Here is a 56,783-nt window from a genome sequence, read left to right as displayed (position 1 = left end):
CCGGTGATGTCGTCGTCGGGCAAGGGGCAGTCGGTGCTGCGCAGCGACGCCGACGTCGAACCCGCCTGGCAGTACGCGATGGCGGGCGGCCGCGTGAATTTCGGGCGCGTGATCGTCGAGGGTTTCATCGACTTCGAATACGAAATCACGCAGCTCACCGTGCGCGCGATCGACCCGGCGAGCGGCGCGGTCGGCACGTATTTCTGCGATCCGATCGGCCACGTGCAGGTCGCGGGCGACTATGTCGAATCGTGGCAGCCGCAGCCGATGAACCCGCTCGCGCTCGAGCGTTCGCGCGAGATCGCGCACAAGGTGACGGCGGCGCTCGGCGGCCGCGGCCTGTTTGGCGTGGAACTTTTCGTGCGCGGCGACGACGTATGGTTTTCGGAAGTCAGCCCGCGTCCGCACGACACGGGGCTCGTCACGCTGTGCTCGCAGCGCTTCTCGGAGTTCGAACTGCATGCGCGCGCGATCCTCGGCCTGCCGGTCGATACGTCGTTGCGTGCGGCGGGCGCGTCGGCGGTGATCTACGGTGGTCGCGACGAGGCCGGCATCGCGTTCGAAGGCGTCGCGGCCGCACTTGCGGTGCCCAATGCGGATCTGCGCCTGTTCGGAAAGCCGGAAAGCTTCGTCAAACGTCGCATGGGCGTCGCGCTCGCGACCGGCGAGAACATCGGGGAAGCGCGCTCGCGTGCCAGGCAGGCGGCGGCCGCGGTGCGGCCGGTGTCGGCGAAGTAACGGGCAGGCGGCGAGGCGCGGCGCAAAAGTGTGCGGGACGCACACGAAAGAGCCCACCGCATTCGTTTCCGGCTTATCGAAGCAAAGAGATCGGAGTAGAGGATCGTATGGCGCTTGAATCTCGCAGCAATCCATGGCGCGGCGCGCTTCGCCGGGTCGGCGCACTCGGCGTGGCGTTCGCGCTGTGCGCCGGCATCAGCGGCTGCGGGCTCGCGGCCGCGCCGTGCCGGATCGCTTCGGCGGGACTGAAGATCGTGCCGGTGGTCGGCCACGTCGCCGCTGCGCCGACCGATGCGTGTGCCGGCGTGATCGATCCTTGAAGCGTCGTCGAGCTGTCCGTGAATCGCCCATGAGCTGCCTGTGACTCGGCCGTGACTCGGCCGTGACCGGCGTCGCTGCCGGTGTTGCCTTCCCTGCCTGACCCCCGCAACAATCGAGGTGTTCGATGAAGACATGGCGTGTTGCGATCCTCACGGCGGCAGCATGGACGGTGGCCTGGCTGGCGGCATCTTCCGGCGGCGCATCTGCCGCGCCATTGCAGTTCAAGCACTTCGAGGGCAAGAACCATCAGACGCGCAAATACACCTGCGCCACCGGCAAGATCCTGCAAGTCACCTACTGGAACGCGCAGAACGGCCAGAGCTTCGCCGTGCTGCCGGTGAAAGGCGCGTCGATGCTGTTCGTCAACACGATCTCGGCGTCCGGTGCGAAGTACCAGGCCGGCAGCTATACGTGGTGGACCAAGGGTCCGCGCGCCAACCTGTACGACCTGACGAGCGGCGAGAACGCGCCGCCGATTCTCTCCGACTGCGTGACCGTGATTCGCTGATTTGCTGATCGGCGGACACGTGCACCGCATGCGGCGGCTTCATCCCCTACCGCCGCCTGCTTCTTCTCGCGCCTGGCTTCCTGTCCCCCGCGCCGCCTCGTGCGCTCGCGCGCATCGTTTCCGTTCGAGTAGTAAGCTGTCCGGCATGGCGTTCGCCATGCCGTTTGCCATGCCGCGCGCGCGGAGCGGTGTTTCGCGCGCAGCCGTCGTTGTCGTCTTCGATTGTCCGTTCCCCGAGTCATCAAGCGAGACCCTCAATGAAAGCATCGGACCTGTTCGTCAAATCGCTGGAAGCCGAAGGTGTCGAGTATGTGTTTGGCATCCCCGGTGAAGAAAATCTCGATCTGCTGGAGTCGCTGCGCCGCTCGAAAATCCGTCTGATCCTCACGCGCCACGAGCAGGCGGCCGGCTTCATGGCCGCCACCTACGGGCGGCTCACCGGCCGCACGGGAGTATGTCTGGCGACGCTCGGCCCCGGCGCGACCAACTTCGTGACCGCGGCCGCCTACGCGCAGCTGGGCGGGATGCCGATGCTGATGGTCACGGGCCAGAAGCCGATCAAGTCGAGCAAGCAGGGGCACTTCCAGATCGTCGACGTGGTGCGGATGATGGAGCCGCTCACCAAGTACACACGGCAGATCGTGTCGATCGGCAATATTCCGGCGATGGTGCGCGAGGCGGTGCGCCGCGCCGAGGAGGAACGCCCGGGCGCCACGCACCTCGAATTGCCCGAGGACGTTGCGCACGAGGAGGGCGATGGCAAGCCGATTCCGAAGAGCTACAGCCGCCGCCCGGTCGCCGAGGAGAAGGCGGTCGCGCGCGCGGTCGAGGCGATCACCGCCGCGAAGCATCCGCTGCTGATGATCGGCGCGGGCGGCAACCGCAAAACCACCACGAAGATGCTGCGCGAGTTCGTCGACCAGATCGGCATTCCGTTTTTCACCACGCAGATGGGCAAGGGCGTGATCGACGAATCGCATCCGATGTGGCTCGGCAACGCGACGCTCTCCGACGGCGATTTCGTGCACCGCGCGATCGAGCTCGCCGACTGCATCATCAACGTCGGTCACGACGTGATCGAAAAGCCGCCGTTTTTCATGCGCAGCGGCGAAGCGGGCGAGAAGACCGTGATCCACGTGAACTTCCTCGGCGCCGAAGTCGATCCGGTGTATTTCCCGCAGATCGAAGTGGTCGGCGATATCGCCAACGCGGTGTGGCAACTCAAGGAAAGCCTGAAGACGCGTCAGGAGCATTGGGACTTCACGCGCTTCAAGGAGATCAAGGAGCACTTCGAGGCGCATCTGGTGAAGGGCCAGCACGACGATCGCTTCCCGATGTACCCGGTGCGGATCGTCAACGACGTGTACGAGACCACGCCGGTCGACGGCATCGTGTGTCTGGATAACGGCATGTACAAGATCTGGTTCGCGCGCTACTACCGCGCGCACGAGCCGAATTCGCTGCTGCTCGACAACGCGTTGGCGTCGATGGGCGCGGGGCTGCCGTCGGCGATCGCGAGCAAGATCGTGCATCCGGAGCGCAAGGTGATTGCCGTGTGCGGCGACGGCGGCTTCATGATGAACTCGCAGGAGCTCGAAACGGCGGTGCGGCTGAAGCTCGATCTGGTGATCCTGATTCTGCGCGACGACGCGTTCGGCATGATCCGCTGGAAGCAGGAGAACATGAACTTCCCGGACTACGGCATGACGCTTGCGAACCCGGATTTCGTCGCCTATGCGCAGAGTTATGGCGCGCAGGGGCATAGGATCGAGGCGGCCGAGCAGTTCGCGCCGCTGTTGCGCGAGTGCTTCGCGACGCCCGGCGTGCACGTGATCGACGTGCCGATCGACTATTCGGACAACGAGCGCGTGCTCAATCGCGAGATCAAGCGGCTGTCCGCGCGGCTTTGAGCCTCTGCATCGAATCTAGGAGAACGCGACATGTTGCAGAAAACCTATCCGTACTACCTCGCCAACGAGCCGGTGGCCGCCAACACCGATCTCGAAGTCACCGACAAATTCAGCGGCGAAGTCGCCACGCGCGTCGCAATGGCCGACGCGGCCGCGATCGACAAGGCGATCGGCCTGGCGGTCGATGCGATGCCCGCCATGCGCGCCTACCCGCCGTTCAAACGCCAGGCGGTGCTCGAACATTGCGTCAAGCGCTTTCGCGAGCGCTACGACGAACTCGCGCTCGCGCTGTGCATCGAGGCGGGCAAGCCGATCAACGATTCGAAGGGCGAAGTCACGCGCCTGATCGATACGTTCAAGGTCGCCGCGGAGGAGAGCGTGCGGATCGACGGCGAGATCATCAATCTGCAGATTTCGCCGCGCGCGAACGGGTATCACGGCTATGTGAAGCGCGTGCCGATCGGGCCGTGCTCGTTCATCTCGCCGTTCAATTTTCCGTTGAACCTCACCGCCCACAAGGTCGCGCCGGCGATCGCGGCCGGCGTGCCGTTCGTGCTGAAACCGGCGAGCCGCACACCGGTCGGTGCGCTGATCATGGGCGAAATTCTCGCGGAAACCGATCTGCCGAAGGGCGCGTTCTCGATTTTGCCCGCGCATCGCGACGGCGCCGACCTGTTCACGACCGACGAGCGCTTCAAGCTGCTGTCGTTCACCGGGTCGCCCGCGGTCGGCTGGGAGTTGAAGCGCAAAGCCGGCAAGAAGAAGGTGATTCTGGAGCTGGGCGGCAACGCGGCGGCGATCGTCGACGCTGACCAGGGCGGCAAGCTCGACTACGTGGTCGACCGGCTCGCGTTCGGCGCGTTCTATCAGTCGGGGCAGAGCTGCATCGGCGTGCAGCGGATTCTCGCGCACACGAGCGTCTACGACGCGCTGCGCGAGAAGCTGATCGCGAAGACGAAGTCGCTCGTGATGGGCGATCCGAAGAACGAAAAGACCTTCGTCGGGCCGATGATTTCCGAATCGGAAGCGAAGCGGCTCGCTGGCTGGATGGAGGGGGCGGTGCAGGCGGGTGCGCAGATCGTCGCGGGCGGCAAGGTCGACGGCGCGATGTTCGAGGCGACGCTGCTGGAAGGCGTGAAGCGCGACACCGATCTGTATCGCAAGGAGGCGTTCGGACCGGTTGCGATACTCGAGCGCTTCGACGATTTCGAGGCGGCGCTCGCGCAGGTCAACGACAGCGACTTCGGCCTGCAGGCCGGCGTGTTCACCGATTCGCTCGCGCATGCGCATCGCGCGTGGGATGCGCTCGAAGTGGGCGGCGTCGTGATCAACGACGTGCCGTCGTTCCGCGTCGACAACATGCCGTATGGCGGCGTCAAGGATTCGGGGCTCGGGCGCGAGGGCGTGCGCTACGCGATCGAGGACATGACCGAGATGCGGCTGATGGTGATGCGCGAGACGTGGTGAGGGGCGATCTGACGTGAGCGGGGGCGGGCGACCGTTCGCAATGGGGCCGGTGCGGGCGCGGGGACGGCTGACGAACGCCGCGCGCCGCCCGCCGAAGTGCCCGGCTGTCACGCCACTGTCGTCTGTGCGCACTACGCTGCGACCGAAGCAACGGCCGCGAGCCGCCGGCCGGCCAGCCGTCACGAGCGTTTTTGCTGAAGTGCTACAATGCTCGGCTTTCGGCGGATGCTTCCGCCAGCCGGAGCCGGCCGCATTATCCGAACTCAGACGGGTCTCGCGCGGAACGACGTGGCTCCGCCTTCATCCTGATGCCCTCCGCGGTCCCGACCGCTGTCGCGCGCATCGCGCCACGCGCCTTTTTAGCGAAAGCCACCATGTCCGACACAGCCGTCACGCCCAGCACCGAGACTTTTGATCAATTCGGCCTCGCGCCCGACATCCTGAAGGCCATCAAGGAATCGGGCTACACGTCGCCCACGCCGATCCAGGCGAAGGCGATCCCGGTCGTGCTGGCGGGCCGTGACGTGATGGGCGCCGCGCAGACCGGCACCGGCAAGACCGCGAGCTTCTCGCTGCCGATCATCCAGCGCCTGCTGCCGCAGGCCAGTACGAGCGCGTCGCCGGCACGCCATCCGGTCCGCGCGCTGATCCTCACGCCGACCCGCGAACTGGCCGACCAGGTTGCCGCGAACGTGCAGGCCTACGCGAAGCACACGGCGCTGCGCAGCGCGGTCGTGTTCGGTGGCGTCGACATGAATCCGCAGTCCGAGCAGCTGCGCCGCGGCGTTGAAATCCTGATCGCGACGCCGGGCCGTCTGCTCGATCACGTGCAGCAGAAAACCGCGAACCTGGGCCAGGTGCAGATGCTCGTGCTCGACGAAGCCGACCGCATGCTCGATATGGGCTTCCTGCCCGACCTGCAGCGCATCCTGAACCTGCTGCCGAAAGAGCGCCAGACGCTGCTCTTTTCCGCGACGTTCTCGGGCGAAATCAAGAAGCTCGCCGCGACGTATCTGCGCAACCCGCAGACCATCGAAGTGGCGCGCAGCAACTCGACCGCGACCAATGTCACGCAGATCGTCTACGAAGTCGCCGAGGGCGACAAGACCGGCGCGGTCGTGCAGCTGATCCGCGAGCGTGGCCTGAAGCAGGTGCTCGTGTTCTGCAACAGCAAGATCGGCGCGAGCCGGCTCGCGCGCAGTCTCGAACGCGACGGCGTGGTCGCGACCGCGATTCACGGCGACCGCACGCAGAGCGAGCGCATGCAGGCGCTCGATGCGTTCAAGCGCGGCGAAGTCGAGGCGCTCGTCGCGACGGATGTCGCCGCACGCGGTCTCGACATCGTCGAACTGCCGACCGTGATCAACTTCGACCTGCCGTTCAACGCCGAAGACTACGTGCACCGGATCGGCCGCACGGGCCGCGCGGGCGCATCGGGCGACGCGCTGTCGCTGTGCAGCCCGAACGAGCGCAAGCAACTGGCCGACATCGAGAAGCTGATCAAGCGTCCGCTCGACTTGCAGCGCCTGACCGTCGAGGCGCCGATGCGCCATCATCACGAGGACCGTCCGCCGCGCCGCGATCGCAGCGAATCGCGCGACGAGCGCGGCCGCCGTCGCACGGGCGGGGCGTCGGGTTCGTATGACCGTGCGCATCATCATCGCGCGCAACCGGTCGACGATTTCTTTCTGAAGCCGTACGAGCCGTCGCCGGCTTCGGTGCGCACGATCGAGGAGACGGCCGCGTCGAACGGCGCGCCGCAAAAGACGGCGCCGAAGCGGCAACTGGCAGCGTTGCTCGGTGGCTTCGGAATGCCGAGGAAGACGCCTTCGTCGTCGTAAGACGGGCTGTCGGGTTCAGAGCTCGGGGTGCAACGCCTCGAGCGTAAAAACGGTGGGGCCGCGCGGTTCGATGTCTCGGAAAACGCAGCAGGCTTCACGCGCGCGCATCATCGGGATGCGCGAATGTTCATCCGTTTTGCCCAGGCCGCGGTCGCGGCGCTGTAGAACTGCTCCAGCGTCGTGGGCGGCTCGCTTCCCAACTTCAGTCCCAGATGCCGTGCCGCCGCGCCTAGTGCTTCGAGCGGCTTGTCGCTATCGAGCGCGGTCGCGCCGTTCTGCTTGCTCAGTTTCTCGCCGTGCTCGTTGGTGACGACCGGCACATGCAGATGCTCGGGCGTTGCCACACCCAGACAACGCTGCAGATAAATCTGCCGCGCCGTCGAATCCATCAGATCCGCGCCGCGCACGATGTGCGTGATGCCCGCGTCCGCATCGTCCACCACCACCGCCAGCTGATATGCCCACTGATCGTCCGCGCGGCGCAGCACGAAATCGCCGACCTCGGTCGCGAGATTTTGCGTCTGCGGACCCTGCCAGCGGTCGTCGAACGTGATCACGGCGGGCTCGCCGTCGGGTACGCGCAGCCGCCACGCGCGCGCCGGCTTGCCATGCAGACCCGTGCGGCAGGTGCCGGGGTAGGCGAGTGTAGTGTTGCGCGCGTGCGCGTGCAGCAGCGAATCGGCGATTTCCTTGCGCGTGCAGCCGCACGGATAGACGAGACCGGTCGATTTCAACTGCTCCAGCGCGTGCTGATAGCGCGCCATGCGCTGGCTTTGCCAGACCGGCGTTTCGTCCGCGCGCATGCCGAAACGTTCGAGGGTCGCGAGGATGTCCTCGGCGGCACCCGGCATCGTGCGCGGTCCGTCGATATCTTCGACGCGCACGAGCCACGCGCCGCGCTGCGCGCGCGCGTCGAGCCAGCTCGCGAGCGCGCTGACCAGCGAGCCGAAATGCAGCGGGCCGGTCGGCGACGGCGCGAAGCGTCCGCGATAGGTCATGGTTTGGGGACGACAGGCGAGGCGCCCGCGTCACGGAGCCCCCCGGCTGTCATTACGCGGCGCACGCGGCCTTGCTGTCCGGATGGCACGCCGGACAGGTCTTGCCCGCGACGTACATCGGCGATTGCTGTTGCTCGGGCGTGACCACCGCGCGGCAGCCGAAGCATTGCGCGGTCGCGGTCGGTTCGAGTTGCGGATTCAGCGCGGTGCGGTAGTCGAACACGAAGCAGTCGCCGTGATAATGCGCGCCGCCCACTTCCTCGAAGTATTTGAGGATGCCGCCTTCGAGCTGGTACACGTTCTCGATGCCGACCTCCTTCATATGGATCGCGGCCTTCTCGCAGCGGATGCCGCCCGTGCAGAACGACACCACCGTCTTGTCTTGGAGATCGGCACGGTTGTTCTCGATTACCTCGGGGAATTCGCTGAACTTCGTGATCCGATAGTCGAGCGCGTTGTCGAACGTGCCGACGTCGACTTCGAACGCGTTGCGCGTGTCGAGCATCACGACCGGACGGCCTTCGTCGTCGTGACCGCGGTCGAGCCAGGTCTTCAGCGTCGGCGCGTCGACGAACGGTGCGCGGCCGAGCTCGGGGCGGATCGCCGGCTTTTTCATCGTGATGATTTCGCGCTTGAGCTTGACCAGCATGCGCGTGAAGGGCTGCTTGTCCGACAGGCTTTCCTTGAACTGCAGATTCGCGAACTTGCCTTCGAACAGCGCGTCGTGGCGAATGTAGTCGATGAATGCGTCGGTGCTCTCGCGCGTGCCGGCGATGAACAGGTTGATGCCTTCCGGCGCAAGCAGGATGGTGCCGCGCAGGCCGAGCGCATTGCAGCGTTCGGTGACGAACGGGCGCCAGGCGGCGGTGTCTTCGATGGTTGCGAATTGATACGCGGCGAGATTGACGATACTCATGTGTGTTCTGCGGTAAAGATGGCCGGCGTGGCGAGGGGCGGCGGGATGTGCCGCCGCTGTTGCGCCCCGTATGAGACCCGGGGTTTGCCGCGCGGGTTCGCGCGCGTTTGCCGCGCGTTTGCCGCGCGTTTGCCGCGCGTTTGCCGCTTAAATGGCCACGTCGAGAGAGGCGAAACCCCTATTATCCCTCAACCCGGCATTTTCCCCGACCTGGCCGAATGGCTAACGAGTTGCGCTAGCGCAAACAGCGCTCGCTCCGACCTCGTCCTGGCCGGATGGCCAACGCGCCGTTTTGACCTGAAATCCGCAGAAGGGTGGAGTTACAATGTCGCCCATGTCAGATCCCCGCTTCGTTCATCTCCGCGTTCACTCCGAATTCTCGATTGCCGACGGCATCGTGCGTCTCGACGACATCGTCGCGGCGGCGGCCAAAGACGGTCAGGGCGCGCTCGCGCTTACCGACCTCGGCAACGCGTTCGGCCTCGTCCGTTTCTACCAGGAAGCGCGTGGCAAAGGGATCAAACCCATTGCCGGCTGCGACGTCTGGATCACCAATCCTGACGACCGCGACAAGCCTTCCCGCCTGCTGCTGCTGGTCAAGGACCGCCGCGGTTACCTGAACCTCTGCGAATTGCTCAGCAAGGCCTCGCTGACGAACCAGTATCGCGGCCGCGCGGAAATCGAAGCCGGCTGGCTCGAATCCGGTCTGGGCGAAGGGCTGCTCGCGCTGTCGGGCGCGCAGCAGGGCGACATCGGTCTCGCGCTGGCGGCCGGCAACGAAGAGGCGGCGAAGCGCCACGCGCAGCATTGGGCGAAGGTGTTCCCAGGCGGCTTCTATATCGAGCTGCAGCGCTATGGCCAGCCTGGCGGCGAGCAGTACGTGCAGCAGGCGGTCGCGCTCGCGGCATCGCTGAAACTGCCGGTCGTCGCGTCGCACCCGATGCAGTTCATGACACCGGACGACTTCACCGCGCACGAAGCGCGCGTGTGTATTTCCGAAGGCGACATTCTCGCGAATCCGCGTCGCCAGAAGCGCTTCACGGCCGAGCAGTATTTCCGCACGCAACAGGAAATGGCCACGCTGTTCGCGGACATTCCTTCGGCGCTGGCGAACACGGTGCAGATCGCCAAGCGCTGCAATCTGACGCTCGAACTCGGCAAGCCGAAGCTGCCGCTCTTTCCGACGCCCGACGGCATGTCGCTCGACGACTACCTGGTGCAGCTGTCGAAAGAGGGCCTGGAAAAGCGGCTCGAACAGTTGTATCCGGACGAGGCCGAGCGGGACGCGCAACGCCCGACGTACTACCAGCGCCTCGAATTCGAATGCGGCACGATCATCAAGATGGGCTTTCCGGGCTACTTCCTGATCGTCGCGGACTTCATCAACTGGGCCAAGAACAACGGGGTTCCGGTCGGGCCGGGCCGGGGTTCGGGCGCGGGTTCGCTGGTCGCCTATGCGCTCGGCGTGACCGATCTCGATCCGCTGCGCTACAACCTGCTGTTCGAGCGTTTCCTGAATCCGGAACGCGTGTCGATGCCCGACTTCGATATCGACTTCTGCCAGCACGGCCGCGATCGCGTGATCCAGTACGTGAAGGAGAAATACGGCGCGAACGCGGTGTCGCAGATCGCGACGTTCGGCACGATGGCGGCGAAGGCGGCGGTGCGCGACATCGGCCGCGTGCTCGATCTCGGCTACATGTTCACGGACGGCATCGCGAAGTTGATCCCGTTCAAGCCGGGCAAGCACGTGACGATCGCCGACGCGATGAAGGAAGAGCCGCTGTTGCAGGAGCGCTTCGACAACGAAGACGAAGTGCACCAGCTGCTCGAACTCGCGCAGCGCGTCGAAGGCTTGACGCGTAACGTCGGCATGCACGCGGGCGGCGTGCTGATCGCGCCGGGCAAGCTGACCGATTTCTGCCCCTTGTACACGCAGGGCGACGAAAGCGGCGTCGTCAGCCAGTACGACAAGGACGACGTCGAAGCGGTCGGCCTCGTGAAGTTCGACTTTCTGGGCCTGACCACGCTGACCATTCTGGATTGGGCCGAGCGCTACATCCGCCGCCTCGATCCGTCGAAGCAGGACTGGTCGCTCGCCCAGGTGCCGCTCGACGACCCGGCGTCGTTCTCGATCCTGAAGAAAGCGAATACGGTCGCCGTGTTCCAGCTGGAAAGCCGCGGCATGCAGGGCATGCTGAAGGACGCGCAGCCCGACCGCTTCGAAGACATCATCGCGCTCGTCGCGTTGTACCGCCCGGGTCCGATGGACCTGATCCCGAGCTTCTGTGCGCGTAAGCACGGCCGCGAGGTGGTGGAATATCCGGACCCGCGCGTCGAACCTGTTCTGAAAGAGACCTACGGCATCATGGTCTACCAGGAGCAGGTGATGCAGATGGCGCAGATCATCGGCGGCTACTCGCTGGGCGGTGCCGACCTGCTGCGTCGCGCGATGGGTAAGAAAAAGCCCGAGGAAATGGCCAAGCACCGCGAAATTTTCGCGGAAGGCGCGGCCACCAACGGCCTCACGCGCGAGAAATCCGACGAAATCTTCGACCTGATGGAGAAGTTCGCGGGCTACGGCTTCAACAAGTCGCACGCGGCCGCCTACGCGCTGCTTGCGTACTACACCGCGTGGCTGAAGGCGCACCATCCGGCCGAATTCATGGCGGCCAACATGTCGCTCGCGATGGACGACACGGACAAGGTCAAGATCCTGTTCGAAGACTGCCTCGCGAACAGGATGGCCGTGCTGCCGCCGGACGTGAACCTGTCCGCGTATCGCTTCGAGCCGGTCGCCGAAGCCGACGGCAAGCGCTCGCGCACGATCCGCTACGGTCTCGGCGCGATCAAGGGCAGCGGCCAGAACGCGATCGAAGAAATCCTGCGCGCGCGCGAGGAAGGCCGCTTCATCGACATCTTCGATTTCTGCAATCGCGTCGATCGGCGCATCGTCAATCGTCGCACGATCGAGGCGCTGATTCGCGCCGGCGCGTTCGACACGCTGCATCTGAACCGCGCGCAGCTGATCGCGTCGGTGTCGCTCGCGATGGAAGCGGCCGAGCAGGCGGCGGCCAATGCGCTGCAGGCCGGCCTGTTCGACATGGGCGACGCGCCGTCGCAAGGCCACGAACTCGTCGACGAACCGGAGTGGCCGGAAAAGCGCAAGCTGCAGGAAGAAAAGGCCGCGCTCGGTTTCTACCTGTCGGGCCATCTGTTCGATGCATACAAGGACGAAGTGCGTCGCTTCGTGCGCCAGAAGATCGGCGAGCTGAAGGAAGGGCGCGACAAGCTGGTCGCGGGCGTGATCGTGTCGCTGCGCACGCAGATGACCCAGCGCGGCAAGATGCTGATCGCGCTGCTCGACGACGGCACCGGCCAGTGCGAAGTGACGGTGTTCAACGAGGTCTTCGAAGAGCACAAGCAGTTGTTCAAGGAAGACGAGCTGCTGGTCGTGCAGGGCCAGGCGCGCAACGACGCGTTCACGGGCGGCATCCGCTTCACGGTCGAAACGGTGATGGATCTCGGCCGCGCGCGCTGCCGTTACGCGGACTCGCTGAAGGTGCAGATGAACGGCAACGCGGACGCGCAGGCATTGCGCCGGGTGCTCGAAGCGCACACCGCCGGCAAGGACGAGCCGTCCGCCACAGCCGCGCCGGCGGCCGCGCCGCGCGGCAATGGCGGTGGGCGTGGCGGCTTCGGCGGCGACGGCGGCCGTCAGCGTCAAGCGGTGCAGATTCCGAACGGGCTCGCGGTGCAGGTCGTTTATCGCAGCGAGCATGCGCAAGGCGAAATGCGTCTGGGCGACGCGTGGCGCGTGAAGCCGACCGATGAACTGCTCGCCGCGCTGCGCGGCGAGTTTGCGGGAAGCTCGATCGAAATCGTGTATTGAGCGAGGTCCGCGCTGTGGATGGGCCGGTGCCGCGTGTACCGGCTAACTTTAGCGCCCGCCCGTTTTTTCCAGGCGCGCCAGCTTCAGAAACCGGTAGTACACCGTCTCCGCATTGAACAGCGCGATCATCAGCCCGGTGCGGCCATCCAGAAAACCGCGCCGCAGCAGATAAGTCCGCACGAACGCCCACAGGCCGCGCCCGAGCGCGAGTCGAATGCTACCTTTCTGCCCGGCCTCGTAACGCTGCCGCGCGCCGGCCGTCGAATACGCGTCGAGCTTGCGCAGCACGCCCTCATAGTCCTCGTACGAGTAGTGCATCAGCTTGCCGGTCAGGCGTTGCGCGGGCGTGTCGAACACGAGGCGCTCGTGCACGAGGTCGTCGGAGAAGCGCGCGGTGCCGCGTTTGAAGAGGCGCGGAATCCAGTCCGGATACCAGCCGCTGTGATGGACCCAGTGGCCGCAGAAACTCGACAGACGGTCCACCGCATAGACGTCGGCGGCGGGCGCGGCGAGCGTCGCGCGAATCGATGCGGCAAGTTCCGGTGTGACGATTTCGTCGGCGTCGAGCGACAGGATCCAGCTTGTCATCAGGGCATCGACCGCGCGGTTCTTTTGCGGGCCGAAGCCCGGCCAGTCCGTCTGTTCGATGACACGCGCGCCGTTCGCGCGAGCGATGTCGGCGGTGCCGTCGGTGCTGCCGCCGTCGATCACGACGATCTGGTCGGCAAAGGCCACGGCCTGCAGGCATTCGGCCAGCCGCGCCGCCGCGTTCCGGGTGATGATGGCAACGCCAAGAGTGGTTTCTTGCATACCTGAGTTGCGTGGAGGACGAAGTGACGGAGCGGGTCGCGACCCGGCAATCGAGCAGCGAGTATACACATCTCATCCGGCCCCACACCACGGCGCCGATCCGCCAGGTGTTGCGCGCATGCCGTCGCGCGCCGAGCGCCGGCCGTCATCTGCAACCGATTACAATGCTCTTTTTTGATATTTCACGCGGCCGGCCAATCATGCGCCGCGTGCTCGCCGTTCCGCATTTCCAGAGGATTCCTTGAGCGCGAAGCCAACGTTAAGCAAACCCATAGGTGCAGGCGATGCGTCGTCGCCGGCCGTCGTCCTGCGGCGCCTGTGGCCTTTCATCAAGCCGCTGCTGTGGGTCGTGGTCGGCGCGATCATTGCGATGGCGGTGAGCGCCGGCACCGACGCCGCCATTCCCGCGCTGCTCAAGCCGCTGCTCGACAAGGGCTTCGGCTCGCACGCGGTCGACAAGACCAAGTGGCTCGTGCCGATCGCGGTGATCGGCCTCGCGCTGATTCGCGGCGTGTCGCAGTACGCGTCCGGCTATCTGCTCGCGTACGTGTCGAACAAGATCCTGCTCGAGCTGCGTCTGAAGATGTTCGACCGCATGATCCACACGAGCGTCGCGTTCTTCCAGCGCGAAACCGCGAGCACGGTGATCAACGCGATCGTCTTCGAGGTCAACCAGATCCTGAACGTGCTGCTGAGCGTGATGGTCACGCTCGTGCGCGACTCGCTGACGGTGATCTTCCTGCTCGGCTACCTGTTCTATCTGAACTGGCGCCTGACGTTGATCGTCGCGGTGCTGCTGCCAGGCATCGGCTGGCTGGTCGGCAAGATCAATCGCCGGCTGCGGCGACTGAACCGCGAGCATCAGCTGCTCACCAACGAGCTGTCGTATATCGTCGAAGAAACGGTGGGCGGCTACAAGGTCGTCAAGGTGCACAACGGCGAGCAATACGAGACGGACCGCTTCACCGCGATGAGCCGGCGCCTGCGCGGCTACGCGATGCGCATGACGGTCTCCGGTGGCCTCGCGCAGCCGTTGACTCAGTTCCTCGCGTCGATCGCGCTCGCGGTCGTGATCACGATCGCGGTGGTGCAGTCGTCGTCGGATCAGACGACGGTCGGCGGCTTCGTCGCGTTCGTCACGTCGATGCTCCTGATCATCTCGCCGCTCAAGCATCTGATGGACGTGAACCAGCCGTTGCAGCGCGGCATGACCGCGGCCGAGCTGATCTTCGGCCTGATCGACGAGCCGGCCGAGCCGGAAGGCGGCGGCAAGCCGCTCGCTCACGCGCGCGGCGAGGTCGAGTTCCGCGACGTGTCGTTCACCTACGGCACGAACTCCACGCACAACCGCCATACGCTCGACCAGGTGTCGTTCAAGATCGCGCCGGGCGAGATGGTCGCGCTCGCGGGTCCGTCGGGCAGCGGCAAGACCACGCTCGTGAATCTGTTGCCGCGCTTCTTCGATCCGACCGGCGGCGCGATTCTGGTCGACGGCGTCGCGCTGCCCGAGTACGACCTGCACGCGCTGCGCAGCCAGATCGCGATGGTGAGCCAGGACGTCGTGCTGTTCAACGACACCATCGCGCACAACGTCGCGTACGGTCAGGAAGTCGATGCGGAGAAGGTCAAGGCGGCGTTGCGCGCGGCGAACCTGTGGGACACCGTGCAGGCGATGCCGCAGGGCATCGAGACGCTCGTCGGCGACAACGGCATGATGCTGTCGGGCGGCCAACGCCAGCGTCTCGCGATCGCGCGCGCGATCTACAAGAACGCGCCGATCCTGATTCTCGACGAAGCGACGTCGGCGCTCGATTCCGAGTCCGAGCGCCACGTGCAGGCGGCGCTCGAAACGCTGATGAAAGGTCGCACCACGCTCGTGATCGCGCACCGCCTGTCGACGATCGAGCGCGCCGACCGCATCCTCGTGATGGAGGCGGGGCGGATCGTCGAGCGCGGCAGCCATCGCGAGCTGCTCGAGCACGACGGCTTGTACGCCCATCTGCATCGCATCCAGTTCCAGCAAAGCCCGGTTTGATCCGGCACATCGCGAACGGAAGCGCGGGCCGGTGTTGCGTCTAAGTCTCAATTTATTGCGCTTTTTCGGCGCTAATCACATGCTGGCGGGCAATCACGGTCCGCCTCGCGGAAATCGACTGCCCATGTCTCACGACGATCCGAGCAAGCCGCTCGTCTCCATCGCGCTCGCGACGTACAACGGCCGCACTTATCTGCCCGAGCTGCTGGCTTCGCTCGAAGCGCAGAGCTGGCCCCATCTCGAAGTCGTGGTATCCGACGACGCCTCCTGCGACGGCACCCGCGAACTGCTCGCGTCCCATACGGGACGCGTGCCGGTGCGGCTCGTCGGCGATGGCACGCGGGCCGGCATCGTCGGCAATTTCGAGCGCGCGCTCGCCGGCTGCCGCGGCGACTACATCGCGCTCGCCGACCAGGACGACGTCTGGGCGCCCGAGAAGGTCACCGATCTGATGCGCGAGCTGCGCCGCGTGGAAAGCGCGGGCGACGCCGCCGCGACGCCGGCGCTCGCGTTCTGCGACATCGAGCTCGTCGACTCGACGCTGTGCTGTATGTCACGCTCGCTGTTCGATATCACCGCGAAGTCGCGCTGCGCGACGCGACTGCGCGATTTTCTGCTGAGCAACCATGTGCCCGGCTGCGCGATGCTCGTCAATCGCGCGACGCTCGAACGCGCGCTGCCGTTCCCGCCCGGCATCGTGATGCACGACTGGTGGCTCGCGATGGTGGTCGCGTCGTTCGGCGAGATTCGCCACGTCGCGGCGCCGCATCTGAAGTATCGGCAGCATGACGGCAATGCGGTCGGCGCAAGCGCGACCAACGAGCGCGGCGCGGCGCGCGACGAATGCGGCGCCGAGGCGGCACGACGGCGCGGCGCGAGCCGGCGGCGGCAGATCGAAGCCATCGCGGATCAGGTGCGGGTGTTCGTGCGACGCTTCGGCGCCGAGCTGCCCGTCGATGCGCGTCACGACATGTATGCGTTTTCGCGCGGTGTCGCGAGCTGGCGCGGCGCATTCGAGTTCGTGATGATCAGCCACACCGGCGAGACCTTCGTGCGCTCGGTGAAGATGTTGCGGCGCTTGCGCGCGAGCGTGCTGAGCTTCGGCGTCGAGGTGCGAAGGCCGAGTCTCGCGCGACGCTTGCGGCAGCGGCGGGGTGCGTCGCGCAGAGTTTCGTGACTCGTGTCGCGTCGCAAAGCACCGCCAGACCCTATCGTCGTCTTCAGGCCTTTCTGCCCCGCACGACCCGCTTGATCCAGATGCCCGGCGCGTAGACCATCGGGCAACTCGCATACAGGAACATCCGAATCCGCAGCCCGAGCTTCACGCCGGCGCTGCGCGTCACCAGCCCGAGGCGTTCGCCGAGGCTGCCCGCTTCGAACATCGCATGGATGAACTGCTCGCGCGCGAGCTTCGGCGCCATCGCCGCGCGCATGCGTTCGCCCACACCGGCGATCTGAGCGTCGCGCTGCAGTTGCGCGAGCTCCGCGAGTCCGTAGCGATTGCTTTGCCGCATCCGCGCGATCAGCTCGTCGACCGACTGGTAGCGACGCTTGCGCGAAACTCCGCCGCGCCGATAGCGCACCAGCGGCTCGCGCAGACTGATCGCGCCGCCCGACAGGATCGCGCGCAGCACCATGATCTGATCCTCGGCCGCGGCGCCCGGCAGCATCGGCCCGAAGCGCTCGATCAGGCGTCGCGACCACGTATGTGCCGCGCCGATCAGCCATGGACGCTCGACGAGCCAGTCGTCGAAGCTGCGATAGTGATCGAGCTCGGTCGGGCTCACGCGCTCGTGCACGTGACCCGCTTCGTCCATGTCGGCGAGATCGGTGGCGATCAGGTCGGGGCGGCGCCCATGCGCGAGCCAGCAGTCGACGACGCGCTCGCAGCGCGCGGGCGCCGACATGTCGTCGCCGGCGGCGACGAACAGCAGTTCGCCGTGCGCGAGCTGCGCGAGTTGCGACAGGTGCGCGCTGATGCCCTGGTTCACGGTATTGCGCCGTGCGATCACGCGATGCGGGCCCGCGTAGCCGGCGAGCGCCGCTTCGATCGCGGCGTAGGTGGCGTCGCTGGACGCGTCGTCGGAGACGATGATTTCGAGCGGCTCGTAGGTTTGCGCGAGCGCGCTGCGCACGGCGTCGCCGATCTGCTCCGCCTGGTTGTAGGCGATCATCAGCATCGAGACGAGCGGGCGGGTGGTGTCGGCGGTTGCGGCGGACGGCGGGCAATCGGTCATGGAGTCGGGACGAAGGCGATTGGCCTAGATTCTAGCCGCTGACGGTCGCGCCGCGCGACGCACGCGGCAAACCCGGGCACCCCGAGCCGAAGCCGGCGAAAGCCATCCTTTACAATTGCCGCTGCCCCGAAAACTGCGCACCCACGGCCTCGCCCGCGCGTGCGCCTCACCGAGACCGATCCTTGTCAGAGCCAACCCGCGACGCAGCCCTCGACCCGAACCGCCGCCCCCTCACCGACATCGCGCTGACCGCCCAGGCGCTGAAGAACAGCGGTGGCGCCGAGCGCTACACGCGCGACGTGATCGCCGGCCTGCATCGCATGGGTTTGCGCCCGACGCTGTTCGCGCGCGAGATCGACCGCGCGCTGCCCGAGGCCGCGTGGATCGATGCGCAGCCGCTCGACGTACGCTGGGCGCCGCGCAAGCTGCGCAACCTCGCGTTCGACTGGCGTCTGAAGCAGCGGTTGAAGCGGCATCGTCCGGCGTGCGTGTTCTCGATCAATCACTCGACGCATGCCGACGTCGCGTTGTGCGGCGGCACGCATCCGGGTTCGCTCGAAGCCGCGGGCCGCGCGCCGCGCCGCAGCGACGAATGGCAGATCGAGCTCGAGCGGCGCGTCTACACGCGGGCGCGCTCGATCGTCGCGCATTCGGAATTGATGAGCCGCGAGTTGCAGCGTTTTTATGACGTGCCGGCCGCGCGGATCGACGTGCTCTATCCGCCCGTCGATACCGCACGCTTCCGGCCGCTCGACCCCGCCGCGCGCGCGGCCGTGCGCCGCCAGCTCGGCGTGCCCGACGATCGCGTGATGTTCGTGTTCTCGTCGACGAGTCACGAGCGCAAGGGCTATCCGCTGCTCGAAGCGTTTTTCTCGCGCACGACGCTGCCGGTCTGCCTCGTCGTCGCGGGACGCCCGGTGCCGAAAACCGGCGACACAATTCGTTACGCGGGTTACAGCAAGGAGATCGAAAAACTGTTCGCGGCCGCCGATTTCACGGTCGTCGGGTCGGCGTACGAGCCGTTCGGGCTCGTCGGCGTGGAGTCGGTGATGTGCGGCACGCCGCTCGTGATCGCCGACAACGTCGGCTCGGCGGAGACCGTGACCGGTGCCGCGAAGATCGAGTTCTCGCGGCAGACCGCGGGCAGTTTCGAGCGCGCGATCGAGCAGGCGGTCGAGCGCGTGAAGAGCGGCGCCGCGCGCATCGCGACGCCGCGCGACAGCCTCGTGTACGACCCGAGCGTCGACGCGCACGTCGCGGCGCTTTACGAGGTGTTCACGCGGGGATGAGGGCGGCGCTCCGCGCTCGGGTTGCCGCTTCTCGTCAAATCAAAATCAATCGCGCGGCTGCGTCTCGCGCACGACCGCGGCTGGCGCCGGCGGGGTCCGCGCTTCGCTTCGCAACTCGCGCTTGCGTGCATCGATCACCGCCAGCAGCGTCGCCACCAGCGAGGCGAGCAGCACCGCCACCATCATCGGCACCAGCACGTCGATAGTGAGCCCGAAGATCACCGTGCTCGCCGCGACCGCGAGACCCGCGTACGACGCGGCGCGAATCGCCAGATCGGTCGCATGCCGGTGTCGCCAGAAATACACCGTGATCCCGTAGTAGAACAGCAACAGGCAGATCACGCCGACCGCGCCCATCTCGGCGAGCGTCGAGAAAAAGTCGCTATGCGCGCGCTCGTTGACGATCTCGGCCTTCACTTCGCCGCGCTTCGCCATCACGCCGAGCTCGTCGACCAGATGGCCTTTGCCGACGCCCCACACCGGATGCCGCTCGAACATCATCCGCGACGCGTTCCACAGTTGCAGGCGCAGGCCGGTGGCCGTGTCGTCCTCGCCCTTGCGCATCATCGACACGTCGTTCGGCACCTCGGCAAAGCGCTTCTGAACCCGTTCGGTCGACAACAGACCGCCCGCCCCGATCACGATGACGAGCGTCGCGATCAGCAGGCGCTTCTTGTGCGTGAACCAGTGGTACTGCATGCCGAGCAGCACGACGAACACCGGCACGGCGACCCAGCCGCCGCGCGAGCCCGACAGAAACGATGCGTAGCCGCCCGACACCAGCGCGAGCACGCGCGGCACCAGCACGCGCCAGTCGCGCGGATTGTCCCAGCCAAGCGTGAACACCGACAGGAACCCGAGCAGCAGCGCGGTATCGCCGAACGGAATCGCGTTCGTGTACGAGTTGTTCAGCCGGTTCGCGTCGGTCCAGCCGCCGGGCGGCTGATCGATGAACGCCCATGCGCCGACCGCGAGCGCGCCGGCCGCGCAGCCCCAGCCGATCGTGCGCAGATTGCGCGACGGCAATTGCCGCAGCAGCAGGAACACCAGGAGCGCGAGCACGAAACGCGACGCATTGTCGAATTCGCGTGGCAGCCAGTAGCCGAGCACCAACTGCTGCGCGCCGATCCCGACGACGAACGCGAGCATGCCGATCGTGAACCAGCGGTAAGTCCGCAACGCAGAGAAATAGCCCGGCATGCGCCGGTTGACGATGGCCGCGCCGAGCGCGAGCGCGACGAGCGCGAAAAAGCAGTAGCCGGTGCCGCCGCGCCACATCAGATTGACCGCGGGCGCGAGAAACAGCAGAGCCGACGTGAGCCAGACCAGACTGGAAGCAAAAATCATAGGTCTACGTTATCGATGAAAACACTACCGTTCCGGTGGTGAAATTGCAGGGGGTGCCGGACCATTTGAGTTTATCAAGACGGTAGAGCGATCCGGATTATAACCATGCGCTTCCTTGCGAAATGCTTGCTGCCGCACGCGGGAAGGTTCCGCTGGTCCGCGGCATGCGGGTGGGGCGGGCGCGGGCGGCGTCTGTCGTGCGAGCAGGCGGGGGCGGTACAATCGCGCGACATTCATGGCCGGGGCGCGGCGCATGCCGCGCCCCGCGCCCAGCTCAACGGACCGACTCGATGTTCTCAATCATCATCCCGACCTGGAACAACCTGCCTTATCTGCGCCTCGTGATCAAAAGCCTGCGCCGTCATTCGACGCATCCGCACCAGCTCATCGTGCACGTGAACGACGGTTCGGACGGCACGCTCGCGTGGGTGCGCGACGAGGGCATCGAGCACACGGCGTCGCCCGGCAATATCGGCATCTGCCACGCGGTCAATGTCGCGGCGGCGCGCGCGACGCAGGACTACATCGTCTACATGAACGACGACATGTACTGCTGCCCCGGCTGGGACGACGCGCTCGTCAAGCGTCTCGCGCAGATGCCGGCCGACAACCTGTTCATGTTGTCGGGCACGATGATCGAGCCGGTCGATTCGGGCAATCCATGCGTGGTCGTGCGCGACTTCGGCCGCGATGCGCAGGCGTTTCGCGCCGACGAGCTGGTCGCCGCCGCGGCCGGTCTCGTGCGCGCCGACTGGCGCGGCGCGACGTGGCCGCCGACGCTCGTGCATCGGGACTGGTGGTTCAAGGTGGGCGGCTACAGCAGCGAACTGAGCCCCGGCATGAGCAGCGACAACGATTTCTCGATGAAGCTGTGGGACGCGGGCTGCCGCGTGTTCGTCGGCGTCGGCGACAGTCTCGTCTATCACTTCCAGCAGAAGAGCACCGGCAAGATCGTGAAGAACGACGGGCGTCGCCAGTTCCTCAACAAGTGGGGGCTGACACAGGCGACCTTCGACCGCTATTACCTGCGCCGCGGCACCGCCATCGACGGCGCGCTCGCGGTCAGCGAGCCCGAGCGCACCGGCCGGCTGCGCCGTGCACTGCTGAAGTCGCGCATCAAGCGCGCGTTGGGCTGACGGGCGGCGAGCCGAAAACGGCTGCTTGACGCGCTGCGTGTGTCAAACGCCGCGCGTTACGAGCGGCAGCACCGTCAGATCCGGATGCGTGCCGTCGACGATGCTGCGTCCCACGTGCACCGCTTCGTAGAGCGCGTCGGCGAGGCTCGCGAAGCTCTCCTCGCCGTCCGCGTGAAACGGCACCGCTTGGCCGGGAAGCTGGGGGTTGGCGCCCGGATGGCAGACGTAGCCTAGATACGTGTAGCGGCTGTTTTTCGCGGCCGCATCGGCGGCATGCGCCGGGTCGGGCGGATCCTTCGCGACAGGTGACACGTGTATCTCGAAGCCCTCGTATTGCACCGTCTGCCAGCTTGCGGTTTGGTCGGCCATGACCGCCTCCGTCTGGGTCTGTCCTGTCCAAAAGTCTAGGTGATTTGCCGCCAAAACGCGCGGGCGGCCGGCTACGGCCAAACCATGACGGCTTCGACTATGGCGGCGCTCCTGGGAAGTGGGTTGATGAAGCGCATTGTGCTGAGATCGGCGACGTTTTGATAATTGGGCCGCAGTTGGAGAGATTTTCGTTTAATTTTTGAAATTAGGCGGTCTGCAGGATCGCGTCCGCCAAAACGCCCCGGCTGGTTCTCCCCGGATAAAATGCTGCGCTTTGCCTAAATCCGACTTCGCTCATGTGGTTCAAAAACCTTCAACTGCACCGTCTGCCCGCGCCGTGGTCCGTTAACCCTGAACAGATGCAGAAGTGGCTCGCGCCGTACGCGTTCGCGCCCGGCCAGAGCGTCGAGATGCAGGCCCAAGGCTGGGCGCCCCCGCGCGACGGCGACTCGCTGGTCTACGCAATGAACGGTCAGATGCTGCTGACGTTCCGTGCCGAGAAGAAACTGCTGCCCGCGTCGGTCGTCACCCAGGTCACGCGCGAGCGCGCGGCCGAACTCGAGGAGCAGCAGGGCTTCAAGCCGGGCCGCAAGCAGATGCGCGACCTGAAGGAGCAGGTCACCGACGAACTGCGGCCGCGCGCGTTCAGCATCCGCCGCGATACGCGCGTGTGGATCGATTGCACGAATGGCTGGCTCGTGATCGACGCGGCGTCGCAGGCGCTCGCCGACGATGTGCGCGGTCTGCTCGTCAAGTCGATCGACCAGTTGCCGCTGATGACGGTGCGCGTCGCGCAGTCGCCGGTCGCGGCGATGACCGGCTGGCTGCTCGACGGCGACGCGCCGGCGGGTTTCACGCTCGATCAGGACACCGAGCTGCGTTCGCCCGCCGAGGGCAACGCGACGGTGCGCTATGTCGGCCATGCGCTGGACGCCGAAGACATGCGCCGCCACATCGAGGCGGGCAAACAATGCATGCGGCTTGCGATGACGTGGAACGATCGCGTGTCGTTCGTGCTGACGCCGTCGCTGACGATCAAGCGCGTCGCGCCGCTCGACGTGCTCAAGGAAGCGAGCGACCCGACCGCGCAGAACGACGACGAGCGCTTCGATTCCGACGTCGCGCTGATGACGGCCGAGCTCGACCGCATGCTGCGCGATCTGCTCGATGCGCTGGGCGGCGAGCAGGGCGAGCAAGGGTTCGCGTTGACGCAGGCCGTCGCGGCCTGAGCGTCAGATTTTCGCGCTGTCGAGCGCTTCGACGAGGGTCCAGTAAGGTGTGATCGAGCGCAAGCGGATCGGGTAGGTCCGCTGCAGCAGCGCGAGCGTCGCGTCGGTATCGGTGAGCTGATAGATGCCCGACACGCGCAGATCGGCGACGTCGTCGGCATAGCGCAATACGCCGGCGTGATAGCGCGCGAGTTCGTCGACGAGATCCGCGATACGCATGTTGTTCGCGTAGAGCAGGCCACGCGTCCACATCGCCTCGCGCGGGTCGAGCGCTTGCGGCGCCGCGACGCCGAAGCGTGTCAGCGTGCACCGTTGGCCTTGCGTCAGCACCAGCGCCGCGCCCGATGCCGGCCTCACCAACGCGTCGCCGCGAAACGCGGCCACGCGTGTGAAACCATCCCGTTGCCTCACGCTGAACTGCGCGCCGCGCGCTTCGACGACGCCTTCGGCCGTCTGCACGAGCAAAGGCGCATGAGTCGTTCGGGCGCCCGGTGCGCCGCCAACATCGATCACGGGCCGCACCATGATTTCCCCTCCGAGCAGATCGACGCGCCGAACGTTCGCCTCGAACGCGGCGTTGATCGCGCTCGCGCTGCCCAGCGTGATCTGAGTGCCGTCCGCCAGCAGCACGTCGTCCAGTTCGCCAGTCGCGGTGTGGAATTCTGCGGTCCACATCTGCCACGGCAAGCGGCTCGCGAGCCAGCCCGCGGGCGCGGCGATCGCAAGCCCCGAGAGCGTTTTCAGCGCGCGCCGCCGTCCCTGCGACACGCCGGCAGCATCCGCGTCTTCGCGTAGCGCGGGGCCGACGTCCGCGGGCACGGCGCCGGTTTCGCGCCGTAATTGCTGCGCTCGCCGAAGCATTTGGTTAAAGATGCGGTACTCCGGACGCATTTGACAAATGTGATTTAAATTGAATTTAGCAGATCAGGATTTAACGATTTATATCTGTTAATAATGATTTGCGGCGGATATTCGGATCGAGTTCACATCGAATTGACTCACTACCTTATCCTAAGCGGAAGCGTGGGCCCCGATTGCGTCATGGCATGCAGACCCATTGTCATCGATACAAAAAATTCAGGCTATGTGTGGATCGTTTCTTTTCGTGAATTCTTAAGCAGAAATGCGGCTAATTGCGCTGCAATAGAACGTGACATTTTTGTCACGAATTACAGCGTGCCGGGTTTAGCCGACGGGCGTGTAAATCTGATGAAACTCTTCGCATGCGCACGGCGCTGACGACGGTCTGCGCGCAGCCGGCCGCTCATGAACCCCGGTAAAACTCCGTGCGCTGCCGCACCTTCGATGCAGACGAAAAAACGACAGCCGTATCAAAGGCTTGCGGATTTTTCCGGGAAGTTATGCACAGATTTGCCAACAAAAACTGTGGGTAACTTCGAGCGTGTCGTCGCGCGTCGAAGCGCCGTTAGTCTTCGAGCGCCCACGCGCGCCTGCGGCGCAGCAGCGCCGAGCCGATCGATACCGCCGCGCCGATGCCGCCCATCGTCAGCGACAGCGCGACGATCAGTGGGCCGGTTTGGGTGCTCGCCGAGAACACGCCGACGAGCAGGCCGGCGAGCGGCTGCGTCAGGTTGTTCAGCAGAATCGCGACGCCGATGGTCTTGCCGTAGTCCTCGGGCGGGATGATCTGCAAACGCGCGCTGCGGATGTAGACGTTGAACATCTTGTCGAAGCCGACGATCAGCAGGAAGCCGAGCGCATAGCCCCACGGCGACGCGCTCGCGCCTGCGATCACGCCGCCCGCGCAGATCGTCACGAATGCGACGAGACCGAGCACGCGCGCCGGCCATCCGGCGCGCGCAACCGTCAGCAGCACCAGCACCGTGGCGAGCGCGCCGGCCGTTTGCAGACCGGCGTAGTAGCGGCTCGATTGCGCATGCAAACCCGTCACCATCGCCGCCGACGTCGCAAGCGTGACACCGATGACGAGGTTCTCCGCGGCCGCGAGCATGATGACCTTCTTCAGGCCCGGCAGCGTCCACACGTGATCGAGCGCGATGCGCAGCGGCGTGGTCCAGTGAGCGGCGGGCGTGAGCGATCGAGCGGACACAGGCGAAGGCGCGCGAAAGCCGCTCAGTCGCTGCCAGACGAACAGTGCGGCGTCGGCGCACAGAAACAGCACGCCGGTCGCGGCGACCACCCATTCCCAATGCCACACACCGAGCAGCAACGCGGCGAGCATTGGCCCCAGCACGAAGCCGAGCTGATCGGCCAGTTGCGAATACGCGAGCACCTTCTGGATCTGCTGCGTGCTGAAGATCTGCGGCAGCATCACCTCGCGCGCGACGAGCCCCTGGCTCGTCAGCACGCCGCACGCGGCCGACAGCGCGATCAGCCAGCCGATGCCGCCGAACAGCGCATATGCGGCGATACCGCCGAAGCATGCGAGCGCACGCACCGCCTGGCTCAGCCGCATCAGGCGCAGCGGTGGAAAGCGGTCGCAGAGCGCGCCGAAGAACGGGAACACGAGGTAGCGCGGCAGCGTTTCGATGAAAAACGCGAGCCCCGACCACGAGACCTGGCGCGTCGTTTGAAACACCACGAGCGGCACCAGAAAGAGCAGGATCTGATCGGCGAGACGCGCGATGAACAGCGAGCAGAAGAAAGCCTGATGGTTGACGCGCACCGTGGTTGTCTCGCCGTATTGGGGTCGAGACCGATCCTATCAAAAGATCGCGCGGGCGAGACGGTGCGCCCGCCGGCCGCCGTCCTATTCGCCGCGATACGCCTGTTCGAGCGGCGCGATATCGAGCTTGACCATCTTCATCATCTGCGCCATCACGCGGCTTGCCTTTGCGCGATCCGGGTCGCGCAGCATCTGCAGCAGCACGTTGGGCGCGATCTGCCACGACACGCCGAAGCGGTCCCGCAGCCAGCCGCAGGCCCACGGCTCGCCGCCGCCGTCGAGCAGCTTCGACCAGTAGCGATCGATTTCCTCCTGCGAGTCGCAGTGCACGAACAGCGAGATGGCCGGCGTGAATTTGTATTGCGGGCCACCGTTCAGCGCCATGAACTCCTGGCCTTCGATTTCGAAGGTGACGGCGACGACCTTGCCCGCCGGTCCTGGGCCGGCGTCCGTGGCGTGCAGCGTGGTGGCGATGCGCGACGCCGAAAACACCGACGTGTAGAACGCCGCGGCTTCTTCCGCGTTGCCGTCGAACCACAGGCACGGCGCGATTTTCTGCATGACGTTGCTCCTTCGGGACTGGTGTCGGTGGGCGTGGGCGTGCGATTGCCCGACGCCCATCGGCCGCTCACTTCTTCTCTTGGGACGAACAGTCCATCGCGGCCATCGCCTGCTGGATTTCCTCGGCGCTCAGGTCGCGCTTGTGCGTCGCGAGCGACCAGCTGTGGCCGAACGGGTCCTTGACCTGGCCGTAGCGGTCGCCCCAGAACATGTCGGTGACGGGCATCGTGACGGTCGCGCCCGCGTCGACCGCCTGTTTGAAACTCGCGTCGACGTCCGGTACGTAGTGGTGAATCGTGACCGGCGTGCCCTTCAGCGTGTTCGGGCCGAAGGTTTGGTGCTCGGGCCATTCGTCGGTCAGCATCAGCATGGAGTCCCCGATTTTCAGGGTCGCGTGCATCACCTTGCCGTCGGGGCCCGGCAGACGGATCTGTTCGACGGCGTTGAAGGCTTTCGTGTAGAACGCGATCGCTTCGGCGGCGTTCTTGCAGATCAGGTACGGCGTGAGCGAGTGCATCCCGTCCGGGATCGGTTTGGCTGCGGCACTGGACATGACGGTGACTCCTTGAAGTAACGGTTCCTCAGGGGAAAGACCGGCTGCGTGAGCTGGGTCTTCAACGTTACGACGAGTTGGTCACCGTCGGATCGACACTCCGAAAAAAATATTTTCAGGCGCGGGGGAGGGCGGCCCGCCATTTATCCCGCCGGATTGTCCTCGTCCGCCGGCGGCGCGGACGGCGCCGTGCTGCCCGCCGGCGCGCCGAGGATGCTGATCTGGAACGTGGGCGTCGCGGCGAGCGACTGCAGCGTCGCGTCCTCGGGGATGCGCTCGTCGAGCGGCAGAATCACCGAGCCGCCGATGACCGCGCGCCGGCTGTTGTCGGCCGGGCGCAGGCCCCACACGTCCTGATAGACGACGGGGACCGTGGCGCCGTTGCGCGTCGTGTTGCCGAGGTACAGCATCACGTGGCCGCCGATGTAGATCAGCGTGCGCAGCGGCACGCCATGCCGCGCCAGATAGTCGAGCCGTTCGGCGGGTGTCGACTCCGACAGATCGACCATGCGGCCGGCGCTCATCTGCGTCGACGAATGGCGCGGCAGCCACACGCCGAACGCGGCGAAGATGCTTTGCAGTTCCGACGAACAGTCGTTGTAGAGCCCGCTATTGCCCCAGCCGTACGGCCGGCCGATCAGCGCCTTCAACAGCGTGGCGAGATGGCGCGGCGTCGCGGCGAGCGGCATCGGCGCGATCTGCGTGGCGTCGAGCGACGCGGTGCGGATCAGCGCGCGGCCGTCGACGTCGCGCGCGGGAACGAGGAGTTGGAGTGTGCCTGCATTGGTGCTGGTCGCGGCTGGCGATGCCGAGACACCCGCCACCAGCGGCAGCATCGTCCCGGCCGGGGCAGCGAAGCGGAACACGCCGTGGCTGTCGTTGACCGCCGCCGACGCGACGATCACCGCGCCTAGCGACTTCCCGGCCGCCGCGCGCCATTGATCGATGAAACCATCGTCGGCGAACGCGACGCCGTCGCTGCGCACCCAGCCCTGCACGTCGGGCGTCTGCACGTAATGCCACGCGCCGTCGACGCTGCTACCGAGCACATAGAGCGGCGTGCCGGGCCGCACCGCCGAGATCTGCAGGTTGTCGAACGGATAACCCTCGCCGGCCAGGCGATGGTCGTAGAACGACGGATCGGTGGTAGGCAACTCGCGCACCATCAGGTTGCCGGTCGCGATCGCGCGCCGCTCGGGCTGATAGACCGGCGTTTGCGTGAACTGCGCGAGGTTGATGTTGCGCGCGATCGCGTCGATCCACGCCTTGTCGTGCGGCCGGAAGTTTTCGCCGTAACCGATGATGCTGCCACGCTTGCCGGTGTTGTCGAACCTGTCGATGCGGCGCTGTTGCAGTGCGGCAATGTCCTCGCCCTGCTCGCGAAGCACGCGTGTCGTCACCCAGGCGGGATTCCACGGCGACGGCGCGTTCTCGCCCGTGCCGAAGTAGCGCGCGAGCAGCGCGTCGAAATGTGCGCGCTGCTCGGCGGCGCTGAGAAACGGCCGATCGTAGTCGGGGCTGTTCGGATCGAGCCAGTGATCGACGTTCTGGTCGTAATGGGCGAGCGAAAACAGCGTGACGTTGTCGACGAACGCGTGCGTGCCGCGCGGCGGCGTTGGCGTGCTGCACGCGGCGAGCGTCGTGACGGCGACGCACAGCACGACGGCGCGGCAGGCACGGCGGGAGAGAACGGCGACGGGCATAAAGATTCGGCGTATGAGGTGCACGGCCAAGATGATACGGTGTCGGCGATGCGCACGGCGCATCGGATGTTGGGCGGCGGCGCGCGCGGCTTCGACTACACTCGCTTCATCCGTCCACCCGCGCGTCGCCACGCGCGACAATCGCCAGGGAGTCCGCCATGAAAACCAGCGCACGCAATCAGTTCAGCGGCGAAGTCACCGACCTCAAGCACGGTGCCGTCAACGACGAAGTCACGCTGCGCACGCCGGACGGTCTCGAGGTCGTCGCGATCATCACGCACGGCAGCGCGAAGTCGCTCGGGCTGGCGACCGGCAAGCAGGCGTTTGCGCTCGTGAAGGCATCGTCGGTGATCGTAATGGTCGATGTCGCGAGGCAGCAGGTGTCGGCGCGCAACTGCATCGAAGGGACCGTCGCGGCGGTGACGACGGGCGCCGTCAATTCGGAAGTGACGATCAGTGCCGGCAGCGCGCAGATCGCGGCGATCATCACGAACGACAGCGTCGAGCGCCTCGGCCTCGCGAGCGGCAAGGCGGCGACGGCGGTTTTCAAGGCGTCGAGCGTGATTATTGGGGTCGATCAGTAAAAGGCCCGGGCCTCTGGGACGGGTACTCAACGAGCTCTCACTGATCGCGAATGGCGCGAACGATGATCCCGTCCCATCCAAAAACAATCCTGTGAGCGTCCATCCGGAAGATCGCAAAACAATTGTCGCTATCTACGACAACCGTTGTAGCGGGCAACCCGGTTTCATTCACGCGAAGGTCGAACTGTTTCTTCAACGCCGAAAGCGTGTCACTTCGTTTGACGGTAAAACCTGTGTTGGGCTTGCAGGTTTCACTGTCGAAGCTCATGGATTGCGGCGTAATTGTCATCGTCATGCCGAGAATCCGTTTTGCTTCGGGGATGCCACCGGAAATATCGGCATAGTCAACTACATCGGTCACGACCCAATTGCCGATGAAATCATTAATCGTAGCGTGTGGTGGTGTTTGTGCCGCGCACACGCTTGCCGAGGCGGTCAGCGTGAGAGCCACATACGAAAAAAGCTTGTGGCCTGTCATTGTGCCGACTGCCGGAAGGGCGCGGATTCTCGTTGACGGCGGCTCATTAGTCCCCGGCTTATCTTCGCGGGACCTATCTTTCGGCCATTGCGATCACGCGGGGTAATCATCACATTAAGCATCATTTTTTCTGCTACCGCTATCATGTCTCCGGTATTTGCGGGACCTAACGCGTCGCGTGTGTTCTGACGTGACGAGTTATAGGCAAAAGACACGGCCGGTAATATAGCAAAAATAGAGTCGACAAAAAACCCGTTCGATTTAAGCTAATGCGAAATGAATATTGATTATATTAAGATAGAAGCCTCTTTTGAAACCCGAGTGGGTGATTTGGCGGGTCAAGGGCGGGCGTGAGCCCGGCGCAGCGAACCCTTGAGGCGCCCTGAACCGACAAGCTGGTGCATGGCTGGTTGCGGCAGAATGCGGCAACCAGCCATGCGAGACGAAGCGAACATGACGAATCAACTCTTTGAAGCCGCCTTGGGAATCAAGGCCCCGTGGTACGTGCAAGGCGTCGACTTCGACACGGCCAAACGGCAGCTCACGATTGCCGTGGACTTTGTCGCTGGCAGCCGCTTCGCCTACCCCGGGGTCGCCGGTGAGCACCCAGTGCATGACACGCAAATCAAGCGACTGCGCCACCTGAATTTCTTCCAGCACGAGTGCTATCTGGAAGTGCGGGTACCGCGAGTGCGCTTGCCGGATGGCGCGGTACGGCTGGTGGAACCCGACTGGGTCGGCCAACTCGACGGCTTCACGTTGCTGTTCGAAGCGCTGGTGCTGATGTTGGCGCAGCAGATGCCGTTTGCCGCGGTGGCACGCATCGTCAATCTGTCGTGGCACCGCGTGCACGCCATCTGTTCGCGCTATGTGGAACTCGCGCTCGCGTCGGCGAACCTGTCGGACGTGAGCACGGTAGCTATTGACGAAACCTCGTACCGGCGCGGCCACGAGTATCTGACGCTGGTCGCCGACATGCAGGCGCGACGGGTCGTGTTCGTCACGCCCGGGCGTGAAGCGAAGACGATTGAAGGCTTCGCGGCATATCTGAGCCAACACCACGGCACGCCCGAGCAGGTCACCTCGGTGAGCATCGACATGTCGCCCGCCTTCATCAAAGGCGTGGGCGAACATCTGCCCAATGCGCGGCTGACGTTCGACAAGTTTCACGTCGTCGCCCACGCGTCCAAGGCGCTTGATACGGTGCGCCGCCAACAACAGAAAGCCGACCCACAACTTAAAGGGATGCGCTGGACGCTGCTCAAGGACGCCAACAAACTGAATCTGGCGCAATTGACCGACCTCGAGGCGCTGGTCAGGCAGTACGCCACCAAGCGCACCGCCCGCGCATGGCTGTATCGCGAGCAACTGCGCGAGATTCTCGAGCGCAAGCAAATCCATGTCGTCTCCGAGATGTTGCGGCAGTGGTGCACCAACGTCATGCGCTCGAAAGTCGAGCCGATGAAGGACGTCGCGCGTCTGATTCGTCGGCACTTCGACGGCATCGTCGCCTGGACTCAGACGCGCCAGACCAACGGCTTCATCGAAGCAATCAACGGCTTGTTTCAAGCGGCCAAGCGAAAGGCTCGCGGCTACACGCGCTTCGCGACGATGCGCACGGTCCTCTTTCTCGTTGCTGGCAAGCTCGATTTCTCCGGCTTCAACCCGCATGCCTCGTGAGCCCCGTTACCCACTGCATTTTCAAAAGAGCCAGATAGAAACTAGGAAGGGATAGTCGAGAACCGAGGTGGACGGCGAGCGTAGACGCGCGGCGCGTGTCACAGCGTTCGACACCCGCGCGCGGGGATTGCGCTTGCTTTACACTTCACCCCTTACCGCTTTCCATCCCGCTCTGATCACGGACGCCGTCATGTTCGAAGTTTCCTCCACCTCGCATCTGCCCAAAGCCGCGCAATATGAAGAACTGGTCGCGCAGGCGCGCGCGCTGCTGGCCGGCGAAACGGACTGGATCGCCAACGCCGCGAATTTCTCGTCGATCGTCTTTCATTCGTTGAGCGATCTGAACTGGGCCGGCTTTTACTTTCACGACGGCCGCGAACTGGTGGTCGGCCCGTTCCAGGGCAAGCCCGCGTGCGTGCGCATTGCGCTCGGCAAGGGCGTCTGCGGTACGGCCGCGCAAACCCGTCAGACCCAGGTTGTGCGCGACGTGCACGAGTTTCCCGGCCATATCGCATGCGATTCGGCGTCGCAATCGGAAATCGTCGTGCCGCTCGTCGCGCCCGACGGCACGCTGATCGGCGTGTGGGATGTCGATAGCCCGGTCGTCGCGCGCTTCGACGAGGAGGACGCGAAGGGCATGGAAGCGTTGTGCGCGGTGTTCATCGAGGCAGCGCTGCCGCGCGGCGTGTAGCGTCGCCGAATCGCGCCGGGCGTGGCGCGCAGCACTGAGGTGCAGACCGTGCATCTCAATCTTTGAGACGCTCTAGCGCATCACCGCGATGCACCGCGTGTCTGGCGCTTTTCTCGCTTGCCACTTCGTAGTGCGGGTCCGATTTCGATGCGGCGACGGCAACATCGTGTTCGTGCCGAACAGCCAGATCTGGAGCAATCCGGTGATCAACTACAGCTGTAGCGGCACACAGCGCATCGAGGTCGAGGTGGAACTCGCGCAGCGCAAGGACGTGGATGCGGCGATCGGGCAACTGCAGAAACTCGTGGCCGACGAGCCGCGCGTGCTGAGCGGTTCGACGCTTGCACCGGTGGTGTCGGTTGCGGATTATCCGGCGGATGGCGGCGCGACGTTGAGGATCGCCGCGTGGGTCAGGTCGCCGGATGCGTCGTTGGCTGGCGGCGATCTGCACGACAGGGCGCAGGCCGTGTTGGAGCTGGCGGGGTGTGAGGTAGCGGCTTAGGGTTAGGGGTTAGTAGGGGCATGACATACGGCCTCGACGCGATTGCCGGCCGGGTCGATCAGAAATGCCGCGTAGTAGTCGCGGTGATAGTGAGGCCGCAAGCCGGGCTGGCCGTCGGATTTGCCACCAGTCGAGAGTCCCGCTTTGAAGAATGCATCGACATGCTCACGGGACGGCGCTTTGAAGCACCAGTGACGTTTGTTTTCTCCTATTTCATTTGGATCGAGATACACGGCCAGATAGGTCGATGAGATGTCGTCGGTCGTGCAACGCTCGCCGTAGCCTAACGCGGTGGGACGGTCGAAGACTTTGCTCGCGCCGAGAGCCGTCATGATGGCGTCGTAGAAACGTCGTCCTGCCTCGATGTCGGGAACGCCGATCGACACGTGATCAAGAAGCTGCATTAGATGTCTCCCTATTGAAGCTGCACTGAGTTTATACGCGCAACTCGCTCCAACAGGCATTTCCGACTCAATCGCCAAGGTCTTCTTCCATAAGCGGCGGGCCGCTCAGTTCAAGGGTCATCAGATAGCGTTCGTCCTCCGGTCGGTTTTCGTGAACGAACCGTCGAATGTCAAGCGCAACCTGATATTTGCTGGTTACCTGCCTAACGGCGACGTGGAATTCAAACGGCAGATCATCGATAACATACATAACGATTGAGCGCAGAATCGACATGAGTGTTCATCAACTTGCACACGCGACTTTTTCAATCTCGGGCGAATATGTGGTGCCTGGGTTTTGGAGAAAATATTTTGCCGTTGTGCCCGAGGTGGCGATTGCGAAGGGTGATCCGGTAGTCGATCCAACGGGACAGGGGCGAGTCTTGACGCGGCGCACCGGAGTGTGGAGTGTGCGAAGTAAAGAGTTTGTCCGTAGCGATTTGCTGGAGCCGCATCTTCGTTATCTCGTTAGCCACTTGAATCTTCCAAGGGACGATTTCCAGCGATTGCTGGCAGACAAGAATGCGAAAGTGCACTTCTTCTGCTACTGGTACAACGCGAGCGGGGACCGGGTGTCCGACGTGCCAACGGACATTCGCATCATGATGGAAGCAATGGGCGGCACGGTAGAGATTGACGAGTACCGCTAGAGCAGGCACGAATGGAGGGGCTAGTGGCAATCGAACTCTAAGCGCCATCCGCACCGTTCCACGCTCGCGGCGACTCGCCAGTAAATGGTTTGAGCGGCTTTCGATGAACGTGAATAAACGTCAATCACCTCACATTAAAACAATATCGTACTGCTCCTGACTCAAATTCGACTCCACCTGCAACGACACCGGCTTGCCGATGAAATCGATCAGCATTGCCAGATGCTGCGACTCTTCCTCGAGAAACAGATCGATCACCTGCTGCGAAGCGACCACGCGAAACTCGCGCGGATTGAACTGCCGCGACTCGCGCAAAATCTCCCGCAACACGTCATAGCAGACCGTGCGCGCAGTCTTCACTTGCCCTTTGCCCTGGCAAATCGGGCAAGGCTCGCACAGCACATGCGCGAGCGACTCACGCGTACGCTTGCGCGTCATCTCGACGAGCCCGAGTTGCGAGAAGCCATTGACGGTCACCCGCGTGCGATCGCGCGACAACGCCTTCTTCAATTCGCCTAGCACCTGGTCGCGATGCTCGACGTTTTCCATATCGATGAAATCGATGATGATCACGCCGCCAAGATTCCTTAGCCGCAGTTGCCGCGCGATGGTATGCGCGGCTTCGAGGTTGGTCTTGAAGATCGTGTCGTCGAAGTTGCGCGCGCCGACGTAGCCGCCGGTGTTCACATCGATCGTCGTCATCGCCTCGGTCTGGTCGATCACGAGGTAGCCGCCCGACTTCAGATCCACGCGACGCGATAGCGCGCGCTGAATCTCGGCCTCGATGTTGTACAGATCGAACAGCGGCCGCTCGCCGGTGTAGTGGTGCAGCTTCGACGATACCGCCGGTGTGAACTCGGCCGCGAAATCGGCGAGCATCTGATGCGTCTCGCGCGAATCGACCTGGATGCGCGATGTGTCATCGTTGACGAAATCGCGCAGCACGCGCTGCGCGAGATTCAGATCCTGGTAGAGCAGGCTGGTGGGCGGCATGCGCTGGGCCTGCGACAGAATCGTCGCCCACGTCTTGCGCAGATACGCGACGTCGGCCGCGAGCTCTTCGCTCGTCGCATCCTCGGCGATCGTGCGCACGATGTAGCCGCCTTTCTCGTCGGCGGGCAGCACGGCGGTCAGACGCGCACGCACGGCCTCGCGCTCGGCTTCGCTTTCGATTTTCTGCGAGATGCCGATGTGCGGCTCCTGCGGCAGATACACGAGCGTGCGCCCGGCGATGCTCACTTGCGTGGACAGCCGCGCGCCCTTGGTGCCGATCGGGTCCTTGACGACCTGCACCATCAGCGTCTGACCTTCGAAGACGATCTTTTCGATCGGCTGATGCGGTGTTTGATGTTGCGCTTCGCCGGCGATGCGCGGATGCCAGATGTCGGCGACATGAAGAAACGCGGCGCGTTCGAGGCCGATGTCGATGAACGCCGATTGCATGCCGGGCAGCACGCGCACGACCTTGCCGAGATAGACATTGCCGACGCGGCCGCGCGACAGCGTTCGTTCGACATGAAGTTCCTGGACGGCGCCCTGTTGAACGAGCGCGACGCGCGTTTCCTGCGGCGTGACATTGATCAGGATTTCTTCATTCATGGTGTTGTTCTAGAAGTCGATGCGCGCTGCACGCAGGAGGGCAGCGGTTTCAAAAAGCGGCAAACCCATAATACCCGAATAGGACCCGTCTATATGCTCGATAAACTCCGCCGCGCGTCCCTGCACGCCATACGCCCCCGCCTTGCCGAGCGGCTCACCGCTCGCCGCGTAGCGACGCAACGCGTCTGCGTGCACTGCAGCAAAACGCACCTTCGAGACCGACAACGCCGCGCGCAGCAGCGCGCCGTTGGCATCGATCACGGCGAGCGCGGTCAGCACTTCGTGCGTGCGGCCCGCGAGACGTGTGAGCATGGCGACCGCATCGTCGGCATCGATGGGCTTGCCGAGAATCGCGTCGTCGATCGTGACGGTGGTGTCGGCGACGAGTATCGGCCGCACCTCGTGACCGCCGTCGAGGAGCCGCGCGCGGGCCGCCTGCGCCTTCGCGATGCACACGCGCTGCACGTAGTCGCGCGCGTGTTCGCCGGGCCGTTCGGCTTCGAGCGCTTCGGCGTCTTCATCGGGGCGCGGCAGCAGCAATTCGAAACGCACGCCGAGCTGTTGCAGCAGCTCCTGGCGGCGCGGACTTTGCGAGGCGAGGTAGACGAACGGATGCAGCGAAGCGGAGGGCGTGGGCATGAACGGGTCTCGATGGAGCGGGAAACGGATGGCGCGGGGTGGTGAACGCGGGTGGGCGTGGAAGAGTGAACGGGGCGAGGTTGACCCGGTGATCCGATCGATGCGCTGCATCCACTAGCGGCATCGATGCACAGCGCGTCGGGCGCATCATCGCATGAAGCGACGACAATGCGCTCAAGCGTATGGAGCAGAGCGCCCGCGACGCGTCAGCAGCAACGAATCGTTGCCAGGCGTCGCCGCGCAAGGCTCCAGCACCTACGCGCGATGATACGGATGATTTTGCGTGATGGTCCACGCGCGATAAAGCTGTTCGGCCAGCAGCACGCGCACCATCGCGTGCGGCAGCGTGAGGCTCGACACGCGCAGCATCATATCGGCGCGTGCCTTCAGCTCGGGATCGAGCCCGTCCGCGCCGCCGATCAGAAAGGCCACGTCGCGGCCGTCTTGCTGCCAGCCCGGCAACGCGCCCGCGAGCTGCATCGTGGTCCAGTCCTTGCCGCGTTCGTCGAGCGCGACGATGCGTGCGTTCTTCGGCAACGCGGCTTCGAGCTTCTGCCGTTCGGCGGCCATCACGCTTTCGGCCGAACGGCCCGACGAGCGCTGCTCCGGTTTGATCTCGCGCAGTTCGATGCGCAACTCGGGCGGCATGCGTTTCGCGTATTCGTCGAAGCCGGTCGCGATCCAGTCCGGCATCTTGTGGCCGACGGCGAGGATGTGCAGTTTCATCGCGAGGACAGTAGCGGTGTGCCCGACACGGCCCGCTTACTTGCGGCGCGCCGTGGTCTTGCGCGCGGGCTTCGCGGCCGGCGCTTCCTCGTCTTCCTCGTCGTCGGGCTCGCTTGCGCGCGCGCCGCCGAACGGATTCGGCGTCGACAGCTTGATGCGCACCGGCTTGTCGCCCCAGATTTCCTCGAGGTTGTAGTACTGGCGCAGCGCCGGCTGCAGGATGTGCACGATCGCGTCGCCGCAATCGACCAGCACCCATTCGCCGATATCCTCGCCCTCGGTGCTGATGATCTCGCCGCCGGCTTCCTTCACGCCTTCGCGCACGCTCGACGCGAGCGCCTTGGTTTGCCGGTTCGACGTGCCGCTCGCGACGATCACGCGATCGAACAGCGAGGTCAGGTGGCTGGTGTTGAACACTTTGATGTCTTGCGCCTTGACGTCTTCGAGAGCGTCGACGATTACGCGTTGCAGTTTGCGAATATCCATGGAGTTACCGGTGGTACAGATGATGTTGAAGAATATAGTCCCACACCGCGGCGGGGACGTGACTCGCGGCCCGATCCTGGCTTGTGCCGCCCGCACCCGCGTGGGCGAGCCGCTGGTTGACCTGCTCGCGCAGATGCGCGCGAATGTCGGTGGCCGATACGTTGAACGCGAGCGTCGTGTCGATCAGCAGATGGCCGCAGGGTGTGGCCTGCAGCACGTCGGCGCGCGCACGGCGCGCGGCGATTTCCTTGGCGACCGCGGGGGCGACCGACGCGAGGTCGAAGCCGGGCCGCGTGGCCGCGCCGATATGCGCGAGCTCGAACAGGCGCCGCCAGTCGCGCCATGTGTCGAGATGCACCAGTTGATCCGCGCCGATCAGCAGCGTGATCGATGCGTCGTCGCCTTCGCGCTCGCGCCAGCATTGCAGCGTCTCGACCGTGTAGGTCGCGCCATCGTGCTCGATTTCGTCGGTCGCGACGCGCACCGTCACGCCGGGGATCGCGAGCGACGCGGCCGCCGCGCGCGTCATCGCGAGCCGATGTGCGGCGGGCGACACGTCGGCTTTCTGCCACGGCTGGCCGGCCGGCAGCAGCACCAGTTCGGTCAGCCGCAGAACGTCGGCGAACCGCCGCGCAAGCGCGAGGTGGCCGTCGTGGATCGGGTCGAAAGTGCCGCCCAGCAGACCGATCCGGCGAGGCAGGGCGACAGGGTGAGCGTTCGGCTTCAGGTGAGGGTCCTTTGTCGTGACCGTAAGCGAGACAGGTGGCGCGTCATACCCACTCGCGCGGCACGAGGAAATCGCTGTACAAACGCGCTTCCGGCGTGCCCGGCTCGGGGTGCCAGTCGTAGCGCCAGTTCGCCACGGGCGGCATCGACATCAGGATCGATTCGGTGCGTCCGCCGCTCTGCAGCCCAAACAGTGTGCCACGGTCGAAGACCAGATTGAACTCGACGTAGCGGCCGCGCCGGTAGGCCTGGAACGCGCGCTCGGCTTCGCCGTACGGCGTGTCGCGGCGGCGCTCGATGATCGGCAGGTACGCCTTGAGAAAGCCTTCGCCGACGCTTTTGAGCATCGCGAACGATTGCTCGAAGCCCGGCGCCGAGAAATCGTCGAAGAAAATCCCGCCGATGCCGCGCGGCTCGTTGCGGTGCTTCAGGAAGAAGTACTCGTCGCACCAGCGCTTGAAGCGCGGGTACAGATCCGCGCCATACGGCGCGAGCGCGTCGCGACACACCTGATGGAACTGCCCGGCGTCCTCTTCGTAGCCGTAGTAGGGCGTCAGGTCCATGCCGCCGCCGAACCAGAACACCGGTTCTTCGCCTTCCCTCGTCGCGATGAGCAGGCGCACGTTCATGTGCACGGTCGGGCAGTGCGGATTGTGCGGATGCAGCACGAGCGACACGCCCATCGCCTCGAAGCCGCGCCCGGCCAGTTGCGGCCGCGCGGCGCTTGCCGAGCCCGGCAGCGCGTCGCCCGCGACGTCCGAGAAGCCGATGCCGGCGCGCTCGAAGAACTGGCCGCCTTCGAGAATCCGCGTGACGCCGCCGCCGCGCAGCTTCTCGCCGGGCGCGCGCTGCCACGCGTCGGTAGCGAACGCGGTGCCGTCGAAGGCGCCGAGCGTGTCCGCGATATGCGATTGCAGGCCTTGCAGCCAGCTGCGCACGGCTTGTGCGTCGTAGCTCGAATTGCTCATGAATGCAGGTGCTTGGGCGGCACGCTCGTCGTGCCGCGGGTTCTTCGAAAGAAAGCGATGGCCGCGTCGGCGCCGGGTGTCTGCGAACTCGGACCGCTGGTTCGGATTGTGCCTGGTTGCCGGAGGCGAACATGAGAGGCGGCTTGCCGCTTCAGTCGATTCGCGGGCTCCGGGCCCGTCTGCCGCGACGAGCGGGAAAGATTCAGTGTAGCGCGCGTCGTGTAACGTGCCCGCACTGCGGCGCCTGTGGCACCGGCAGTGCGCCGCCCGCACGGCGTCCAGCGCTAGCGAAGCTACTTGCCGTCGTGCTTGCGGTTGAGCGCGCGATAGCCGATGTCTCGGCGGTATTGCATGCCGTCGAACGCGATCTGGTTGATCGTGTGGTACGCGGCCGCCTGCGCGGTGCGCACCGAATCCGCGAGACCGACGACGCACAGTACGCGCCCGCCCGAGGTGGTCAGCTTGCCGTCCGTCAGCGTGGTGCCGGCGTGGAACGTGACTGAATCCGCGGTTTCGGCGGGAATGCCGTTGATGCGGTCGCCCCTCCTCGGCGTGTCCGGGTAGTTGTGCGCGGCGAGCACGACACCGAGCGCGGTGCGGCGGTCCCATTCGAGCTCGACGGTGTCGAGCGTGCCGGCGATCGCGTGTTCCACCACCTTCGAATAGTCGCCTTTCAGACGCGCCATGATCGGCTGCGTTTCGGGGTCGCCCATCCGGCAGTTGAATTCGAGCGTCTTCGGGTTGCCTTGCGCGTCGATCATCAGGCCCGCGTACAGGAAGCCGGTGTAGCGGATGCCTTCCTTCTCCATGCCGCGCACGGTCGGCAGGATGATTTCGCGCATCACGCGCGCATGCAGCTGCGGCGTGACGATCGGCGCGGGCGAGTAGGCGCCCATGCCGCCCGTATTCGGGCCCTGGTCGCCGTCGAGCAGACGCTTGTGATCCTGGCTCGACGCGAGCGCGAGCACGTGCTTGCCGTCCACCATCACGATGAAGCTCGCTTCCTCGCCGGCGAGGAATTCCTCGATCACGACGCGCGCGCCGGCGTCGCCGAGCTTGTTGTCCGACAGCATCATGTCGACCGCGGCGTGCGCTTCTTGCAGCGTTTGCGCGACCACCACGCCCTTGCCGGCGGCGAGGCCGTCGGCCTTGATCACGATCGGCGCGCCCTTGGCGTCCAGATACGCGTGCGCGGCGGCGACGTCGGCGAAGGTTTCGTACTCGGCCGTCGGGATGCCGTGGCGCTTCATGAACGCTTTGGCGAAATCTTTCGAGCTTTCGAGCTGGGCGGCCTCTTTGGTCGGCCCGAAGATCTTCAGACCGCGCGAGCGGAACAGGTTGACGATGCCTGCCGCGAGCGGCGCTTCCGGCCCGACCAGCGTGAACGCGATCTGTTCTGTTTCGACGAAATCAGCGAGCGCGGCCGGCTCGGTGATGTCGATGTTGAGCAGACGCTCATCCTGGGCGGTGCCGCCGTTGCCCGGCGCGACGTAGACGAGCTGGACCCGCGGCGATTGCGCGAGCTTCCATGCCAGCGCATGTTCGCGACCGCCGGAACCGACGACGAGTAACTTCATGTGAATCCCCGAGACTTGAAAACCATAAACGGCCGAGCGGTGTGCTCAGCCGTGCAATAAACCATCAACAGCAAGGGCAAACGATGCCAGAGCCCGGCGCGCCATCACTCGCCGGCGAGCGACGCGTTTGTATAGACTTCCTGCACGTCGTCCAGATTTTCCAGCGCGTCGAGCAGCTTCTGCATTTTCACGGCATCGTCGCCGGTGAATTCGACTTCGGTCTGCGGCTTCATCGTGACTTCGGCCAGTTCGGCCTTGAAGCCCGCCGTTTCGAGTGCAGCCTTCACTTTCGAAAAATCGTTCGGCGGGCACAGCACCTCGATACTGCCGTCCTCGTTCGTCACGACGTCGTCGGCGCCCGCTTCGAGCGCGGCTTCCATCAGCGTGTCTTCGGCGGTGCCGGGAGCGAACAGGAACTGGCCGACGTGATCGAACATGAACGACACCGAGCCGTCGGTGCCCATGTTGCCGCCGTTCTTCGAGAACGCGTGACGCACTTCCGCGACCGTGCGGGTGCGGTTGTCGGTCATCGTGTCGACGATCACCGCCGCGCCGCCGATGCCATAGCCTTCGTAGCGGATTTCCTCGTAGTTCGCGCCGTCCGCGCCGCCGACACCGCGCTGGATCGCGCGGTTGATGTTGTCTTTCGGCATGTTGGCGTCGTACGCCTTGTCGACCGCGAGCCGCAGACGCGGGTTCGAGTCGATTTCGCCGCCGCCCAGACGGGCCGCAACCTGGATTTCCTTGATGAGCCGCGTCCAGACCTTGCCGCGCTTGGCATCGGCCGCTGCTTTCTTATGCTTGATGTTGGCCCATTTCGAATGACCCGCCATACTTTTCTCCGTCGCGCGCGCCAGCGGGGCGCACGCATAGTGCAATTGTCGTTGCGATGTCGGGCGCCTCGCGTGTTGCGCCTCGATGTCAATCCGTCAGGTGAAAGGCTGCCGGCCGCTCGTGCTTGTCGCTCGTGTTGGCCCGTCGAGGCGGCCACCTGTGCCGCCGATCTCAGCCTGGCCGTTCCCGCGCGTCGTTCCGCGCTTGCCCGCCGGTGGGCGTTCGTGCCGGTTCGTGCATGATCGGCCGGCCAGGCGCAGCCGCAGGGCGGCAGCGCGGTGGAGCGGGGCAGCTTGCGCGGCCAGGCGCCGCATGACCTGATGCGAAAGCGCGGGGCGCCAGTCGAAATTGCAGGCGGTGGTGCGAGTGATCGTGCGGGTCGAGCCGCTCCGTCGAGCGGATTCGAATTTTATCATGCCGCGAGGGTGCGGCAGAGGGGGCCGCGTCGCGAAACCGGCCGCAAATGCAATGAAATCGACGCGAAAATGAATGGAGGCGGTGCGGATGTGTCGCCGGGAGGGCCGGATGCGGGCGAAAGCGGGGCCGGTTCCGGGGCGGCGGCATCGCCAGGCCACCCCCGCTGGCCCCCGGCGCGTCAGTTCTTCGTCCCGAACAACCGGTCGCCCGCGTCGCCCAGGCCCGGCACGATGTACGCATGCTCGTTCAGATGCGAATCGAGCGACGCGATGAACAGCTTGACGTCCGGGTGCGCGTCCTGGAACACCTGCACGCCCTCAGGCGCGGCGACGAGCGCGAGGAACATGATGTTCTCGGCGGCCACGTTGCGGCGCTTGAGCACATCGACCGCGTGCACGGCCGAGTAGCCGGTCGCGACCATCGGATCGCAGAGGATGAACACGCGGTCTTCGAGGTCCGGCAGCCGCACCAGGTATTCGACCGGCCGATGATCCTCCGCGCGGTACACGCCGATATGGCCGACGCGCGCCGACGGCACCAGCTCGAGCAGGCCGTCCGACATGCCGACGCCCGCGCGCAGCACCGGCACGATCGCGAGCTTCTTGCCGGCGATCACCGGCGCGTCGATCTCGACGAGCGGCGTGGTGATGCGGCGCGTGGTCATTGGCAGGTTGCGGGTGATTTCGTAGCCCATCAGCAGCGTGATTTCGCGCAGCAGTTCGCGGAACGTGCGCGTCGACGTGTCCCGGTCGCGCATGTGCGACAGCTTGTGCTGGATCAGCGGGTGATCGAGGATGAAGAGATTGGGGAAACGGCTGTCCTGGGTCATGGCGGGCTCGCGCGCGGCGGCAAGGTGGATCGGTTCGGCGCGCTCATCAGTTGGCTCAGTCCGCGCTCGAAGGTCGGACGAACGGTGGAAAAGTGCGCCACCGCGCAGTTTACCGAAAGAGTACCGCCCGGCGATACCTGAGTTTGCAGCGACGCGGCACAGTCCTGCACCGATTCTTCTAGAATCTGGGGAAACTTCGCCAGGAGGGCATACACATGGACATGGGAATCGCAGGACGCCGCGCGCTGGTTTGCGCGGCGAGCAAAGGTCTGGGACGCGGCTGCGCGGAAGCGCTGGCCGCCGAGGGCGTCGACCTGACGATCGTCGCGCGCACCGCCGAAACGCTCGAAGCGACCGCCGAGGCGATCCGCAAGCAGAGCGGCGTCGAGGTGAAGACCGTCGCATGCGACATCACCACGCCTGAAGGGCGCGCGGCCGCGCTCGCGGCCTGCCCGCAGCCGGACATTCTCGTCAACAACGCGGGCGGTCCGCCGCCGGGCGATTTCCGCAACTTCACGCACGAGGACTGGATCCGCGCGCTCGAAGCCAACATGCTGACGCCGATCGAGCTGATCCGTCAGACCATCGACACGATGAGCGCGCGCGGCTTCGGGCGCATCGTCAACATCACGAGCTCGGCGGTGAAGGCGCCGATCGACGTGCTCGGTCTGTCGAACGGCGCGCGCTCCGGCCTGACCGGTTTCGTCGCGGGGCTCGCGCGCAAGGTCGCGCCGACCGGCGTGACGATCAACAACCTGCTGCCGGGCCTGTTCGACACCGACCGTATCGCGGTCACGTTCGAGGCGCAGGCGAAGACGCACAACATTTCGATCGACGAAGCGCGCAAGCAGCGCATGAAGACGATCCCCGCCGGCCGCTTCGGTAATCGCGAAGAATTCGGCCGCGCCTGCGCGTTCCTGTGCAGCACGCACGCGGGTTACATCACCGGGCAGAACTGGTTGATCGACGGCGGCGCCTATCCTGGTACGTACTGAGCTGGTACGTACTGAGCAGGCACGTACCGAGCCGCCGCGCGCGAACGACACCCGTCACATCACAACAACGATAGTCACAAGGGTTTGAGGAGTCTTATGTCATGAGCACCCGCATAGCGCTGATCGCGCACGATCACAAGAAGGACGACATCGTCAAACTGGCCGGCGAATACGTCGACACGCTCGCGCGCTGCGAGATCGTCGCAACCGGCACGACCGGCGGACGCATCAGCGACGCGCACGGCCTGACGGTCGAGCGCATGCTGTCGGGCCCGCACGGCGGCGACCTGCAGATCGGCGCGCAGCTCGCCGAAGGGCGCGTCGACATGGTGATTTTCCTGCGCGACCCGATGACGCCGCAGCCGCACGAGCCGGACATCAACGCGCTAGTGCGCGCGTGCGACGTGCACAACATTCCGTGCGCGACGAACATTTCGACCGCCCGCATGGTGCTCGACGTGCTGACGCTGCGCCTGTCCGGCGAGGCGTGAGCGCGCGCGTCGCCGCACCCACATCCATACAGATGAAGGAGACGTGATGGTCAAGGCAATCCGTTTCGACAAAACCGGCGGACCCGAAGTCATGAAATGGGTTGACGTCGAGGTGGGCGAGCCCGGCGCGCGCGAGATCCGCATTCGCCAGACGGCGGTCGGCCTCAATTACATCGACGTGTATTTCCGCACCGGTCTGTATCCGCTGCCGCTGCCGGGCGGGCTCGGCGTGGAAGCGGCCGGCGAGGTCAGCGCGGTGGGCCCCGGCGTGACCGGTCTGAAGGTCGGCGATCGCGTCGCGTATGTCGCGCGGCCGCCCGGCGCGTATGCGCAGGAGCGCGTGCTGCAGGCCGCGCTGGTCGTCAAGCTGCCCGATGCGATCAGCGACGAGCAGGCCGCGTCGGTGATGCTGCAAGGCTTGACTGCGCAATATCTGCTGCGCCGCACGTATCGCGTGAAGGCCGGTGACACGATCCTCATTCAGGCCGCAGCGGGCGGCGTCGGCCTGCTCGTGTGCCAGTGGGCGAAGGCACTCGGCGCGACGGTGATCGGTACGGTCGGTTCCGACGAGAAAGCCGAGATCGCGAAAGCGCACGGCTGCGATCACGCGATCGTCTATACGCGCGAGAACTTCACGAAGCGCGTACGCGAGATCACCAACGGCGCGGGCGTGCCGGTCGTCTACGATTCGATCGGCAAGGACACCTTCGAAAAATCGCTCGACTGTCTCGCGCCGCTCGGCCTGTTCGTGAGCTTCGGCAACGCGTCGGGTCCGCTGCCGCCGATCGATTCGTCGGAATTCGCGGGACGCGGCTCGCTGTTCTTTACACGACCGACGCTCTTCACCTATATGGCGAAACGCAGCGACTACGAGGCGATGTCGGCCGAGCTGTTCGAGGTGCTGAGCTCGGGCAAGGTCAAGACGAGCATCAATCAGCGCTATGCGCTGCCGGACGTCGGGCAGGCACATGCGGACCTCGAAGGGCGCCGCACGACGGGGTCGACGATCCTGCTGCCATAAAAAGTGTCAGCGCGGCCTCGGGCTGCGCTGCACGTCATCCATCAGGGCCGTTTCATCGCGAGATGAAACGGCCTTGTCCGTTTACGCGATTTTTACGCGCACCCCGCGATCTTTGACCAGCTCTTTAGGCCGATCGGCATACCGTTCTATCCATCCAAAGTCCGTGAATGGAGAACGAGAATGGATGTGCTGTATGTCGGGGGCCTGGCGCTGTTTGCCTTGCTGACCTTTGGGCTGATTGGCGGCTGCGAGAAGCTGATGCAGTTGCGCCGCGGACAAGGAGCGCGCTGATGACCTGGATGCTGTGGCTGGCCGGCGCGTCGACCGCGCTGCTGTTCGTATATCTCGTGTATGCGCTGCTGCGCGCGGAGGACATTGAATGAACACGAACGATGTCCTGCAGGCGAGTCTTTTTATCGTCGTGCTACTGGCCGCGGCGGTGCCGATGGCGAGCTATCTCGGCGCCGTGATGGACGGCAGTTCGCGCGTGGTGCGCTTCGGCGCGCCGCTCGAACGGCTGCTTTACCGCATCGCGGGCGTCGATCCAGCGGCGGAAATGGGCTGGAGGCACTACGCGGTCGCCACGCTCGCGTTCAACGTGCTCGGCGCGGCGTTCCTGTACGTGCTGCTGCGCGTGCAAGGGTGGCTGCCAGGCAATCCGCAGCAGTTCGGCGCGATGTCGGTCGACAGCGCCTTCAACACCGCGGTCAGCTTCGTGACCAACACCAACTGGCAGGACTACACGCCCGAGCAGACGGTCGGCTATCTGACGCAGATGCTCGGCCTGACCGTGCAGAACTTCCTGTCGGCGGCGACCGGCATCGTCGTCGTGTTCGCGTTGATGCGCGGCTTCGCGCGTCATACCGCGCAGACGATCGGCAACTTCTGGGTCGACATCACGCGCGTGACGATGTACGTCCTGCTGCCGATGGCGGCGATCATCGCCGCACTGCTGATGAGTCAGGGCGTGATCCAGAACTTCAAGGCATATCAGGAGGTGCCGACGCTGCAGACCACCACCTACGCCGCGCCGAAGCTCGACGCGCAAGGCAATCCGGTGAAGGACGCGAAGGGCGATCCGGTGATGCTCGACACGCCCGTGAAGACGCAGACCATCGCGATGGGCCCGGTCGCGTCGCAGGAAGCGATCAAGATGCTCGGCACCAACGGCGGCGGCTTCTTCAACGGCAACTCCGCGCATCCGTACGAAAACCCGACGCCGTTCTCGAACTTCGTGCAGATCATCTCGATCCTGATCATCCCGGCGGCGCTCGCGCTCGTGTTCGGCCGCGTGATCGGCGATCGCCGGCAGGGCGTCGCGGTGCTCGCGGCGATGACGATCGCGTTCGGCGTTTGCGTGTTCGGCGAGATCAGCGCCGAGCAGAGCGGCAATCCCGCGTTCACGGCGCTCAACGTCGATCAGTCGGCGAACGCGCTGCAGGCGGGCGGCAATGCGGAGGGCAAGGAAACGCGCTTCGGCATCGCGCAGTCGGGCATCTTCACGGTCGCGACGACGGCGGCTTCGTGCGGCGCGGTCGACAACATGCACGATTCGTTGACGCCGCTCGGCGGCCTGTATCCGATGCTGCTGATCCAGCTCGGCGAAGTGATCTTCGGCGGTGTCGGTTCCGGCATGTACGGGATGCTCGTGTTCGCGCTGCTCGCGGTGTTCGTCGCGGGACTGATGATCGGGCGTACTCCTGAATATGTCGGCAAGAAGATCGAGGCCTACGAGATGAAGATGGTGTCGATCGTCGTGCTGCTCACGCCGCTGCTCGTGCTGGTGGGCACCTCGATCGCGGTGCTCAGCGCGGCGGGCAAGGCCGGCATCGCAAACCCCGGTGCACACGGCTTCTCCGAGATCCTCTATGCGTTCAGCTCGGCGGCGAACAACAACGGTAGCGCGTTCGCGGGTCTCACGGTGAATACGCCGTTCTACAACTGGCTTACCGCGATCGCGATGTGGTTCGGCCGCTTCGGCACGATCGTGCCGGTGCTCGCGATCGCCGGTTCGCTCGCCGCGAAGAAGCGCATCGCCGTCACCGGCGGCACGCTGCCGACGCACGGACCGCTGTTCGTCGTGCTGCTGCTCGGCACGGTGCTGCTGGTCGGCGCGCTGACCTACGTCCCGGCGCTCGCGCTCGGTCCCGGCGTGGAGCATCTGATGATGATCGGCGTGCAGTGACCCACGGCAGTGACCCAGGCCGCGAGCCAACGACCGAACAGGCGCCTGCACGCCGCAAGCCTGCCAGCGCCCACGGACATTCGAGGATTCAATGACTGAACATAACGCTACCCGGTCCATGTTCGACCCGGCGCTGCTGCGCCCGGCGATCGTGGACTCCTTTAAAAAGCTCACGCCGCGCACGCAGTTTCGCAACCCGGTGATGTTCTGCGTGTACGTCGGCAGCATCCTGACGACCATTCTGTGGATCGCCGCGCTCGGCGGTCAGGCCGAGGCGCCCGCGGGCTTCATCCTCGCGGTCACGCTGTGGCTGTGGTTCACGGTGCTGTTCGCGAACTTCGCGGAGGCGCTCGCCGAAGGCCGCTCGAAAGCGCAGGCCGCGTCGCTGCGCAGCGCGAAGAGAGACGTGATGGCGAAGAAGCTCAACGAGCCGCATCCGAAGTCGCCGATCCGCATCACGACCGCGACCGATCTGCGCCGTGGCGACGTCGTGCTGGTCGAGACCGGCGACGTGATCCCGGCCGACGGCGAAGTGATCGAGGGCGTCGCTTCGGTCGACGAATCGGCGATCACCGGTGAATCGGCGCCGGTGATCCGCGAGTCGGGCGGCGACTTTTCGTCGGTGACGGGCGGCACGCGGGTGCTGTCGGACTGGATCGTCGTGCGCGTCACGGCCAATCCGGGCGAGGCGTTCCTCGACCGCATGATCGCGATGGTCGAAGGCGCGAAGCGTCAGAAGACGCCGAACGAAATCGCGCTCACCATCCTGCTCGTCGCGCTGACCATCGTGATGCTGCTCGCCACCGCGACGCTGCTGCCGTTCTCGATGTTCTCCGTCGAAGCCGCGAAAGCGGGCCACGTGGTGACGATCACCGCGCTCGCCGCGCTGCTCGTGTGTCTGATCCCGACGACGATCGGCGGCCTGTTGTCGGCGATCGGCGTGGCCGGGATGAGCCGCATGATGCAGGCGAACGTGATCGCGACCTCGGGCCGTGCCGTCGAAGCGGCCGGCGACGTCGACGTGCTGCTGCTCGACAAGACGGGCACGATCACGCTCGGCAACCGCCAGGCGTCGCAGTTTCTGCCGGCGCCGGGTCTGACCGAAGAGGCGCTTGCCGATGCCGCGCAGCTGTCGTCGCTCGCCGACGAAACGCCGGAAGGCCGCAGCATCGTCGTGCTCGCGAAGCAGCGCTTCAATATCCGTCAGCGCGATATGGCCTCGCTGCATGCGGTGTTTCTCGCGTTCACGGCGCAGACCCGCATGAGCGGCGTCGATCTGTCTCCGCAAGGGACTCCCTACGGGACTCATGGCCGTGAAATCCGCAAGGGCGCGGCCGATGCGGTCAAGCACTACGTCGAAGCGAACGGCGGCCGTTTCCCGAATGAAGTCAGCAACGCGGTCGCCGATGTCGCGCGACGCGGCAGCACACCGCTGGTGGTCGCCGAGAAAGGCGAGCAGGGCGCGCGCGTGCTCGGCGTGATCGAGTTGAAGGACGTCGTGAAGGGCGGCATCAAGGAGCGCTTCGCCGAGCTGCGCAAGATGGGCATCAAGACCGTGATGGTGACGGGCGACAACCGCCTGACCGCCGCCGCGATCGCGGCCGAAGCGGGCGTCGACGACTTCCTTGCCGAGGCGACACCCGAAACGAAGCTCGCGACGATTCGCGCGCATCAGGCCGAAGGGCGTCTGGTCGCGATGACCGGCGACGGCACCAACGACGCGCCCGCGCTCGCGCAGGCCGACGTCGCGGTCGCGATGAACACCGGCACGCAGGCGGCAAAAGAGGCCGGCAATATGGTCGACCTCGATTCGAATCCGACCAAGCTGATCGAGATCGTCGAGATCGGCAAGCAGATGTTGATGACGCGCGGGTCGTTGACCACGTTCTCGATCGCCAACGACGTCGCCAAGTACTTCGCGATCATCCCGGCCGCGTTCGCGTCGACGTATCCGGCGTTGAACGCGCTGAACGTGATGCATCTCGCGACGCCGACCTCGGCAATCATGTCGGCGGTGATCTTCAACGCGCTGATCATCGTGCTGCTGATTCCGCTGGCGCTGAAGGGCGTGCGCTATCGCGCGCTAGGCGCTGCGATCCTGCTGCGCCGCAATCTGCTGATCTATGGCCTTGGCGGGATCATCGTGCCGTTCATCGGCATCAAGCTGATCGATATGGTGCTCGCCGCGTTCGGCTGGGTTTGAGCGCGCAGCGCGTCATTACGCCACAACCAGAAGTGATGAAAAGGGAAAGAGACCCATCATGAAAAATCTGTTCCGTCCGCTGATCGTGATCTTCGCGGTGCTGACCGCGATCACAGGACTCGCCTATCCCGCCGTGATGACCGCGTTCGGCCAGGCGGCGTTCCACGAACAGGCCAACGGCAGCCTCATCGAGCAGAACGGCAAGGTGGTCGGCTCACAGCTGATCGGCCAGCAGTTCGACGCGCCCCAGTACTTCTGGGGCCGGCTGTCGGCAACGAGCCCGATGCCGTACAACCCGCAAAGCTCGGGGGGCTCGAACCTCGGACCGACCAACCCGGCGCTGCTCGACGAGATCAAGGGCCGTCTCGCCGCGCTGAAGGCGGCGGGCACCGACATGTCGAAGCCGGTGCCGGTCGATCTGGTCACGTCGTCGGGCAGCGGGCTCGATCCGGAGATCAGTCCGGCCGCGGCCGCGTATCAGCTCGAGCGGGTCGCGCAGGCCCGTCACCTCGCGCCGAACGACGTGCAGGCGCTCGTCGAGCGCTACACGACGGGGCGCCAGTTCGGCGTGCTCGGCGAGCCGCGCGTGAATGTGCTGAAGCTCAATCTCGCGCTCGATGAAATGAAGCGCGGCTGACACTGAACGCAGCGACGACGCACCAGCCGCAATTGCGGTTCATCGATGAAACAGCGGCGTTTCGCGTGGCGCCGCGCCGCCATTTGCGGGCCGGCGCGGGCCGTGCCACCATGCAGACACCGCCGCTCGCACGACTATGACAACCACTGAGCATGAACCGCCCCGATCCTGACGAACTGCTCGACAAGCTGCAGCGCGACGAAGAAAAACGCCAGCGCGGCCGGCTGAAGGTTTTCTTCGGCGCGTCGGCCGGCGTCGGCAAGACCTATGCGATGCTGCAGGCCGCGAGCCGCCGCCAGCAAGAAGGGGTCGACGTGCTGGTCGGCATCGCCGAAACGCATGGACGCAGCGAAACCGCCGCGTTGCTCGCGGGGCTCGACGTGCTGCCGCTCGCGCAGATCGAGTATCGCGGCCGCAAGCTCGGCGAGTTCGATCTCGACGCCGCGCTCGCGCGCAAGCCGCAACTGATCCTCGTCGACGAACTCGCGCATTCGAACGTGCAGGGCGCGCGTCATCTGAAGCGCTGGCAGGACGTCTACGAACTGCTCGACGCGGGCATCGACGTTTATACGACCGTCAACGTGCAGCACCTGGAGAGCCTGAACGACGTGGTCGGCCAGATCACCGGCATCCGGGTGTGGGAGACCGTGCCCGATCGCGTGTTCGATCATGCCGACGAAGTCACGCTCGTCGATCTGCCGGCCGAGGAACTGCTCGACCGCATGCGCGACGGCAAGGTCTACATGGCGCAGCAGGCCGAGCGCGCGGTGCGCAACTTCTTTCGCAAGGGCAACCTGATCGCGCTGCGCGAACTCGCGCTGCGCCGCACCGCCGATCGGGTCGACGCGCAGATGCGCGAGTACCGCGCCGATCGGTCGATCCAGCGTATCTGGCAGGCGCGCGAGCGGCTGCTGGTGTGTGTCGGTCCCGGTCCGGAAGCGCCGGCGCTGGTGCGCTCGGCGGCGCGCCTCGCCGCGAGCCTGAAGGCCGACTGGCTCGCGGTCTATGTCGAAACGCCCGCGTTGCAGCGCCTGCCCGACGCGCGCCGCGAACGCACGTTGAACGCGCTGAAGCTCGCCGCCGAACTCGGCGCCGAAACCGCGACGCTCGCCGCCACCGATGCGCTCGACGCGTTGATCGGTTACGCGCAGGCGCGCAACGTATCGAAGCTGGTGGCGGGCGCATCGTCGCGCACGGGCGCGAGCCGCTGGCTGCGCCGGCCGCTGGGCGAGCGCATCGCCGAGAAGAGCGGCGATCTCGATCTCACGCTGATTCGCCTGTCGTCGGAGCGCGACGGCGGCGAGCAACGGCGGCTGTTGAACACGACCGCGAACGCGTGGCGCGAGGCGTTGAGCGCGGCCCGCGAGCGTCGCTCGCCGCCGCGCGCGTACGCGTTCGCGCTCGCGATCGGCGCGGCGATCACGTTGCTGTCGAGCCAGTTGATCGACCGCATCGATCTGACCAACCTCGTGATGTTGTATCTGCTCGGTGTGATCTTCACCGCGGTGAAGCTCGGGCGCGGGCCCGGTGTCGTGCTGTCGTTCGCGAGCGTCGCCGCGTTCGATTTCTTCTTCGTACCGCCGCGCATGTCGCTGTCGGTCTCCGACACGCAGTACCTGCTGACGTTCTTCGGCATGCTGCTGACCTCGCTCGTGATCAGCCATCTGACTTCGAGCCTGCGCCACGAGGCGAGCGTCGCGCGACGCCGCGAGCAGCGCACCGGCGCGATGTACGAGATGGCGCGCGAGCTCGCCGCGGCGCTCGCGACCGAGCAGATCGTCGGCATCGGCACCCGACACGTGAGCGAGGTGTTCGGCGCGCGTGTCGCGATCCTGCTGCCCGACAGCGCCGACCAGATCAAACAGAAGATCGAGGACCCCGACGCGGCGATCACGCTCGAAGGCGACGCGCTCGATCTCGACGTCGGCCAATGGGTCTACGATCAGCAGAAGCCGGCCGGCCACGGCACCGATACGCTGCCGGCTGCCGCGGCGCTGTATCTGCCGCTGAAGGCGCCGATGCGCACGCGCGGCGTGCTCGCGGTGGTCGTGCGTGACGAGCGCGAGCTGACCGTGCCCGAACAGCGCCGCATGCTCGATGCGTTCGCCGCGCAGATCGCGCTCGCGCTCGAACGGGTGCACTACGTCGATATCGCGCGCGATGCGCTCGTCAACATGGAGTCGGAGCGGCTGCGCAATTCGTTGCTGTCGGCGATTTCGCACGATCTGCGCACGCCGCTGACGACGATCGTCGGGTTTTCGTCGATGCTCGCGCAGGGGCGGCAGGCGGGACAGGGGCGGACAGAAGGCGAGGTGAATGCTTCTTTGCGGACCGACGCGCAATCCGCCGCGCGGCGTGACGACGAACTCGTCGACGCGATCCACGAAGAAGCGCTGCGCATGACCGGCATCGTCACGAATCTGCTCGACATGGCGCGCTTGCAGGCCGGCAGCCTGCAACTGAACCAGCAATGGACGCTGCTCGAGGAGACCGTCGGCGCCGCGCTGCGCGCGTGCAAGCGTGTGCTCGCGGATCATCCGGTGCGGGTTACGCTGCCTGCCGATCTGCCGCTGCTGCATCTCGACGCGGTGTTGATGGAGCGCTTGTTCTCGAACCTGTTCGAGAACGCGGCCAAATACACGGCGTCCGGCACGCCGCTCGCGATCGGCGCGCAGCAGATCGACGCGGACGGCACGCCGTTCGTGCGCATCACGATCGACGACAACGGCCCCGGCCTGCCCGCCGGCATGGAAGCGCGCGTGTTCGAGAAGTTCACGCGCGGCGAGAAGGAGTCGGCGAAACCAGGCATCGGCCTTGGGCTCGCGATCTGCCGCGCGATCGTCGAGGCGCACGGCGGTACAATCGGCGCGCTCAACCGGCTGGCCGCGGATGGCCACGTCGAGGGCGCGCGCTTCTGGTTCACGCTGCCGGTCAAGACGCCGCCCGACGCACCCGAGACGTTTGATACGCTCGAAGACGAAGGCGCAGCCACCGACACCGACACCGCCGCCGACCTCAACCCGCTCACCCGCCCCGCCCATGAGTGACCTGAGCATCACCGTCGTTCTGATCGAAGACGAGAAGCAGATTCGCCGCTTCGTGCGCACGGCGCTCGAAGGCGAGGGCATTGCCGTGTACGACGCCGAGACCGGCAAGCAGGGGCTCGTCGAAGCGGCGACGCGCAAGCCCGATCTCGTGATCGTCGATCTGGGCCTGCCCGACACCGACGGCCTCGACGTGATCCGCGAGCTGCGCGGCTGGAGCGAGCTGCCAGTGATCGTGCTGTCGGCGCGTACCCAGGAAAGCGAAAAGGTCGCCGCGCTCGACGCCGGCGCCGACGATTACCTGACCAAGCCGTTCGGCGTGTCCGAGTTGCTTGCGCGGATCCGCGCGCATCTGCGGCGGCGCAATCACGGCGGCGCGAACGAATCGCCGCAGGTGCGCTTCGGTGCGGTCACCGTCGACCTCGCGCTGCGCCAGGTTACGCGCGACGGCGCCGCGGTCCATCTGACGCCGATCGAATACCGGCTGCTCGCGACGCTCGTGCGCCATGCGGGCCGCGTGCTCACGCACCGGCAGTTGCTGCGCGACGTGTGGGGGCCGTCGCACGTCGAGAGTCACCACTATCTGCGCATCTACATGGCGCATCTGCGCGGCAAGCTCGAGCGCGATCCGGCGCAGCCGGAGCATATCGTCACGGAGACGGGGGCGTCGGGTACCGGCTGGTGGGCGCGGTGTGAGTTCGTCCGCGATGCCGCTTCGTTATAATCTCCCGACGTAAGGACGACCTTGCGCCTGCATCAATCATCGGGGACGGCCCCATTTTTCATGGAGCTGTGTCGATGTCCTGGTTTCTTCTCCTGATTGCCGGTCTGCTCGAAGTCGCGTGGGCGGCCGGTCTCAAAACTTCCGAAGGTTTCACCCGCTTGTGGCCGTCCCTCTTCACGGTCGTGACCGCGCTCGGCAGCTTCGTGCTGCTCGCGCTCGCGATGCGCCAGTTGCCGCTCGGCACAGCCTATGCTGTTTGGACAGGGATCGGCGCGGTCGGCGCGTTCATCTTCGGCGTCGTGATGATGGGCGAGGCGTTGACGGTCGCGCGCGTCGCCAGTGCGTCGCTGATCGTGATCGGCCTCGTCGGCCTGAAGCTGTCGTCGGGGCACTGACCGGGCGGCCACCTCCGCTCGGGGCGCGGCCGCCATTGCCTGCAAGCCACAGCGAAGGCTTCGCCGCTCTACGTTCTGCGAATTATCGTAGCTATAATGAGACAGAAACGACCTTGAGATTGCCCGCGGCCTGGCTGGCGCGGCCAGCTTGGCGAGCCTGATGGCTTCGGCGCGGAACGCCCGCTCGTTCCCGCCGCGGCGCCTGGCACGCACTGAACGCGTGGAGGCGGCCATGCTTGAATCACTTTCACTTGCAGCGGGCCTTTCATGGGGCAGCGGTCTGCGCCTCTATCTGACGGTCCTCCTGGCCGGCGTGTTCGAACGTCTTGGCCTGATTCACTTGCCGAACACATTGTCCGCGCTGTCATCGCCATGGGTGATCGGTGCGGCGGCCGTGCTGACGCTGGCCGAATTCCTCGCCGACAAGATCCCCGCGTTCGATTCGCTGTGGGATGCGATCCACACCTTCATCCGTATTCCGGCCGGCGCCGTGCTGGCCGCCGGCGCGCTCGGCCACGCCGATCCGACGCTGCTGAGCGTTGCCGCGCTCGCGGGCGGCACGCTCGCCGGCACCGCGCATCTCGCGAAGGCGGGCACGCGCGCGCTGATCAACCTGTCGCCGGAGCCGGTGTCGAACGTCGTCACGTCGACCGCCGAAGACGGCCTCGTGGTCGGCGGCGTACTGCTTGCGCTGTTCGTGCCGCTCGTGTTTCTGGTCTTGATGGTAGGCTTCCTACTGCTCGCGGCGTGGGCATTGCCGCGATTGTGGCGTGGCGTGCAGGGCGGTTTTCGCGGCATGGCCACGCACATGGTGTCGCGATTTGCGAGGAGCAGGCACGATTGAGCGAAGCACTACCAGGATCCAAGGCGGGTTCAAGAACGCGCGCAGACACGAGACCGGCGCGGCGGCTTGGCGGCATCGATCTGTTGCGCCAGGCCATGCGGATGACGGCGCGCGACTGGCGCGCGGGCGAACTGACGATGTTGCTGCTCGCGCTCGTGCTGGCGGTCGCGGCGTTGTCGAGCGTCGGGTTTCTGGGCGATCGGCTGCATCAGGGGCTCGAGCGCGATGCGCGGCGCATGATCGCCGCCGACTTCATCGTGCGCGCCGATCATCCGGTCGATCCGCAATTCGCCGCCGAGGCGCACGCCCTGGGCCTGCGCACCGCCACCACGGCGATCTTTCCCAGCATGATCAATTCGACCGGCGCGCAGCCGGCGTCGCGGCTCGCCGCCGTCAAGGCGGTGTCGCCCGGCTATCCGTTGCGCGGCGCGCTGCGCATCGCGGCGGCGCCGGGTGCGGCCGATCATCCGGCGACGTCGATTCCGGCACCGGGCACCGTGTGGGTCGACCAGCAGCTGCTCGACGCGCTGAAGCTGAAGATCGGCGATGCGGTGAAGCTCGGCAATCGCAGCTTCACGGTCGGCGCGCTGATCACGCGCGAGCTCGATCGCGGCTTTTCGTTCGTCAACTTTTCGCCGCGCCTGATGCTGAATGCCGCTGACGTACCGTCGACGGGCCTGATCACCTATGGCAGCCGCGTCACGTACCGGCTGCTGGTCGCCGGTTCAGACGACGCGGTCGCGCGCTTCGCGCAGTTTGCGCATGAGCACGTCGACGGCGGCAAGCTGCGCGGCGTCGCGCTCGAGTCGCTGCAGGACGGCCAGCCGCAGGTGCGTCAGACGCTCGATCGCGCGGGCCATTTTCTGACGCTCGTGTCGCTGTTGACCGCGCTGCTCGCGGCCGTCGCGATCGCGATGGCTGCGCACCGCTATATGCGCCGGCATCTCGACGGCTGCGCGGCGATGCGCTGTCTCGGCGTGAGCCAGGCCGCGCTGCGTGCGCTGTTCACGCTCGAATTCGTCGGGCTGGGCGTACTCGGCGGCGTGCTCGGCGTGGCGCTCGGTTATCTCGGGCATCTCGCGCTGCTGACGTGGCTCGGCGGCCTGATCGACGTGGTGCTGCCGCAGCCGACGCTGTGGCCCGCGCTCGAAGGCATCGCGGCCGGCCTCGTGCTGCTGCTCGGCTTCGCGCTGCCGCCGCTGTTGCCGCTCACGCGCGTGCCGCCGGTGCGCGTGCTGCGGCGTGAATGGGGCGAGGAGGGACGCACTGCGTGGGCCGCCTATGCGTTCGGCATCGTGCTGTTCGCGGGGCTGCTGATACTCGCCGCGGGGGAATTGAAGCTCGGGGGCATCGTTGCGGGCGGATTCGCGGGCGGGCTGCTGGTGTTCGCCGGCATCGCGCGGCTCGCGTTGTGGGGCGCGGCGCGCGTGGTGCGCAGCGAGCGCGTCAATGCGGGCATCGGCTGGCGCTATGCGCTGGCGTCGCTCGAGCGGCGCAGCAGTACCAGCGCGCTGCAGATCACCGCGCTCGGCATCGGCCTGATGTGCCTGCTGCTGATCGCGATGACGCGCAACGACCTCGTGCAGGGCTGGCGCAAATCGACCCCGCCCGATGCGCCCAACGAGTTCATCATCGACATCCAGCCCGATCAGCGCGACGCGGTCACGCAGTATCTGGACGCGCACGGCATCGCCGGCGCGGCGCTGTCGCCAATGGTGCGCGGGCGGCTCGTCGCGATCAACGGTAAGGCGGTCGATCCGGATTCGTTCAAGGGCGAGGATGCGCGGCGACTGGTCGACCGCGAGTTCAACCTGTCCTACACGACGCAACTGCCCGACGACAACCGGATCGCCGCGGGAACCTGGTTCGGCGAGACGACGAAGCCGCAGATCTCGATCGAGCAGGGTC

52 protein-coding genes and 1 pseudogene (2 of these 53 cut by a window edge) are annotated in these 56,783 nt (G+C 65.6%); 30 read left to right on the top strand and 23 right to left on the bottom strand.

All coding sequences use genetic code 11. The features are described from left to right. The 6 genes from purT to OKW30_RS13480 form a co-directional block, all read left to right on the top strand. Positions 1–738, top strand: partial view of a formate-dependent phosphoribosylglycinamide formyltransferase gene (gene purT, locus OKW30_RS13505; protein WP_184065660.1) — the 3' portion only. Its footprint begins 477 nt before the window's first position; only the last 738 of its 1,215 coding nucleotides appear in the window; its start codon lies off the left edge, out of view; its stop codon occupies positions 736–738. 107 nt (positions 739–845) lie between these two features. Continuing rightward, the gene (locus tag OKW30_RS13500) at positions 846–1,058 is read left to right on the top strand and encodes a DUF6726 family protein (RefSeq protein ID WP_090803657.1); all 213 of its coding nucleotides are present in this window, start codon (positions 846–848) and stop codon (positions 1,056–1,058) included. A 125-nt stretch (positions 1,059–1,183) separates the two neighbouring features. Beyond that, positions 1,184–1,567: an MliC family protein gene (locus OKW30_RS13495; protein ID WP_184065663.1), complete on the top strand. Its 384-nt coding sequence runs from the start codon at positions 1,184–1,186 to the stop codon at positions 1,565–1,567. Positions 1,568–1,824: 257 nt separating this feature from the next. Continuing rightward, positions 1,825–3,477 (top strand): acetolactate synthase large subunit, encoded by a 1,653-nt coding sequence (locus OKW30_RS13490; RefSeq protein ID WP_184065666.1) that lies wholly within the window; start codon positions 1,825–1,827, stop codon positions 3,475–3,477. A 30-nt stretch (positions 3,478–3,507) separates the two neighbouring features. Continuing rightward, complete coding sequence (locus OKW30_RS13485; RefSeq protein ID WP_184021588.1) at positions 3,508–4,944, top strand: aldehyde dehydrogenase family protein; 1,437 nt, start codon at positions 3,508–3,510, stop codon at positions 4,942–4,944. A gap of 374 nt (positions 4,945–5,318) precedes the next feature. Further along, positions 5,319–6,785, top strand: a complete 1,467-nt coding sequence (locus tag OKW30_RS13480; protein ID WP_429346905.1) for a DEAD/DEAH box helicase — start codon at positions 5,319–5,321, stop codon at positions 6,783–6,785. Positions 6,786–6,892: 107 nt separating this feature from the next. On the opposite strand, the gene gluQRS is transcribed toward OKW30_RS13480, so the two are convergent. Together gluQRS and OKW30_RS13470 are read right to left on the bottom strand one after the other, a co-directional pair. After that, entirely contained in the window at positions 6,893–7,783 is an 891-nt protein-coding gene (gene gluQRS, locus OKW30_RS13475; RefSeq protein WP_429346904.1) for a tRNA glutamyl-Q(34) synthetase GluQRS, read from the bottom strand. Between the two features lie 52 nt (positions 7,784–7,835). Next, the gene (locus tag OKW30_RS13470; protein WP_184059422.1) at positions 7,836–8,699 is read right to left on the bottom strand and encodes a sulfurtransferase; all 864 of its coding nucleotides are present in this window, start codon (positions 8,697–8,699) and stop codon (positions 7,836–7,838) included. A 325-nt stretch (positions 8,700–9,024) separates the two neighbouring features. Here OKW30_RS13470 and dnaE point away from each other — a divergent pair, with 325 nt between their 5' ends. After that, positions 9,025–12,591, top strand: a complete 3,567-nt coding sequence (gene dnaE, locus OKW30_RS13465) for a DNA polymerase III subunit alpha (protein ID WP_429346903.1) — start codon at positions 9,025–9,027, stop codon at positions 12,589–12,591. Between the two features lie 48 nt (positions 12,592–12,639). On the opposite strand, the gene OKW30_RS13460 is transcribed toward dnaE, so the two are convergent. Further along, positions 12,640–13,401 carry a glycosyltransferase family 2 protein gene (locus OKW30_RS13460; protein WP_429346902.1) on the bottom strand — a complete coding sequence of 254 codons (762 nt, stop codon included), beginning with the start codon at positions 13,399–13,401 and terminating at the stop codon, positions 12,640–12,642. 241 nt (positions 13,402–13,642) lie between these two features. On the opposite strand from OKW30_RS13460, the gene msbA reads away from it, so the two are divergent. Both msbA and OKW30_RS13450 read left to right on the top strand, forming a co-directional pair. Then, positions 13,643–15,436 (top strand): lipid A export permease/ATP-binding protein MsbA, encoded by a 1,794-nt coding sequence (gene msbA / locus OKW30_RS13455; RefSeq protein WP_429346901.1) that lies wholly within the window; start codon positions 13,643–13,645, stop codon positions 15,434–15,436. Between the two features lie 124 nt (positions 15,437–15,560). Further along, entirely contained in the window at positions 15,561–16,613 is a 1,053-nt protein-coding gene (locus tag OKW30_RS13450; protein ID WP_187627043.1) for a glycosyltransferase family 2 protein, read from the top strand. A gap of 43 nt (positions 16,614–16,656) precedes the next feature. Here the strand turns inward: OKW30_RS13450 and OKW30_RS13445 are convergent, their stop codons facing one another. Then, positions 16,657–17,673, bottom strand: a complete 1,017-nt coding sequence (locus tag OKW30_RS13445) for a glycosyltransferase family 2 protein (protein WP_429346900.1) — start codon at positions 17,671–17,673, stop codon at positions 16,657–16,659. Positions 17,674–17,855: 182 nt separating this feature from the next. Between OKW30_RS13445 and OKW30_RS13440 the strand changes: the two genes are divergently transcribed. Continuing rightward, positions 17,856–18,962: a glycosyltransferase family 4 protein gene (locus tag OKW30_RS13440; RefSeq protein WP_429346899.1), complete on the top strand. Its 1,107-nt coding sequence runs from the start codon at positions 17,856–17,858 to the stop codon at positions 18,960–18,962. A 45-nt stretch (positions 18,963–19,007) separates the two neighbouring features. On the opposite strand, the gene OKW30_RS13435 is transcribed toward OKW30_RS13440, so the two are convergent. After that, a complete protein-coding gene (locus OKW30_RS13435) occupies positions 19,008–20,309 on the bottom strand; it encodes an O-antigen ligase family protein (RefSeq protein WP_184065693.1) in 1,302 nt (433 codons plus the stop codon). Positions 20,310–20,599: 290 nt separating this feature from the next. On the opposite strand from OKW30_RS13435, the gene OKW30_RS13430 reads away from it, so the two are divergent. After that, entirely contained in the window at positions 20,600–21,445 is an 846-nt protein-coding gene (locus OKW30_RS13430; protein WP_429346898.1) for a glycosyltransferase family 2 protein, read from the top strand. Between the two features lie 42 nt (positions 21,446–21,487). Here OKW30_RS13430 and OKW30_RS13425 read toward each other — a convergent pair whose 3' ends face one another. Then, entirely contained in the window at positions 21,488–21,814 is a 327-nt protein-coding gene (locus tag OKW30_RS13425) for a hypothetical protein (RefSeq protein WP_184065699.1), read from the bottom strand. A 296-nt stretch (positions 21,815–22,110) separates the two neighbouring features. Here OKW30_RS13425 and OKW30_RS13420 point away from each other — a divergent pair, with 296 nt between their 5' ends. After that, the gene (locus OKW30_RS13420) at positions 22,111–23,043 is read left to right on the top strand and encodes a recombination-associated protein RdgC (RefSeq protein WP_429346897.1); all 933 of its coding nucleotides are present in this window, start codon (positions 22,111–22,113) and stop codon (positions 23,041–23,043) included. 3 nt (positions 23,044–23,046) lie between these two features. On the opposite strand, the gene OKW30_RS13415 is transcribed toward OKW30_RS13420, so the two are convergent. The 5 genes from OKW30_RS13415 to OKW30_RS13395 form a co-directional block, all read right to left on the bottom strand. After that, positions 23,047–23,904, bottom strand: coding sequence for a FecR family protein (locus tag OKW30_RS13415; RefSeq protein ID WP_429346896.1), 858 nt, complete (start codon positions 23,902–23,904; stop codon positions 23,047–23,049). Between the two features lie 565 nt (positions 23,905–24,469). Further along, positions 24,470–25,690: an MFS transporter gene (locus OKW30_RS13410; protein ID WP_429346895.1), complete on the bottom strand. Its 1,221-nt coding sequence runs from the start codon at positions 25,688–25,690 to the stop codon at positions 24,470–24,472. 84 nt (positions 25,691–25,774) lie between these two features. Beyond that, a complete protein-coding gene (locus OKW30_RS13405; RefSeq protein ID WP_429346894.1) occupies positions 25,775–26,251 on the bottom strand; it encodes a VOC family protein in 477 nt (158 codons plus the stop codon). Between the two features lie 67 nt (positions 26,252–26,318). After that, positions 26,319–26,804, bottom strand: coding sequence for a VOC family protein (locus OKW30_RS13400; protein ID WP_184009671.1), 486 nt, complete (start codon positions 26,802–26,804; stop codon positions 26,319–26,321). A 143-nt stretch (positions 26,805–26,947) separates the two neighbouring features. Next, positions 26,948–28,507, bottom strand: a complete 1,560-nt coding sequence (locus tag OKW30_RS13395) for an SH3 domain-containing protein (protein ID WP_429346893.1) — start codon at positions 28,505–28,507, stop codon at positions 26,948–26,950. Between the two features lie 158 nt (positions 28,508–28,665). On the opposite strand from OKW30_RS13395, the gene OKW30_RS13390 reads away from it, so the two are divergent. Beyond that, the gene (locus tag OKW30_RS13390; RefSeq protein ID WP_184021673.1) at positions 28,666–29,091 is read left to right on the top strand and encodes a TOBE domain-containing protein; all 426 of its coding nucleotides are present in this window, start codon (positions 28,666–28,668) and stop codon (positions 29,089–29,091) included. A 37-nt stretch (positions 29,092–29,128) separates the two neighbouring features. Here OKW30_RS13390 and OKW30_RS13385 read toward each other — a convergent pair whose 3' ends face one another. After that, positions 29,129–29,569, bottom strand: a complete 441-nt coding sequence (locus OKW30_RS13385) for a hypothetical protein (protein ID WP_429346892.1) — start codon at positions 29,567–29,569, stop codon at positions 29,129–29,131. 453 nt (positions 29,570–30,022) lie between these two features. On the opposite strand from OKW30_RS13385, the gene OKW30_RS13380 reads away from it, so the two are divergent. The 3 genes from OKW30_RS13380 (at position 30,023) to OKW30_RS13370 (ending at position 32,442) form a co-directional block, all read left to right on the top strand. Further along, on the top strand, positions 30,023–31,249 hold the full coding sequence (locus tag OKW30_RS13380) for an ISL3 family transposase (protein WP_429346891.1): 1,227 nt from the start codon (positions 30,023–30,025) through the stop codon (positions 31,247–31,249). A gap of 190 nt (positions 31,250–31,439) precedes the next feature. Further along, a complete protein-coding gene (locus OKW30_RS13375) occupies positions 31,440–31,940 on the top strand; it encodes a GAF domain-containing protein (protein WP_429346890.1) in 501 nt (166 codons plus the stop codon). A 166-nt stretch (positions 31,941–32,106) separates the two neighbouring features. Beyond that, positions 32,107–32,442: a hypothetical protein gene (locus tag OKW30_RS13370; protein WP_429346889.1), complete on the top strand. Its 336-nt coding sequence runs from the start codon at positions 32,107–32,109 to the stop codon at positions 32,440–32,442. 2 nt (positions 32,443–32,444) lie between these two features. On the opposite strand, the gene OKW30_RS13365 is transcribed toward OKW30_RS13370, so the two are convergent. Beyond that, a complete protein-coding gene (locus OKW30_RS13365; protein ID WP_429346888.1) occupies positions 32,445–32,846 on the bottom strand; it encodes a VOC family protein in 402 nt (133 codons plus the stop codon). Between the two features lie 67 nt (positions 32,847–32,913). After that, on the bottom strand, positions 32,914–33,120 hold the full coding sequence (locus OKW30_RS13360; protein WP_429294868.1) for a hypothetical protein: 207 nt from the start codon (positions 33,118–33,120) through the stop codon (positions 32,914–32,916). On the opposite strand from OKW30_RS13360, the gene OKW30_RS13355 reads away from it, so the two are divergent. Next, positions 33,119–33,535 carry a DUF4279 domain-containing protein gene (locus tag OKW30_RS13355; RefSeq protein ID WP_429346887.1) on the top strand — a complete coding sequence of 139 codons (417 nt, stop codon included), beginning with the start codon at positions 33,119–33,121 and terminating at the stop codon, positions 33,533–33,535. The two genes, OKW30_RS13360 and OKW30_RS13355, sit on opposite strands and share 2 nt — an antisense overlap. 129 nt (positions 33,536–33,664) lie before the next feature. On the opposite strand, the gene rng is transcribed toward OKW30_RS13355, so the two are convergent. The 9 genes from rng to upp all read right to left on the bottom strand — a co-directional run bounded on the left by rng (position 33,665) and on the right by upp (position 42,336). Further along, a complete protein-coding gene (rng, locus tag OKW30_RS13350; protein ID WP_090803712.1) occupies positions 33,665–35,134 on the bottom strand; it encodes a ribonuclease G in 1,470 nt (489 codons plus the stop codon). 9 nt (positions 35,135–35,143) lie between these two features. Next, positions 35,144–35,773 carry a Maf family protein gene (locus OKW30_RS13345; protein WP_429346886.1) on the bottom strand — a complete coding sequence of 210 codons (630 nt, stop codon included), beginning with the start codon at positions 35,771–35,773 and terminating at the stop codon, positions 35,144–35,146. A 255-nt stretch (positions 35,774–36,028) separates the two neighbouring features. After that, positions 36,029–36,499 (bottom strand): 23S rRNA (pseudouridine(1915)-N(3))-methyltransferase RlmH, encoded by a 471-nt coding sequence (gene rlmH / locus OKW30_RS13340; RefSeq protein ID WP_187627023.1) that lies wholly within the window; start codon positions 36,497–36,499, stop codon positions 36,029–36,031. A gap of 36 nt (positions 36,500–36,535) precedes the next feature. Continuing rightward, positions 36,536–36,985, bottom strand: a complete 450-nt coding sequence (rsfS, locus tag OKW30_RS13335) for a ribosome silencing factor (RefSeq protein ID WP_018419969.1) — start codon at positions 36,983–36,985, stop codon at positions 36,536–36,538. Between the two features lie 4 nt (positions 36,986–36,989). After that, positions 36,990–37,712, bottom strand: a complete 723-nt coding sequence (locus tag OKW30_RS13330; RefSeq protein ID WP_429347752.1) for a nicotinate-nucleotide adenylyltransferase — start codon at positions 37,710–37,712, stop codon at positions 36,990–36,992. A 43-nt stretch (positions 37,713–37,755) separates the two neighbouring features. Beyond that, positions 37,756–38,679 (bottom strand): oxygen-dependent coproporphyrinogen oxidase, encoded by a 924-nt coding sequence (gene hemF / locus OKW30_RS13325; RefSeq protein ID WP_184072009.1) that lies wholly within the window; start codon positions 38,677–38,679, stop codon positions 37,756–37,758. 293 nt (positions 38,680–38,972) lie between these two features. After that, positions 38,973–40,256 (bottom strand): phosphoribosylamine--glycine ligase, encoded by a 1,284-nt coding sequence (purD, locus tag OKW30_RS13320; protein ID WP_429346885.1) that lies wholly within the window; start codon positions 40,254–40,256, stop codon positions 38,973–38,975. Positions 40,257–40,360: 104 nt separating this feature from the next. Continuing rightward, on the bottom strand, positions 40,361–41,089 hold the full coding sequence (locus OKW30_RS13315; RefSeq protein ID WP_429346884.1) for a YebC/PmpR family DNA-binding transcriptional regulator: 729 nt from the start codon (positions 41,087–41,089) through the stop codon (positions 40,361–40,363). A gap of 596 nt (positions 41,090–41,685) precedes the next feature. Next, complete coding sequence (upp, locus tag OKW30_RS13310) at positions 41,686–42,336, bottom strand: uracil phosphoribosyltransferase (RefSeq protein ID WP_026225693.1); 651 nt, start codon at positions 42,334–42,336, stop codon at positions 41,686–41,688. Between the two features lie 215 nt (positions 42,337–42,551). Here upp and OKW30_RS13305 point away from each other — a divergent pair, with 215 nt between their 5' ends. The 13 genes and pseudogenes from OKW30_RS13305 to OKW30_RS13245 form a co-directional block, all read left to right on the top strand. After that, positions 42,552–43,331: an SDR family oxidoreductase gene (locus OKW30_RS13305; protein ID WP_090803723.1), complete on the top strand. Its 780-nt coding sequence runs from the start codon at positions 42,552–42,554 to the stop codon at positions 43,329–43,331. A 101-nt stretch (positions 43,332–43,432) separates the two neighbouring features. Next, positions 43,433–43,822 (top strand): methylglyoxal synthase, encoded by a 390-nt coding sequence (locus OKW30_RS13300; RefSeq protein WP_013088898.1) that lies wholly within the window; start codon positions 43,433–43,435, stop codon positions 43,820–43,822. Between the two features lie 46 nt (positions 43,823–43,868). After that, positions 43,869–44,843, top strand: coding sequence for a quinone oxidoreductase family protein (locus OKW30_RS13295; RefSeq protein ID WP_429346883.1), 975 nt, complete (start codon positions 43,869–43,871; stop codon positions 44,841–44,843). Positions 44,844–45,023: 180 nt separating this feature from the next. Next, positions 45,024–45,134 carry a hypothetical protein gene (locus OKW30_RS13290; protein WP_018419977.1) on the top strand — a complete coding sequence of 37 codons (111 nt, stop codon included), beginning with the start codon at positions 45,024–45,026 and terminating at the stop codon, positions 45,132–45,134. Continuing rightward, on the top strand, positions 45,134–45,226 hold the full coding sequence (gene kdpF, locus OKW30_RS13285) for a K(+)-transporting ATPase subunit F (RefSeq protein WP_013088901.1): 93 nt from the start codon (positions 45,134–45,136) through the stop codon (positions 45,224–45,226). The genes OKW30_RS13290 and kdpF overlap by 1 nt, the downstream gene beginning before the upstream one ends. Beyond that, the gene (kdpA, locus tag OKW30_RS13280) at positions 45,223–47,028 is read left to right on the top strand and encodes a potassium-transporting ATPase subunit KdpA (protein WP_184072018.1); all 1,806 of its coding nucleotides are present in this window, start codon (positions 45,223–45,225) and stop codon (positions 47,026–47,028) included. Before kdpF ends, kdpA begins: the two co-directional genes overlap by 4 nt. Before the next feature lie 91 nt (positions 47,029–47,119). Further along, positions 47,120–49,231: a potassium-transporting ATPase subunit KdpB gene (gene kdpB, locus OKW30_RS13275; RefSeq protein WP_184059370.1), complete on the top strand. Its 2,112-nt coding sequence runs from the start codon at positions 47,120–47,122 to the stop codon at positions 49,229–49,231. A 58-nt stretch (positions 49,232–49,289) separates the two neighbouring features. Next, the gene (gene kdpC / locus OKW30_RS13270) at positions 49,290–49,868 is read left to right on the top strand and encodes a potassium-transporting ATPase subunit KdpC (protein WP_184021726.1); all 579 of its coding nucleotides are present in this window, start codon (positions 49,290–49,292) and stop codon (positions 49,866–49,868) included. A 152-nt stretch (positions 49,869–50,020) separates the two neighbouring features. Further along, positions 50,021–52,915, top strand: a complete 2,895-nt coding sequence (locus OKW30_RS13265; protein ID WP_429346882.1) for a DUF4118 domain-containing protein — start codon at positions 50,021–50,023, stop codon at positions 52,913–52,915. Further along, a pseudogene (kdpE, locus tag OKW30_RS13260) lies at positions 52,908–53,608 on the top strand (two-component system response regulator KdpE). Before OKW30_RS13265 ends, kdpE begins: the two are co-directional and overlap by 8 nt. 102 nt (positions 53,609–53,710) lie before the next feature. After that, entirely contained in the window at positions 53,711–54,031 is a 321-nt protein-coding gene (gene sugE, locus OKW30_RS13255) for a quaternary ammonium compound efflux SMR transporter SugE (protein WP_184045877.1), read from the top strand. Positions 54,032–54,263: 232 nt separating this feature from the next. Then, the gene (locus OKW30_RS13250) at positions 54,264–54,875 is read left to right on the top strand and encodes a DUF4126 domain-containing protein (RefSeq protein ID WP_090805650.1); all 612 of its coding nucleotides are present in this window, start codon (positions 54,264–54,266) and stop codon (positions 54,873–54,875) included. Positions 54,876–54,976: 101 nt separating this feature from the next. Further along, on the top strand, positions 54,977–56,783 hold the 5' portion of the coding sequence (locus tag OKW30_RS13245; protein WP_429347751.1) for an ABC transporter permease. 683 nt of this gene lie beyond the right edge of the window; the window shows 1,807 of its 2,490 coding nt (coding positions 1–1,807); the start codon lies at positions 54,977–54,979; the stop codon falls past the right edge of the window.

This window comes from Paraburkholderia sp. Clong3, assembly GCF_050436485.1.
GTDB lineage: Bacteria > Pseudomonadota > Gammaproteobacteria > Burkholderiales > Burkholderiaceae > Paraburkholderia > Paraburkholderia tuberum.
This window is presented reverse-complemented; position numbering and strand designations above follow the sequence as displayed.

What these genes read in the sequence shown, in the direction of transcription:
- OKW30_RS13500 (WP_090803657.1), top strand. Translation starts at nt 846, where the DNA reads ATGGCGCTTGAATCTCGCAGCAATCCATGGCGCGGCGCGCTTCGCCGG.
- OKW30_RS13495 (WP_184065663.1), top strand. Translation starts at nt 1,184, where the DNA reads ATGAAGACATGGCGTGTTGCGATCCTCACGGCGGCAGCATGGACGGTG.
- OKW30_RS13490 (WP_184065666.1), top strand. Translation starts at nt 1,825, where the DNA reads ATGAAAGCATCGGACCTGTTCGTCAAATCGCTGGAAGCCGAAGGTGTC.
- OKW30_RS13485 (WP_184021588.1), top strand. Translation starts at nt 3,508, where the DNA reads ATGTTGCAGAAAACCTATCCGTACTACCTCGCCAACGAGCCGGTGGCC.
- OKW30_RS13480 (WP_429346905.1), top strand. Translation starts at nt 5,319, where the DNA reads ATGTCCGACACAGCCGTCACGCCCAGCACCGAGACTTTTGATCAATTC.
- gluQRS (WP_429346904.1), bottom strand. Translation starts at nt 7,783, where the DNA reads ATGACCTATCGCGGACGCTTCGCGCCGTCGCCGACCGGCCCGCTGCAT.
- OKW30_RS13470 (WP_184059422.1), bottom strand. Translation starts at nt 8,699, where the DNA reads ATGAGTATCGTCAATCTCGCCGCGTATCAATTCGCAACCATCGAAGAC.
- dnaE (WP_429346903.1), top strand. Translation starts at nt 9,025, where the DNA reads ATGTCGCCCATGTCAGATCCCCGCTTCGTTCATCTCCGCGTTCACTCC.
- OKW30_RS13460 (WP_429346902.1), bottom strand. Translation starts at nt 13,401, where the DNA reads ATGCAAGAAACCACTCTTGGCGTTGCCATCATCACCCGGAACGCGGCG.
- OKW30_RS13450 (WP_187627043.1), top strand. Translation starts at nt 15,561, where the DNA reads ATGTCTCACGACGATCCGAGCAAGCCGCTCGTCTCCATCGCGCTCGCG.
- OKW30_RS13445 (WP_429346900.1), bottom strand. Translation starts at nt 17,673, where the DNA reads ATGACCGATTGCCCGCCGTCCGCCGCAACCGCCGACACCACCCGCCCG.
- OKW30_RS13435 (WP_184065693.1), bottom strand. Translation starts at nt 20,309, where the DNA reads ATGATTTTTGCTTCCAGTCTGGTCTGGCTCACGTCGGCTCTGCTGTTT.
- OKW30_RS13430 (WP_429346898.1), top strand. Translation starts at nt 20,600, where the DNA reads ATGTTCTCAATCATCATCCCGACCTGGAACAACCTGCCTTATCTGCGC.
- OKW30_RS13425 (WP_184065699.1), bottom strand. Translation starts at nt 21,814, where the DNA reads ATGGCCGACCAAACCGCAAGCTGGCAGACGGTGCAATACGAGGGCTTC.
- OKW30_RS13420 (WP_429346897.1), top strand. Translation starts at nt 22,111, where the DNA reads ATGTGGTTCAAAAACCTTCAACTGCACCGTCTGCCCGCGCCGTGGTCC.
- OKW30_RS13415 (WP_429346896.1), bottom strand. Translation starts at nt 23,904, where the DNA reads ATGCTTCGGCGAGCGCAGCAATTACGGCGCGAAACCGGCGCCGTGCCC.
- OKW30_RS13405 (WP_429346894.1), bottom strand. Translation starts at nt 26,251, where the DNA reads ATGCAGAAAATCGCGCCGTGCCTGTGGTTCGACGGCAACGCGGAAGAA.
- OKW30_RS13400 (WP_184009671.1), bottom strand. Translation starts at nt 26,804, where the DNA reads ATGTCCAGTGCCGCAGCCAAACCGATCCCGGACGGGATGCACTCGCTC.
- OKW30_RS13395 (WP_429346893.1), bottom strand. Translation starts at nt 28,507, where the DNA reads ATGCCCGTCGCCGTTCTCTCCCGCCGTGCCTGCCGCGCCGTCGTGCTG.
- OKW30_RS13390 (WP_184021673.1), top strand. Translation starts at nt 28,666, where the DNA reads ATGAAAACCAGCGCACGCAATCAGTTCAGCGGCGAAGTCACCGACCTC.
- OKW30_RS13385 (WP_429346892.1), bottom strand. Translation starts at nt 29,569, where the DNA reads ATGACAGGCCACAAGCTTTTTTCGTATGTGGCTCTCACGCTGACCGCC.
- OKW30_RS13380 (WP_429346891.1), top strand. Translation starts at nt 30,023, where the DNA reads ATGACGAATCAACTCTTTGAAGCCGCCTTGGGAATCAAGGCCCCGTGG.
- OKW30_RS13375 (WP_429346890.1), top strand. Translation starts at nt 31,440, where the DNA reads ATGTTCGAAGTTTCCTCCACCTCGCATCTGCCCAAAGCCGCGCAATAT.
- OKW30_RS13365 (WP_429346888.1), bottom strand. Translation starts at nt 32,846, where the DNA reads ATGCAGCTTCTTGATCACGTGTCGATCGGCGTTCCCGACATCGAGGCA.
- OKW30_RS13355 (WP_429346887.1), top strand. Translation starts at nt 33,119, where the DNA reads ATGAGTGTTCATCAACTTGCACACGCGACTTTTTCAATCTCGGGCGAA.
- OKW30_RS13360 (WP_429294868.1), bottom strand. Translation starts at nt 33,120, where the DNA reads ATGTCGATTCTGCGCTCAATCGTTATGTATGTTATCGATGATCTGCCG.
- rng (WP_090803712.1), bottom strand. Translation starts at nt 35,134, where the DNA reads ATGAATGAAGAAATCCTGATCAATGTCACGCCGCAGGAAACGCGCGTC.
- OKW30_RS13345 (WP_429346886.1), bottom strand. Translation starts at nt 35,773, where the DNA reads ATGCCCACGCCCTCCGCTTCGCTGCATCCGTTCGTCTACCTCGCCTCG.
- rlmH (WP_187627023.1), bottom strand. Translation starts at nt 36,499, where the DNA reads ATGAAACTGCACATCCTCGCCGTCGGCCACAAGATGCCGGACTGGATC.
- rsfS (WP_018419969.1), bottom strand. Translation starts at nt 36,985, where the DNA reads ATGGATATTCGCAAACTGCAACGCGTAATCGTCGACGCTCTCGAAGAC.
- hemF (WP_184072009.1), bottom strand. Translation starts at nt 38,679, where the DNA reads ATGAGCAATTCGAGCTACGACGCACAAGCCGTGCGCAGCTGGCTGCAA.
- purD (WP_429346885.1), bottom strand. Translation starts at nt 40,256, where the DNA reads ATGAAGTTACTCGTCGTCGGTTCCGGCGGTCGCGAACATGCGCTGGCA.
- OKW30_RS13315 (WP_429346884.1), bottom strand. Translation starts at nt 41,089, where the DNA reads ATGGCGGGTCATTCGAAATGGGCCAACATCAAGCATAAGAAAGCAGCG.
- upp (WP_026225693.1), bottom strand. Translation starts at nt 42,336, where the DNA reads ATGACCCAGGACAGCCGTTTCCCCAATCTCTTCATCCTCGATCACCCG.
- OKW30_RS13305 (WP_090803723.1), top strand. Translation starts at nt 42,552, where the DNA reads ATGGACATGGGAATCGCAGGACGCCGCGCGCTGGTTTGCGCGGCGAGC.
- OKW30_RS13300 (WP_013088898.1), top strand. Translation starts at nt 43,433, where the DNA reads ATGAGCACCCGCATAGCGCTGATCGCGCACGATCACAAGAAGGACGAC.
- OKW30_RS13295 (WP_429346883.1), top strand. Translation starts at nt 43,869, where the DNA reads ATGGTCAAGGCAATCCGTTTCGACAAAACCGGCGGACCCGAAGTCATG.
- OKW30_RS13290 (WP_018419977.1), top strand. Translation starts at nt 45,024, where the DNA reads ATGGATGTGCTGTATGTCGGGGGCCTGGCGCTGTTTGCCTTGCTGACC.
- kdpF (WP_013088901.1), top strand. Translation starts at nt 45,134, where the DNA reads ATGACCTGGATGCTGTGGCTGGCCGGCGCGTCGACCGCGCTGCTGTTC.
- kdpA (WP_184072018.1), top strand. Translation starts at nt 45,223, where the DNA reads ATGAACACGAACGATGTCCTGCAGGCGAGTCTTTTTATCGTCGTGCTA.
- kdpB (WP_184059370.1), top strand. Translation starts at nt 47,120, where the DNA reads ATGACTGAACATAACGCTACCCGGTCCATGTTCGACCCGGCGCTGCTG.
- kdpC (WP_184021726.1), top strand. Translation starts at nt 49,290, where the DNA reads ATGAAAAATCTGTTCCGTCCGCTGATCGTGATCTTCGCGGTGCTGACC.
- OKW30_RS13265 (WP_429346882.1), top strand. Translation starts at nt 50,021, where the DNA reads ATGAACCGCCCCGATCCTGACGAACTGCTCGACAAGCTGCAGCGCGAC.
- sugE (WP_184045877.1), top strand. Translation starts at nt 53,711, where the DNA reads ATGTCCTGGTTTCTTCTCCTGATTGCCGGTCTGCTCGAAGTCGCGTGG.
- OKW30_RS13250 (WP_090805650.1), top strand. Translation starts at nt 54,264, where the DNA reads ATGCTTGAATCACTTTCACTTGCAGCGGGCCTTTCATGGGGCAGCGGT.